This is a genomic window from Plantactinospora sp. BB1 (genome assembly GCF_003030385.1).
Classification (GTDB): Bacteria; Actinomycetota; Actinomycetes; order Mycobacteriales; family Micromonosporaceae; genus Plantactinospora.
In genome coordinates this window covers 5050871-5108541 of the sequence record NZ_CP028159.1, presented here as the reverse complement: position 1 = coordinate 5108541, position 57671 = coordinate 5050871, and the positions used below count along the sequence as shown (strand labels likewise).

45 protein-coding genes, 1 tRNA gene, 1 rRNA gene and 6 pseudogenes (2 of these 53 running past the window's edge) are annotated in these 57671 nt (G+C 73.8%); 37 read left to right on the top strand and 16 right to left on the bottom strand.

What is annotated here, in order from left to right; genetic code table 11:
* From C6W10_RS22205 to C6W10_RS22190, 4 genes are all read right to left on the bottom strand, one after another.
* On the bottom strand, positions 1-47 hold the start of the coding sequence (locus C6W10_RS22205; RefSeq protein ID WP_107260165.1) for an MFS transporter. 1141 nt of this gene lie to the left of the window's left edge; the window shows 47 of its 1188 coding nt (coding positions 1-47); it begins with the start codon at positions 45-47; the stop codon falls past the left edge of the window.
* A gap of 191 nt (positions 48-238) precedes the next feature.
* Entirely contained in the window at positions 239-922 is a 684-nt protein-coding gene (locus tag C6W10_RS22200; RefSeq protein ID WP_107260163.1) for a hypothetical protein, read from the bottom strand.
* Positions 919-1782 carry an ATP-binding cassette domain-containing protein gene (locus tag C6W10_RS22195; protein WP_107260161.1) on the bottom strand — a complete coding sequence of 288 codons (864 nt, stop codon included), beginning with the start codon at positions 1780-1782 and terminating at the stop codon, positions 919-921. The genes C6W10_RS22200 and C6W10_RS22195 overlap by 4 nt, the downstream gene beginning before the upstream one ends.
* The gene (locus C6W10_RS22190) at positions 1779-2117 is read right to left on the bottom strand and encodes a PadR family transcriptional regulator (RefSeq protein ID WP_107260159.1); all 339 of its coding nucleotides are present in this window, start codon (positions 2115-2117) and stop codon (positions 1779-1781) included. The genes C6W10_RS22195 and C6W10_RS22190 overlap by 4 nt, the downstream gene beginning before the upstream one ends.
* 279 nt (positions 2118-2396) lie before the next feature.
* On the opposite strand from C6W10_RS22190, the gene C6W10_RS22185 reads away from it, so the two are divergent.
* Positions 2397-3515 (top strand): nucleotide disphospho-sugar-binding domain-containing protein, encoded by a 1119-nt coding sequence (locus tag C6W10_RS22185; RefSeq protein ID WP_107260157.1) that lies wholly within the window; start codon positions 2397-2399, stop codon positions 3513-3515.
* A gap of 50 nt (positions 3516-3565) precedes the next feature.
* On the opposite strand, the gene C6W10_RS22180 is transcribed toward C6W10_RS22185, so the two are convergent.
* Positions 3566-3757, bottom strand: a complete 192-nt coding sequence (locus C6W10_RS22180) for a S9 family peptidase (RefSeq protein ID WP_159104711.1) — start codon at positions 3755-3757, stop codon at positions 3566-3568.
* Between the two features lie 400 nt (positions 3758-4157).
* Between C6W10_RS22180 and C6W10_RS22175 the strand changes: the two genes are divergently transcribed.
* On the top strand, positions 4158-4610 hold the full coding sequence (locus C6W10_RS22175) for a hypothetical protein (RefSeq protein WP_107260153.1): 453 nt from the start codon (positions 4158-4160) through the stop codon (positions 4608-4610).
* A 78-nt stretch (positions 4611-4688) separates the two neighbouring features.
* Positions 4689-5513 carry a hypothetical protein gene (locus tag C6W10_RS22170; protein ID WP_107260151.1) on the top strand — a complete coding sequence of 275 codons (825 nt, stop codon included), beginning with the start codon at positions 4689-4691 and terminating at the stop codon, positions 5511-5513.
* A gap of 138 nt (positions 5514-5651) precedes the next feature.
* Here C6W10_RS22170 and C6W10_RS22165 read toward each other — a convergent pair whose 3' ends face one another.
* The gene (locus C6W10_RS22165) at positions 5652-6518 is read right to left on the bottom strand and encodes an SDR family NAD(P)-dependent oxidoreductase (protein WP_107260150.1); all 867 of its coding nucleotides are present in this window, start codon (positions 6516-6518) and stop codon (positions 5652-5654) included.
* A gap of 46 nt (positions 6519-6564) precedes the next feature.
* Entirely contained in the window at positions 6565-7041 is a 477-nt protein-coding gene (locus tag C6W10_RS22160; protein WP_107260148.1) for a hypothetical protein, read from the bottom strand.
* A gap of 111 nt (positions 7042-7152) precedes the next feature.
* On the opposite strand from C6W10_RS22160, the gene C6W10_RS22155 reads away from it, so the two are divergent.
* Positions 7153-8331, top strand: a complete 1179-nt coding sequence (locus C6W10_RS22155; protein WP_107260146.1) for a serine hydrolase domain-containing protein — start codon at positions 7153-7155, stop codon at positions 8329-8331.
* 179 nt (positions 8332-8510) lie between these two features.
* Complete coding sequence (locus C6W10_RS22150) at positions 8511-9149, top strand: hemerythrin domain-containing protein (protein WP_107260144.1); 639 nt, start codon at positions 8511-8513, stop codon at positions 9147-9149.
* A 251-nt stretch (positions 9150-9400) separates the two neighbouring features.
* Here the strand turns inward: C6W10_RS22150 and alaS are convergent, their stop codons facing one another.
* Positions 9401-12073 (bottom strand): alanine--tRNA ligase, encoded by a 2673-nt coding sequence (gene alaS / locus C6W10_RS22145; RefSeq protein WP_107260143.1) that lies wholly within the window; start codon positions 12071-12073, stop codon positions 9401-9403.
* A gap of 403 nt (positions 12074-12476) precedes the next feature.
* Here alaS and C6W10_RS22140 point away from each other — a divergent pair, with 403 nt between their 5' ends.
* The 5 genes from C6W10_RS22140 (at position 12477) to C6W10_RS22120 (ending at position 17551) form a co-directional block, all read left to right on the top strand.
* Positions 12477-12914, top strand: a complete 438-nt coding sequence (locus tag C6W10_RS22140) for a hypothetical protein (RefSeq protein ID WP_107260141.1) — start codon at positions 12477-12479, stop codon at positions 12912-12914.
* A 53-nt stretch (positions 12915-12967) separates the two neighbouring features.
* Entirely contained in the window at positions 12968-13741 is a 774-nt protein-coding gene (locus C6W10_RS22135) for a Clp protease N-terminal domain-containing protein (protein ID WP_107260139.1), read from the top strand.
* A gap of 128 nt (positions 13742-13869) precedes the next feature.
* The gene (locus C6W10_RS22130) at positions 13870-14865 is read left to right on the top strand and encodes an asparaginase (protein ID WP_107260137.1); all 996 of its coding nucleotides are present in this window, start codon (positions 13870-13872) and stop codon (positions 14863-14865) included.
* A 122-nt stretch (positions 14866-14987) separates the two neighbouring features.
* A complete protein-coding gene (locus tag C6W10_RS22125) occupies positions 14988-16037 on the top strand; it encodes a LacI family DNA-binding transcriptional regulator (RefSeq protein ID WP_107260135.1) in 1050 nt (349 codons plus the stop codon).
* A gap of 182 nt (positions 16038-16219) precedes the next feature.
* The gene (locus C6W10_RS22120) at positions 16220-17551 is read left to right on the top strand and encodes a PHB depolymerase family esterase (protein WP_107260133.1); all 1332 of its coding nucleotides are present in this window, start codon (positions 16220-16222) and stop codon (positions 17549-17551) included.
* A gap of 147 nt (positions 17552-17698) precedes the next feature.
* Here the strand turns inward: C6W10_RS22120 and ligD are convergent, their stop codons facing one another.
* The 6 genes and pseudogenes from ligD to C6W10_RS38700 all read right to left on the bottom strand — a co-directional run.
* Positions 17699-18667, bottom strand: a complete 969-nt coding sequence (gene ligD / locus C6W10_RS22115) for a non-homologous end-joining DNA ligase (RefSeq protein ID WP_107260131.1) — start codon at positions 18665-18667, stop codon at positions 17699-17701.
* Positions 18668-18782: 115 nt separating this feature from the next.
* Positions 18783-19184 (bottom strand): DUF3224 domain-containing protein, encoded by a 402-nt coding sequence (locus C6W10_RS38710; RefSeq protein ID WP_234361940.1) that lies wholly within the window; start codon positions 19182-19184, stop codon positions 18783-18785.
* An 81-nt stretch (positions 19185-19265) separates the two neighbouring features.
* Positions 19266-19748 (bottom strand): annotated as a pseudogene (locus C6W10_RS38705) (N-acetyltransferase family protein); the annotation flags it as partial.
* 96 nt (positions 19749-19844) lie between these two features.
* A complete protein-coding gene (locus C6W10_RS22105; protein ID WP_107260129.1) occupies positions 19845-20486 on the bottom strand; it encodes a ClpP family protease in 642 nt (213 codons plus the stop codon).
* Positions 20487-20679: 193 nt separating this feature from the next.
* Positions 20680-20752 (bottom strand) — tRNA-Arg (locus C6W10_RS22100).
* Between the two features lie 1273 nt (positions 20753-22025).
* A pseudogene (locus C6W10_RS38700) lies at positions 22026-23042 on the bottom strand (alpha/beta hydrolase); the annotation flags it as partial.
* A gap of 171 nt (positions 23043-23213) precedes the next feature.
* Here C6W10_RS38700 and ssb point away from each other — a divergent pair.
* Entirely contained in the window at positions 23214-24101 is an 888-nt protein-coding gene (gene ssb, locus C6W10_RS22090; protein WP_107260127.1) for a single-stranded DNA-binding protein, read from the top strand.
* A 330-nt stretch (positions 24102-24431) separates the two neighbouring features.
* Here ssb and C6W10_RS22085 read toward each other — a convergent pair whose 3' ends face one another.
* Positions 24432-26021, bottom strand: coding sequence for an acyltransferase (locus C6W10_RS22085; protein ID WP_234361380.1), 1590 nt, complete (start codon positions 26019-26021; stop codon positions 24432-24434).
* Between the two features lie 399 nt (positions 26022-26420).
* Here C6W10_RS22085 and C6W10_RS22080 point away from each other — a divergent pair, with 399 nt between their 5' ends.
* The 5 genes and pseudogenes from C6W10_RS22080 (at position 26421) to C6W10_RS22060 (ending at position 33415) form a co-directional block, all read left to right on the top strand.
* Entirely contained in the window at positions 26421-27527 is a 1107-nt protein-coding gene (locus tag C6W10_RS22080; protein WP_234361379.1) for a cobalamin biosynthesis protein, read from the top strand.
* Between the two features lie 5 nt (positions 27528-27532).
* Complete coding sequence (locus tag C6W10_RS22075) at positions 27533-29281, top strand: cobyric acid synthase (protein WP_107264181.1); 1749 nt, start codon at positions 27533-27535, stop codon at positions 29279-29281.
* Between the two features lie 27 nt (positions 29282-29308).
* Positions 29309-29425: ribosomal RNA gene (gene rrf, locus C6W10_RS22070) — 5S ribosomal RNA — on the top strand.
* A 1813-nt stretch (positions 29426-31238) separates the two neighbouring features.
* Positions 31239-32010 (top strand): annotated as a pseudogene (locus tag C6W10_RS22065) (tetratricopeptide repeat protein); the annotation flags it as partial.
* A gap of 373 nt (positions 32011-32383) precedes the next feature.
* A complete protein-coding gene (locus C6W10_RS22060) occupies positions 32384-33415 on the top strand; it encodes an HAD-IIA family hydrolase (RefSeq protein ID WP_199853725.1) in 1032 nt (343 codons plus the stop codon).
* Between the two features lie 56 nt (positions 33416-33471).
* Here C6W10_RS22060 and C6W10_RS22055 read toward each other — a convergent pair whose 3' ends face one another.
* On the bottom strand, positions 33472-33810 hold the full coding sequence (locus tag C6W10_RS22055) for an SCP2 sterol-binding domain-containing protein (protein WP_107260121.1): 339 nt from the start codon (positions 33808-33810) through the stop codon (positions 33472-33474).
* A 119-nt stretch (positions 33811-33929) separates the two neighbouring features.
* Here C6W10_RS22055 and C6W10_RS22050 point away from each other — a divergent pair, with 119 nt between their 5' ends.
* The 21 genes and pseudogenes from C6W10_RS22050 to der all read left to right on the top strand — a co-directional run.
* The gene (locus C6W10_RS22050) at positions 33930-34625 is read left to right on the top strand and encodes a phasin family protein (protein ID WP_107260119.1); all 696 of its coding nucleotides are present in this window, start codon (positions 33930-33932) and stop codon (positions 34623-34625) included.
* Positions 34626-34686: 61 nt separating this feature from the next.
* Positions 34687-34950 carry a hypothetical protein gene (locus tag C6W10_RS22045; protein WP_107260117.1) on the top strand — a complete coding sequence of 88 codons (264 nt, stop codon included), beginning with the start codon at positions 34687-34689 and terminating at the stop codon, positions 34948-34950.
* A 24-nt stretch (positions 34951-34974) separates the two neighbouring features.
* Entirely contained in the window at positions 34975-35811 is an 837-nt protein-coding gene (locus C6W10_RS22040; protein WP_107260116.1) for a TlyA family RNA methyltransferase, read from the top strand.
* Positions 35808-36692 (top strand): NAD kinase, encoded by an 885-nt coding sequence (locus tag C6W10_RS22035; protein ID WP_107260114.1) that lies wholly within the window; start codon positions 35808-35810, stop codon positions 36690-36692. Before C6W10_RS22040 ends, C6W10_RS22035 begins: the two co-directional genes overlap by 4 nt.
* Positions 36693-36803: 111 nt before the next feature.
* A complete protein-coding gene (gene recN / locus C6W10_RS22030) occupies positions 36804-38561 on the top strand; it encodes a DNA repair protein RecN (protein WP_107260112.1) in 1758 nt (585 codons plus the stop codon).
* A gap of 178 nt (positions 38562-38739) precedes the next feature.
* Positions 38740-39918, top strand: coding sequence for a putative cytokinetic ring protein SteA (steA, locus tag C6W10_RS22025; RefSeq protein ID WP_107260110.1), 1179 nt, complete (start codon positions 38740-38742; stop codon positions 39916-39918).
* Positions 39919-39969: 51 nt separating this feature from the next.
* A complete protein-coding gene (locus tag C6W10_RS22020; protein WP_107260109.1) occupies positions 39970-40905 on the top strand; it encodes a copper transporter in 936 nt (311 codons plus the stop codon).
* Positions 40902-41777 carry a hypothetical protein gene (locus C6W10_RS22015; RefSeq protein WP_107260107.1) on the top strand — a complete coding sequence of 292 codons (876 nt, stop codon included), beginning with the start codon at positions 40902-40904 and terminating at the stop codon, positions 41775-41777. Before C6W10_RS22020 ends, C6W10_RS22015 begins: the two co-directional genes overlap by 4 nt.
* A 1-nt stretch (position 41778) precedes the next feature.
* Positions 41779-43512 (top strand): murein biosynthesis integral membrane protein MurJ, encoded by a 1734-nt coding sequence (gene murJ / locus C6W10_RS22010; protein ID WP_107260105.1) that lies wholly within the window; start codon positions 41779-41781, stop codon positions 43510-43512.
* Between the two features lie 86 nt (positions 43513-43598).
* Positions 43599-44699: pseudogene (locus C6W10_RS22005) on the top strand (glycosyltransferase family 4 protein); the annotation flags it as partial.
* A gap of 125 nt (positions 44700-44824) precedes the next feature.
* Positions 44825-47137, top strand: a complete 2313-nt coding sequence (locus tag C6W10_RS22000) for a hypothetical protein (protein ID WP_107260103.1) — start codon at positions 44825-44827, stop codon at positions 47135-47137.
* 170 nt (positions 47138-47307) lie between these two features.
* Positions 47308-49029 (top strand): annotated as a pseudogene (locus C6W10_RS21995) (CTP synthase); the annotation flags it as partial.
* Between the two features lie 127 nt (positions 49030-49156).
* Positions 49157-49765: an NUDIX hydrolase gene (locus C6W10_RS21990; RefSeq protein WP_234359212.1), complete on the top strand. Its 609-nt coding sequence runs from the start codon at positions 49157-49159 to the stop codon at positions 49763-49765.
* Positions 49766-50110: 345 nt separating this feature from the next.
* Positions 50111-51226: an alanine dehydrogenase gene (gene ald / locus C6W10_RS21985; protein WP_107260101.1), complete on the top strand. Its 1116-nt coding sequence runs from the start codon at positions 50111-50113 to the stop codon at positions 51224-51226.
* 12 nt (positions 51227-51238) lie between these two features.
* Positions 51239-52231 (top strand): site-specific tyrosine recombinase XerD, encoded by a 993-nt coding sequence (locus tag C6W10_RS21980; RefSeq protein WP_107260100.1) that lies wholly within the window; start codon positions 51239-51241, stop codon positions 52229-52231.
* Between the two features lie 246 nt (positions 52232-52477).
* Positions 52478-53407 (top strand): ParA family protein, encoded by a 930-nt coding sequence (locus C6W10_RS21975; protein ID WP_101366633.1) that lies wholly within the window; start codon positions 52478-52480, stop codon positions 53405-53407.
* Positions 53408-53639: 232 nt separating this feature from the next.
* Positions 53640-54572 (top strand): annotated as a pseudogene (locus C6W10_RS21970) (ScpA family protein); the annotation flags it as partial.
* A 29-nt stretch (positions 54573-54601) separates the two neighbouring features.
* Complete coding sequence (scpB, locus tag C6W10_RS21965) at positions 54602-55666, top strand: SMC-Scp complex subunit ScpB (protein WP_107260098.1); 1065 nt, start codon at positions 54602-54604, stop codon at positions 55664-55666.
* A complete protein-coding gene (locus C6W10_RS21960) occupies positions 55653-56402 on the top strand; it encodes a pseudouridine synthase (RefSeq protein ID WP_107260096.1) in 750 nt (249 codons plus the stop codon). Before scpB ends, C6W10_RS21960 begins: the two co-directional genes overlap by 14 nt.
* Before the next feature lie 290 nt (positions 56403-56692).
* Complete coding sequence (gene cmk, locus C6W10_RS21955; RefSeq protein ID WP_107260094.1) at positions 56693-57376, top strand: (d)CMP kinase; 684 nt, start codon at positions 56693-56695, stop codon at positions 57374-57376.
* A gap of 103 nt (positions 57377-57479) precedes the next feature.
* Positions 57480-57671, top strand: the 5' portion of a protein-coding gene (der, locus tag C6W10_RS21950; RefSeq protein ID WP_107260092.1) for a ribosome biogenesis GTPase Der. 1212 nt of this gene lie beyond the right edge of the window; the window shows 192 of its 1404 coding nt (coding positions 1-192); its start codon is at positions 57480-57482; its stop codon lies off the right edge, out of view.

The window sequence follows — 57671 nt, the reverse complement described above, 5'->3', positions numbered from 1 at the left end:
GGGGTTTTCAGGACGGCGAGTGCGGAGGTGTCGACGGTCGACGACATGGTGGATCGCTCCCTGGGAGGGGTGGAGGTGACGGGCCGGTGGACGGGGCGGAACCGGCCGGTCAGGGAGCGAAGTCGGCGCGCTCGTGGTCGTTGCCGTAGAGCGGCAGGTCAGGGGTGATCCAGGTCGCGTACGCGGCAGCGGCCGCCTCCAGCGGGATCACCCGGACAACTCTACGGCTCCGGCGGGCTCACTCGAACCGGAGGTGCCGGCGCTGGCGCAGCCGGATTCCGGAGGCGGTCGCCACCAGCGCGGTCAGCGCCACGGTCAGGATCACGCCGTGCAGCAGACCACGGGCCAGATAGCCGCTGTCGGTGTGGTCGATCGCGTAGGTGCCGATCTCCCGGCTGAACCAGAACGGCAGCGCCCGGGCGGCGGTGTCGGCCGGATCCATCACCATCTGGAGCCCGACCACGATCAGCAGCACCAGGGTGCCCTCCAACTCCCGGGGCAGGATCGCGCTCAGCGCCAGTCCGAAGGGGACGGCGGTGGCCACCGTCAACGCCATGATCAGCGCGATGGCGCCGTACCGGACGTCGTCCTGGTCGAAGCGGACCAGCAGGAAGTACGGCACCGACAGCAGGGCACCGACCGTCCAGAGTGCCAGCAGCCGGCCGAGGTGCAGGTGGTGTGCCCGGTAGCCGGAGAGCCGCAGCCGGGGCTCGATGCCCCGGGCGGCGCTCCCGGCGAAGAGCGCGGCGGTGCTCAGCGCCCAGCTCAGCCCGAGACAGACGAACCGGATCGACTGGCCGGCGTGGTCGTCCCGGCGGCTGGCGTAGAAGGCCAGCGGGAAGACCAGCAGGATCAGCAGTACGCCCCGGCGCCGGACCACCTCGCGCAGGGCCAGCTCCGCCACCGTCCAGATCTTGGTCATGCCGACGTCTCCCGGGCCGGGGTCAGGTCGAGCACGGTGTCGACCCGGTCGAGTTGGTTGAGCAGGTGGGTCACCACGACGATGGCCCGGCCGTCCGCCCGCCACCGCCAGAGCTGCTGCCAGAAGTCGAGATAGGTGCCCCGGTCGAAACCCTGGTAGGGCTCGTCGAGCAGCAGCACGTCGGGTTCGCCGAGCGCGGCCATCACCAGGTTGAGCTTCTGCCTGGTCCCGCCGGAGAGGTGCCGGGCCTGGGTCCGGCCGGCCGGATCCCAGTCCAGCGCGGCGGCGTGCGCCCGTCCGGCCGCCCGCGCCTGTGCCCGGTGCAGCCCGCGCCCCGCACCGACCAGCACGAAGTGCTCCTCGGGGTAGAGGAAGTCGGCGGTACCGCCGGACTGCGGGCAGTAGCCGAGGGTGCCGTGCACCCGGACCCGGCCGGAGTCCGGGCTGAGCAGGCCGGCGCAGATCCGCAGGAAGGTGCTCTTGCCGGCGCCGTTCGCCCCGACCACGGCGGCGATCTCACCGGCCCGTACGGTCAGGTCCACGCCGGTCAGCACCGGGCGTCGGCGGTAGCGCTTGGTGATGCCGCGTACCTCCAGCCGGACCGGGCCGGCGCCGTGTGGTGTCCGGCTCGGCGTGCCCACCCGGGCCGTCCCGATCCCGGCGTTCTGCCGGGACGTGCCGAGGCTCTCCGCCACCGCCGCCGCGTACGTCCCCGGGGGGCCGAAGACCTGCAACGGCGGCTCGCCGCTGTCCCGCAGGTGCGTGGCGGACTCGGCGACCACGTGCCGGACGAGATCCGCGTCGAGGCCCTGCCGGTGCAGCTCACCGGTGAGCGCCTGAAGCCATCCGTCGGAGTTCAACGTGTCTGCACCTCCCGCAGGACCGCCCCCACCCCGCTGGCGAAGGCGTCCCAGTCGACGGCGGTCCGGCGTAACGTCTCGGCGCCGGCCGGGGTGATCCGGTAGTACTTGCGGGCCGGGCCGGCGGCGCCCTCCCGCCACTGCGCGCTCACCAGGCCGGTCCGTTGCAGCCGGAGCAGCACCGGGTAGAGGGTGCCGCCCTGGATCGGGCCGATCCCGCTCGCGTCGAGCGACTGGGCCAACTCGTATCCGTAGGACTCCCGGCGGTGCAGCAGGGCGAGGACGCAGAGGTCGAGCACCCCGCGCAACCACTGGCCACGGCGCTCCTGATCCACGGCGAAGAAGGTAGCACAGTCAGCTAGCTGGCACAGCGACCTAGCGGGCCGGTTCGCCGTACCCGGGCACGACGTCACGGCGCTGCGCCGCTCGCCCGGACGGCTGGCGGTGGCGGCCGGTGCCCGGTTGCCGCCGGCCCTGCTCGCCGGCATCACCGGCCCCGGTCCGGTACTCGACCGGCCCGCTGCACCGGATGGTCACCGGAGCACTGAACCCTTCCAGCCCGGGTTCCCACGGCCGCGACGGGAGGATCGAGGAAGATTCACTAGGCTGGCGGCATGCGGGTCCTCTTCGCGTCAGCGCCGTTGCTCGGACACGTCTTTCCCATGGTGCCGTTGGCCGAGGCGCTCCGGGACGCCGGCCACGAGGTGCTGCTCGCCACCGGCGGCGACGGGCTCGCGGTAGGCCGGACCGGGCTGCCGGTCGAGGACATCGCCCCCGGGTTCCGGTTCGACCGGATCGCCCGGCGGACCATGCTGCGGCACCCGCTGACCGCCCGGGCCGAACTGGCCGGCCGGGCCGGCACCCGGGGCGTCGCGCTGCTCTTCGGCGCCGCCAACGAGCAGATGGTCGACGGCCTGGTCACCCTCGCCGACCGCTGGCAGCCGGACCTCGTCGTCCACGAACCGCTGGCCGTCTCCGGCGCGCTCGCCGCCGCCCGCCGGGCGGTACCGGCGGTACTGCACGAGAACTCGCTCTTCGACGGCGCCGAACTGGTCCGGGTGACCGCCGCCCGGCTGGTCCGGGCCCAGCAGCGCAGCGGGATCGGCAGCCTGCGCCCGAGCGCCGCCACCCTGACCATCGCCCCGCCCAGCGTGGTCGGCGAGCGGGCCGGCTGGCCGCTGCGCGGCGTGCCGTCCACCGGCGTCGGCGAGCTGCCGGAGTGGCTGCGGGGGCCGGGTGAGCGGCCGAGGATCCTGGTCAGTCGCAGTACGGTGGCCGGCCCGGGAGGCGGCACCCTGATGACCTCCGTGGTGCGGGCCGCCGCCGGGGTTGACGCCGAGTTCGTGCTGGTCCGCCCCGACCGGCGGGTACTGCGGCACGGGCCGCTGCCCGACAACGTCCGTACCGTCGACTGGATCCCGATCAACGCCGCGCTGCCGTACTGCGCCGGAGTGGTGCACCACGGCGGGGCCGGCTCGGTGCTCGGCGCGCTGGCGGCGGGCTTACCGCAGCTCGTGGTGCCCGGCCCGGGCGACCGCCGGCACAACGCGGAGCTGGTGGCGGCCCGGGGCGCCGGGCTGGCCGTACCCGAACGCGCGATCAGCGGGGCCGAACTGGGCCGGCTCGTCACCGACCCGGGGCTGCGCTCGGCCGCCGACGAGGTACGCCGGGAGATGGCCGCGATGCCGGCACCGGCGGAACTGGTACCCCGGCTCGAAGCGCTGCTCGGCTGAGCGCCGGCCCGGTCCGCCCGGCGCCACCCGACCGGCCGCCGAACGGACGGTCAGCCGGGCAGGTTCGCGTCGAGGAAGGCCGCGACGACGGCGCTGATGTCGGGCCGGTGCAGCGGCAGGGCGTGCCCGCCATCCGTGACCAGCGAGTGCACCGGGTGGCCGGCCCGGAGCAGCGCCGAGGTCAGCGCGACCGCCTGCCCGACCGGTACGGCCGCGTCGGCGCGACCGTGCGCGAGCAGCACCGGCACCCGGTTGCCCAGATGGCCCTTCCGGCGATGTGACCCGGCCGGCGGCGTAACCCTTGGGGCGGCGTAACCCTTGCAGCGGCGTAAACCTTGCGGTGACGCGACCCGGCCGGCGGCGTAAACCTTGCGGTGACGCGACCCGGCCGGCGGCGTAACCCTTGGGGCGACGCGACGCGACGCGACGCGACGCGACGCGACGCGGCCGGCGGCGTGACCCGTCCGACGTCGTGGCCCAGTCGGGCAGCGGAAGTTCGGCCGGCGGCGGGGCGGTCGGGCGGGGTGCGGCGTGACCGGGACCGCTCCGGCTCGGCGAGCGGTTCCCGGTGACCCGAGGTAGTTTGGGGTCGTGTTTTCCGTCGCGCTGGTCCGCCCCGTGTGGTGGATAGCGTGCCGGTCGGTGCGGTTCGTGACCGCCCTGGTGTTGATGGGTCTGCTGCTGGGCGCCGGTGGAGCCCGGACCGGACCCTCCGGCCCGGCCCTCGCGGCGGCCGGGCCACGGCCCGCCGCAGCACAGTCGACTGTGGAGGATGTCGGGGCCGCTCGGCCGGACGCGCCCGATCCCGGCCCGGTGGTGCGGATCAAGCAGCATCCTGCCGCCGATCTGCCCTCCGGCGTCTCCGACGAGCCGCCCGTCGCGGCGGCCGGGCAGCCTCCGGTGCTGTTCGAGAGCGCCGTCGCGGCCGACGAGCGGTCCGCCGCGACCGGCTCGGTGGTGCCGACGGTGCTGGTCCGGGCCGACCTGCTCGGTGGGCAGCCGGATCGGCCGGTGCTCGGGGCGGTGGCCGGGGTGGCGCCGGCCGGTGACGCGTACGCCCGGGTGGTCGGGCCGCGCGCACCCCCGCTCGGCTGAGGACCGGTCGCACCCGACCGCTTCCGGTCCGGTCCCGTCGACTCCTCGTCCGCATCGTCCACCCCGTGAGGTGCCGCAATGGAAAATCTGCTCTTCGACTTCCTGATCGAGGTGACCCGGGCCACCGCAGTCTGGCTCGTACTGCTCGGGCTCGTACTGGCGGCGGGCATCTGGCTGGTCGTGCGCCCGCGTGCCGCCACCGCCACCGCCGTCGACCAGCCGAACGACGAATCCGGTTACGACGTGGCGGTCCGGGACGCCGAGGGGCGCCGGGAACGGCTGGTGGCCCGGGCGGCCGAGCTGCACCGGTACGCCGAGGAGGTGGCGGTCGCCGCCGAACGGTCGGCCGTGACCGCCCAGCGGCGCCGGGACGAGTGGCTGGCGGCGCAGGAGGCGGTCGAGTCGACCTGGCAGGCGTACGAGGAGGCGGACGCCGCGGCCCGCCGGCTCGCCGCCGCCGCCGTACTGCCCGAGCCGCGTACCCCGCGCACTCCGGCCGAGTACGCCGACCGTGAGCGGTTCCTGCACCGCGCCGCGATGGCGGCCTGCACCCGGCAGGAGCTGACGGTACTGCAACTCAGCGACGCGCTGGCCAACCGGAACGGCTGGGATCCGCGCCGGCACCCGGCCGAGCAGGAGATCGTGCTTCGCCGGGCGGCCCGGGACAGTGCGCTGGCCGCGCACCGGGCGGCCGAGGAGCGGGAACGGGCCGCCTGGCGGGACGCCGAGGTGGCCGCCGCGGCGGCCCGCAGCCTCCGGGAGGAGGCGTTCGCCGCCGCCAGCCGCGCGGCGGCGCTCCGGCGCTGGCTGCCGTCCCCGGCGGGGACGTCGGTCGGGTCGGCGAGCGAGGGGGTCCGGCAGCCCGACCCCGCCCGCCGCTGGCGCGCGGCCCGGGCCGGCTGACGCTGCGACGGGCCCGGCGTTGACGCCCCCGCCGGACGCTCAGGACGGGTTCGACGGTGCCGCGAGGTCGGGCGCCTAATCGGGTGCCCAGTCGGGTGCCTGGTCGGGTGCCGCAAGGTCGGGCGCCTGGTCGGGTGCCTAATCGGGTGCCTGGTCGGGTGCCGCGAGGTCCGGTGCCTGGTCGGGTGCCTCGGGGTCGAGGCCGAGTGCGGACCGTCCACCGTCGACCGGCAGCACCACCCCGGTGAGCAGGCTCGACTCGGCGGAGAGCAGGTGCGCGACGGTGGCGGCGACCTCGTCGGGGCGGCCCACCCGACCGATCGGGTGCAGCCGTCGCATGTCCCGCTTGATCCGTGCCGCACCGGCCGGGTCCGCCCCGGCGAGCAGCTCGGCGTAGCGCTCGGTCGCGATCGAGCCGAGGGCGACCGCGTTGACCCGGATGCCGTACCGGCCGTACTCGACGGCGAGGGCCCGGGTGAGTCCCTCCACGGCCGCCTTCGCCGTCGCGTACGGCAGGCAGCCCGGCACCGGCCGCTGGGCCTGGTGGGACGAGACGTTGACGATCGCGCCGGGGGTGCCGGTGGCGAGGAAGCGCCGGATCGCCGCCCCGCAGCCGACCACCGTGGCGTCGAGGTTGCCCGCGACGAGCTTCAGGATCTCCCGGGCCGGGGTGTCGTGCAGCGAGGCGTCCCGGAACACGGCGGCGTTGTTCACCCAGCCCCGTAGCGGGCCGGCGGCGCTCGCCTCGTCGGCGGCGCGTTCCGCCACCGCCTCGTCGGCGGCGTCGCCGGAGACCACGACCAGCCGCCGCGCGGCGGGATGACCGGAGAGCCGGTCGGCCGCCTCGGGATCGCGTTCGAGCACCACCACCCGGTCGGCGGTGCCGAGCAGGCGTTCGACGATCGCCCGGCCGACGCCCCGGCCGCCGCCGGTCACCACATAGCAGCCGCCTCCGTCCGAACCGGACGGTCGCTGGTGGCTGGCCTGGCCGGTCGGGTACGACATCGACCCACCGTACCGGCCGGTGCCGGGTCTCGCCGGGGACGCGGCGTCAGCTGGCCCGCCGGGCCGGTACGACGTTGCGGAACCGCTCGTGCGCCGACTGCCGGCTGATGCCGAGCGCGTTGCCGATCTCGGCCCAGGAGAGTCCGGCCTCCCGGGCGGCGACCACGGCGCGTTCGACCAGTGGCCGTTGCCAGCGTTCGACCTCGGCGAGGATGCCCAGCGCCTGCAACGGCCAGGTCGTGGCGAGTTCGGCGACGTTGTCCCGGAGCGTGTCGGATCGGCTCAGCAGCCAGCCGGGCGGGGTGGCGGCGAGGATCGGCTTGATGTGTCCGCTCCACTCGGAGGCGGCCATCCAGCGTCCCTCGTCGGCCGGCGGATAGTCGCCGGCGCCGGTCCAGCCGCAGGAGCACCGGGCGCGGAAGCCGACCGTGCCGGCGGGTTCGGTGGCGGCGGTGCTCAGCGTCCCGTCCGGCAGCCGGAACCCGATCAGGTTCGCGTGCCCCGGGGCCAGTTCCTCCGCCATCCCGCAATCATATGTCTGTCAGGATTCCCCGACGTGGCATGTCAGGATACCCTGACGCGGTCGCCCGGACGGGTTCGCCGGGCGGCTACCCATGGCGAAGGGAAGCGCGTGATGTCCGTGGTCAGCGGCACGGTGGCAGCCGGTTACGAGCCGGTCCGGGAGGCGTTCCTGGCGAACTTCGAGACCCGGTCCGAGCTGGGCGCGGCGGTCACCGTCTATCGGTACGGCCGCGAGGTGGTCCGGCTCTGGGGCGGCACCGCCGATCCGACCACCGGCCGGGCCTGGCGGGCGGAGACCCTCCAGGTGGTCTACTCCGCCACCAAGAGCGTGCCGGCGGCCTGCGCGCACCTGCTGGCCCAACGCGGCCAGCTCGACCTCGCCGCCCCGGTCGCCGAGTACTGGCCCGAGTTCGCGGCGGCCGGCAAGGGCCGCATCCCGGTCCGCTGGCTCCTCTCCCACCAGGCGGGGCTGCCCGTGCTCGACCGTCGGGTTCCGCTGGCCGAGGCGCTGGCCTGGCACCCGGTCGTCGAGGCGCTGGCGGCGCAGGCGCCGGTCTGGGAGCCGGGCACGGCGCACGGCTACCACGGGCTGACCTACGGCTGGCTGGTCGGCGAGGTGGTGCGTCGGGTCTCCGGCCGCAGCCTGGGCCGGTACTTCGCCGACGAGATCGGCAAGCCGCTCGGGCTGGACTTCTGGATCGGCCTGCCCGCCGCCGAGACGCACCGGGTCAGCCGGCTCGTCGAGCAACCGGCCCCGGCGCCGGCTCCCGAGGAGGTACCCGAGCAGATGCGCGAGATCCTCGCCGCGTACACCGATCCGGCCTCGCTGACGGTCCGGTCGGTGACGGTGACGGTGACGGATCCGCCGCTCGACCTCGCCGACCCCGCCACCTGGACGGCCGAGATACCCGCCGTCAACGGCATCTGCACGGCGTCGTCGCTGGCCCGGTTCTACGCCGGCCTGATCGGCGAGGTCGACGGGATCCGGATCCTCGACGCCGCAACGCTCGCCGCCGCCACCGCCGAACAGGCCAGCGGCGTCGACCGGGTGCTGATGGTGCCGACCCGACCGGCGCTCGGCTTCGGCCTGCCCCTGCCGGGCCAGCCCTGGTGGTCGCCGACCGCCTTCGGCTTCCCAGGGCACGGGGGATCGCTCGGCTACGCCGACCCGGCCAGCGGGATCGCCTTCGGGTACGTGACGAACGGCCTCCGCGTCACCCTGGGCCCGGACCCCCGGACGGTCAGCCTGGTCGAGGCGCTCCGGGCGGTGCTGTCCCGGCAACCGGACTGAGTACCGCCTGGCGCGGATCCACTCCCGGGTCCGTCGCCGCCAGCCGATGCCGGGATGCCACGACTCGATCACGAGATGGTCGGCGGGTGTCCAGACGTACGCGCGAACACCCTGCGGATGATCACCCTGGCCGGCGTGACGGATAATCGAGACCTCCCGGAAGATCGTGAAGGTAGGTCATGACCACCCAGAACGACTGGTTGACCCGGCGGACCGGTGTGCTGCCGACCGCCCCGCCGACCGAGCGGCTCAGCCCGAAGAGCGTGCTGGACGAGGCGACCCGGCCGACCGCGCCGGAACCGCCGCCCGAGGTCACCTTCACGCACCAGGGCCGGTACGCCGGCCGGCACCTCGTCGACGTGCACGACCACTACCGGGCGGAACTTCGGCAGGTACGCGACATCCTCCAGCAGGTCAGGGAGGGCACCTCCCAGGTCGGCGACGCCCGCGACCAGCTCAACATGATGACGATCCGGGCCAACGACTGGACCCTGGGCGGGGTCTGCCAGGCGCAGTGCCGCGCAGTGGCGACCCACCACACCATGGAGAGCCAGGGCATCTTCCCGCACCTGCGGCGCAGCCAGCCGGACCTGGCGGCGGTACTGGACCGGTTGCACGACGAGCACCTGGCGATCCACGAGGTACTGGAGGGGGTCGACGCGGCGCTCGTACACCTGGCCCGCAACCCCACCGACTACGGCCCGATCAGCGAGGCGATCGACCTGCTCACCGACACCCTGCTGTCGCACTTCGCCTACGAGGAGGCGCAGTTGATCGGCCCGCTCGCCCGGCACGGCTTCTACCCGGGTCAGGTCTGACCGGGCCGGCGTCGACGGCCGCGCCGTCGGGCCGGCACCGCTGCTGGTGGGCGGCGGCGCGCTCGCACTGCTCGGCCTCGCCTTCCTGACCGGCGCGCTCCGGCACGCCCGGCGCTGCGGAAGGGCCCCGGAGCGGGGCCCGTCCGCACTGCCCGACCGGTCGACACCCGACGGACGGTCCAGTCGGCCTACACGGCGACGGCAGCCGGGTCGGCGGTCCGGTCAGCCGGGGTGCTCGACCGGCGGTCCGGTCAGCCGGGGTGCCGGCTGAGCAGGTCGGCCGCCGCCGACTCGGCCCGGGACAGCGCCTGGCCGACCCGCTCCGCCCGCCGGCCGCCCGCGTGGGCCAGGTTGCCGGTCCCGCCGGCACCCCCGCCGATCAGCCGCCCCGGCTCCGCGAGCAGGTCACGGGCCCGGCCGCCCCGGTCCAGCAGCGTCCGGTCCAGCCCGGCGACGAGCTGCGCCCGCTCGTCGTCCGCGGTCGCCAACACCACCACCGTCGGGGTGCCGGCCGGACTCCGCGCCAGTACGCCGCTGGCCACCGTCCGGAGTTCGGCGGGGGTCAGGTCGTCGCGCCGCGCGCTGACCAGCCAACCCGAGCCGACCGCCCGGCGTTCCGCGACCAGCGCCCCGGCGATCGAGTCGAGTTCGGCCCGCCGGTACCGGCGCAGCGCCGCCTCGGCCGCGCCGAGCGCGTCGAGCCGCTTGCCGAGGGTGTCGAGCAGCTCCTCGGGTCGGGCGCCGACGAGCCGGCCGACCTCGGCCAGCAACCGCCGTTCGGTGTCGGCGTGCCGGAGCGCGTCCCGGCCGGTCAGTGCCTCGATCCGGCGTACCCCGGTGCCGACGGAGGACTCGCCGAGGATGCGTACCGCCCCGGCCTGGGTGCCGTGCCCGACGTGGGTACCCCCGCACAGCTCCCGGGACGCGTCTCCGATGTCGACGACCCGCACCTGCTCGCCGTACCGGTCGCCGAAGAACGCGGTGGCGCCGGCCGCCTCCGCCTCGGCCCGGCTCGCCTGCCAGACCCGCACCTCCGGGTCGGCCAGCAGATAGTCATCGACCAGGGTGCCGATGGTGTCGAGCGCGGTCTCGTCGACCGGTGCGAAGTGCGCGAAGTCGAACCGGAGCCGGCCGGGCGCGACCAGCGAACCCTGCTGGCGGGCGTGCGGGCCCAGTGCCCGGCGCAGCATCGCGTGCAGCACGTGCGTCGCCGAGTGGGACCGCTCGGTGGCCGCCCGCCGCTCGCCGTCGACCTGCGCCGCGACCGGCTCGCCGGTGCGTACCTCGCCGGAGGCGACCCGCCCGTACTGCACGTGCAGGCCGTCCAGCCCGTACCGGGTGTCGGTGATCTGGACCAGTCCGCCGTCGGCGGTCCGGACCCGTCCCGCGTCGCCGACCTGCCCGCCGGACTCCGGATAGAAGGGGCTGCGCCGGAGCACCAGCTCGACCCGGTCGCCCTCGCCGGCCGACTCGACCGGCCGGCCGTCCCGCAGCACGGCAAGTACCTCGGTCTCGACCTGCCGGTCGGTGTAGCCGACGAAGTCGGTCCGACCGTGCCGGGTGAGCAGCTCCCGGTAGCTCCGGATCCGGTGCGGCGCCGCCGCGGCGCGGTCCCGGCCGCCGTCGCGGGCGCGTCGGCGCTGCTCGTCGAGGAGGGTCGCGTAGCGGTCCCGGTCGACGTCGAGCCCGGCCGCCCGGGCCGCCTCGACGGTGAGGTCGATCGGGAAGCCGTAGGTGTCGTGCAGCTCGAACGCCGTCTCGCCGGAGAGCCGGCCGGTGCTCGTCTCGCGGGCCCGGCCGATCGCCGCGTCGAGCAGCCGGCCACCCTGCCGGAGGGTACCCGTGAAGGTCTCCTCCTCGTGCGCGGTGACCGCCTCGACCAGCTCGCGCTGGGCGACGAGATCGGGCCAGGCGGTGCCGAGGTTCGCGATCACACTGCCGGTGACCGCGCCCAGCACCGGTTCCTCGATGCCGAGTGTCCGAGCGTGCCGGACCGCCCGGCGCATGATCCGGCGCAGTACGTAGCCGCGTCCCTCGTTGCCGGGCAGCACACCGTCGGCGATCAGGAACGCGGCGGTCCGGGCGTGCTCGGTGACCACCTGGAACGACACCGACTCCGGGCTGCCGTCCCGGCCGGGGTACGGCCGGCCGGCGAGTTCGGCCACCACCCGCAGGGTCGGGGCGAGCAGGTCGGTCTCGCAGACCGTCTCGACGTCCTGGAGGATCGCGGCGAGCCGGTCCAGGCCCAGCCCGGTGTCGATGTTGCGGCTCGGCAGGTCGCCGAGGATCGGGAAGTCCCGCTTGACGCCGCCCGCGCCGCGCCGGTGCTGCATGAAGACCAGGTTCCAGAGTTCGACGTACCGCTCGTCGTTCACCGCCGGGCCGCCCTCGGGCCCGAACGCCGGACCCCGGTCGTAGCAGAGTTCCGAGGAGGGGCCGGACGGTCCCGGTGTGCCCATCGACCAGTAGTTGTCGGCCATGCCGAGGCGCTGGATCCGCCGCTCCGGCACGCCGACCCGGCGCCAGAGGTCGACCGCCTCGTCGTCGTCGGTGAAGACGGTGATCCACAACCGGTCCGGGTCGAGCTGGTAGTGCCGGGTCAGCAGCTCCCAGGCGTACCCGATCGCCTCGGCCTTGAAGTAGTCGCCGAAGGAGAAGTTGCCGAGCATTTCGAAGAAGGTGGCGTGCCGGCTGGTCCGGCCGACGTTGTCGATGTCGTTGGTGCGTACGCACTTCTGCACGCTGGTCAGTCGCGGTGCGGGTGGCGTGGACTCGCCGAGGAAGTGCGTCTTGAACTGGTTCATCCCGGCGATGGTGAGCAGCAGCGCCGGATCGTCCGGGATCAGTGGACTCGACGGCACGGGAGTGTGGCCGCGCTCGGTGAAGTAGTCGAGGAAGCTGCGGCGGATGTCTGAGGATCGCATCGGAGAGGCCCTGTCGGGTGGGGTGGCGAACGCGTACCGGAGCCCGGCACGGCGGAAGCCGTACGGGGTCCTCGCGGTGTCCGTCCGGAGGCGTTCGCGCGGAACGTGGCTGGCCGGGGCCGAAGGGGCGGTACGCCGAGCCGGGCCGAGGGGGTCAGGCGAGGACGCTGTCCTCGTTCCCCAGCTCGGCGTGGCTAGCTCGCCGCCCTGCCGCCGCCATCGTCCACTCCGTCCGATCCGTGGCCGGCTGTTCCGGCCACCCCACCGCCGAGGCGACGCCGTCCGTCTGGCGGCGCGGCCGTGGCGATCAGTCGAGCGTAACGCGGCCCCCAACGGATCGCAGGCCGTTATTTTCCGTCAAGCTCACCTTGACAGCGATTTCTGTCAAGGCTAGCTTGACAGCATGGATCGATTCTTGGAAACCGCGCTCACCGTGGACGTCACCTCCGCCGCCGTGGCGGCCGCCGACGCCGCCGTCAACGAGGCGAGCCGACAGGCCGACCTGCTGATCGGCGGCCGGCCGGCCCCCGGCAGCCCGGAGTGGGCGGCCGAGCAGGAGGGGGCGGCCGGGCGGCAGCGCGAGATCGCGTCCCAGTTGGTGCACTTCCGGATCGTGCTGGCGTCCGGCGTCGACCCGTTCGGCAGCGTCGTCGGGCTGCGCCGCTGGGGGGTCACCTGGGAACTGATCGCCCGGGCGGCCGGGGTCAGCCGGCAGGCGGCACACGAGCGCTGGGGTCGGCGGGTGCTGGAGACCCTGGACCCGTACGGCACCGGTGAGCTGGGCGGGCCGGTCGCCGACGACGAGGCGGACCTGCGGACCGCAGATGGGGGTAGCCGATAACCCCAGCGGGGTTATAGTGGGGTCAGCCGCGGTATCGACAGGAGGAGTCCGGGATGCCGAAGATCAACGTCTATCTGCCCGACGAGCTGGCCGAGGCGGTACGGGTCGCCGGGATTCCGGTCTCGGCGGTCTGCCAGCGCGCACTCGAACAGGCCGTACGCCGGGTGACCGCGATCCGGGAGACCGCCCTCGGCGACCTCGACGACGCCGACCTGGCCACCCGGCTGCCGAACTTCACCCCCCGGGCCCGCGCCACGGTGCTGCTCGCGGTCGACCGGTCCCGGGAGGAGGGTTCGGCGGTGGTCGGCACCGCCCACCTGCTCGCCGGGATGCTGGCCGAGGGGACCAACCTGGCCCTGCACGTCCTGCGGGTCGAGGAGATCGAGCCCGATCGGGTGCTCCAGGACCTCGCCGGCCAACCCGCCGCCGAGCCGGGCGGCGACCCCGACGACAGCCTGCACTTCAGCGGGCCGGCGGCGAACGCCCTACAGCTCGCCGTCACCGAGGCGACCGCGTTCGGCCACAACTACGTCGGCTGCGAACACCTGCTCCTGGGGCTGGTCGCCGAGCCCGACGGGGTCGGCGGGCAACTGCTGCGGTCACTCGGCGCCGAGCTGCGGCTGACCCGCCGGGCGGTGGCGGCGGCGCTGGCCGGCTACGTCCACCTGCGGGCCCAGACCCCGGCGGAGCCGCCGTCCGGCAGCACCGCGCCGCCCCCCGAGGTCGCCGCGCTGCTGGCCGCCGCGGTACGCCGGGAACTCCAGCCGATCGTCGCCCGGCTCGAACGGCTGGAGGAGCGGGCCGGCCGGACCGACGCGGTCGACTGACCGGGCGGGTTCGGATGCGCAGGATCGTGCCGGCGGTCGCCGCGACGGTGACCTTCCTGCTGGTACTCGCGTTGCCGTTGCTGACCGACCTGCCCTAGCGCGGGTCCGCCACCGGAGAGGATCTTCACGTGCCCGGTCGGGTACTGCTGCTCGCCACCAAGGACACCATCGCCTACTCGACCGGCCCGGGACGGGAGGGCGTCGCCTCCGGGGCGGAGTTGCTCGGCACGATTCCGCCGGAGCGGCTCGCCGCCGAGGTGGCGGTCGAGGACGTACTCGCCGAGCCGAGCTGGGACACCACCCCCGGCACGATGCTCGGGCTGGCCCGCCGGGCCCGCTCGGCGATCCTGGCCGACGGCTTCGACGGGGTCGTGGTCAGCCACGGCACCGACACCCTGGAGGAGACCGCCTACCTCACCGACCTGCTGGCCGGCCCGGCCGCCGTACGCGGCACGATCGTCTTCACCGGCGCGCAACGGCAGTTCGACGAACTCTCGCCCGACGGGCCGCGCAACCTGGCGTCGTCGATCGCCGCCGCGGCCGACCCGCTGCTGCGTGGGGTCGGCGCGGTGGTCTGCGTGGACGACGAACTGCACGCCGCCCGCTGGGTGGGCCTGGTCGACGCCACCACGGTCCGGGGGTTCCCCTCGGCACCGTTCGGGCCGCTCGGCCGGGTGGTGGGGGAGCGGGTCGAGCTGGTCGGCCCGAGACCGCCCCGGCCATCGGAGGCGTACGGCGAGCCGGAGTCGGAGGTGGCGCTGCTGAAGACGTACCCGGGAATGGACTCCGGGCTGCTCGCAGCGGTGGTGGACGCGGGCGCCCGGGGCGTGGTGCTCGAAGGGACCGGGCCGGGCAACGTCCCGGCCACCCTCTTCGGCGCGATCGCCGAGCTGACCGACTGGGACGTCCCGGTGGTGGTCGCCTCCCGGTGCCGGACCCGGACGGTCGACCTGGCGGAGCTGCCGCCACCCGCCGGGCTGGCCGCCCGGGTCGGCGCGATCGGCGCCCGGGGCCTGCCGGCCGGCAAGGCGCGGGCCGCGCTGATGGTGGCCCTCGGCGACGGCGGCGGTGTGGCGGCGGCCCGGGACTGGTTCGACCGGCTGGTCCCGCCGCCCGGTCGGTGAACCGCCGGCACCCCGGGTCGCTCCACTCTGGCCGGACGACGACCGGTCGTCCGGGAGGTGCAGTGCCCGGACCCCGGCTGCCGGGACGGTGTCGCCGGTCGATGTTCGCGTAGGCTGCGGCGATGACCGGCACCAATCCGCAGGCGGCCCGGAGCGGGCGTGGCCGGGTGCTCACCGTTGCCAAGATCGCCCGGTTGGCCGGGGTCTCCGCACCGACGGTCTCCCGGGTCATCAACGGGCAGACCGGAGTGGCGCTGGAGACCCGGAAACGGGTCGAGGCGATCCTGCGGGAGCACGGCTACCGCCGGCCGGGCGGGTCGACCTCGGTGGCGATCGTGGAGCTGGTCTTCCACGCCCTGGAGAGCCTCTGGGCACTGGAGATCATCCGAGGCGTCGAGAAGGTCGCCCGGGAGCACGACCTGGCCGTCGTACTCACCGAGATGCAGGGGCGGCTGACCCCGGGGCGGGCCTGGACCGAGCAGGTGCTGACCCGGCGGCCGATCGGGGTGATCGCGGTCTTCTCCGAGCTGACCGTCGCGCAGCAGTCGCAGCTCGCCACCCGGTCGATCCCGCTCGTCGTGCTGGACCCGACGGGGGAGCCGCTGCACCAGACCCCCTCGGTCGGCGCGACGAACTGGAACGGCGGGCTGGCCGCCACCCGGCACCTGCTCGACCTCGGGCACCGGCGGATCGCGATGCTGAGCGGACCACCGGAGTGGCCCTGCTGCCGGGCCCGGCTCGACGGTTACCGGGCGGCGATGGACGCCGCGGGGGTACCGGTCGATCCCGACCTGGTGCGGATCAGCACCCTCTACGTCGAGGGCGGTCTCGCCGACGGCCGGGAGTTGCTGGCGCTGCCCGACCCGCCCACCGCGATCTTCACCGCCAACGACCTCCAGGCGCTCGGGGTCTACGAGGCGGCCCGGCGGGCCGGGGTACGCATCCCGGACGAGTTGAGCGTGGTCGGCTTCGACGACCTCTCCTTCACTCGCTGGTCCGGACCGCCGATGACGACGATCCGCCAGCCGCTGGAGCAGATGGGGGCGACCGCCGCCCGGATGATCATCGACCTCGCGGCCGGCCACGCGCTGGACCAGCATCGGGTCGAGCTGGCCACCGAACTCGTCGTACGGGAGAGCACCGCCCCGCCGTCGGGTCGTACCCCCGCCTGAAATCTCGCGCCGACCCCGCCGCCCGGCTGGTGGGCCCGCGCCGCGACATCCTTGCTGAACTCATGTCGGTCAATGTCTTGTGGATTGAAACATTCCCATCGATACTTTGGGATGTTTCAAGTGGCAGGACGCCCCGGATCGCCGTCCGTGATCGCGCCTCGCCGGGTGGAGAGAGGATCGGGATGCGACGACTCGTACGCGCACTCGCCGTCGCGACCAGCGCGGTGCTGCTCGGCGCGGGCATGGTGAGCCTGACGGTGGCCACCCCCGCCTCGGCGGCGGCACTGACCGAGGTCACCAACTTCGGCACCAACCCCAGCAACCTGCGGATGCACCTGTACGTGCCGGACCGGTTGGCGGCGCGTCCCGCGATCGTGGTCGCCGTGCACTACTGCACCGGTACCGGACCCGCGTTCTACTCCGGCACCCAGTTCGCCGCACTCGCCGACCGCTACGGCTACATCGTCATCTACCCCTCGGCGACCCGCAGCGGCCAGTGCTTCGACGTCTACTCCCCGCAGGCGCTGCGTCGCGACGGCGGCAGCGACCCCGTCTCGATCATGTCGATGGTCCGGTACGTGCAGCAGCGCTACAGCACCGGACAGGTCTTCGCCACCGGTGTCTCCTCCGGCGGCATGATGACCAACGTGCTGCTCGGCAACTATCCGGACGTCTTCACCGCCGGAGCCGCCTTCGCCGGTGTGCCGCACAGTTGCTTCGCCACCACCGGCGGCTCCACCTGGAACAGCGAGTGCGCCAACGGCCAGATCATCCGGACCGCCCAGCAGTGGGGCGACCTGGTCCGGGCCGCGTACCCGGGCTACACCGGCGCCCGACCCCGGATGCAGCTCTGGCACGGCACCAACGACGAGACGCTGCGCTACGCGAACTTCGGCGAAGAGATCAAGCAGTGGACGAACGTGCACGGGCTGAGCCAGACCCCGACCTACACCGACACGCCGCAGTCCGGGCACACCCGCACCCGGTACGGCGGCAGCGGCCCGACGGCGCCGGTCGAGGCGATCAGCATGCAGGGGGTGCCGCACAACCTGCCGGTGAACGCGGCCGAGGCGATCCGCTTCTTCGGGCTGGACAGCACCCCGTCACCGACCGCCACGCCGACGCCGACCAGGACCCCGACCGCCGGGCCGACGAACACGCCGCCGCCGACCCAGACGCCGACCCCACCGCCGGCCGGCGGCTGCGCGGTCAGCTACACGGTGAACGCCTGGAGCGGCGGGCTGACCGCCGCGATCACCATCACCAACCGGGGTACCTCGGCCATCAACGGCTGGACGCTCTCCTTCACCCTGCCGGCCGGGCAGACCATCACCTCGGGCTGGAACGCCTCCTACAGCCCGAACAGCGGTGCGGTGACCGCCCGCAACGCCGGCTACAACGGCACGATCGCCCCGAACGCGTCGGTCGGGATCGGCTTCCAGGCCAGCCACACCGGCAACACCGGTAGGCCGGCCTCGGTCAGCCTGAACGGAACGGCCTGCACGCTGAGCTGACCGGAGACGTACCCCGGTCGGCCCCAATCCGTTATCGAAGCGCGACGGGCCGCGCGAGGGAGGGGCGGGTTGCCGGCGGATGATCCCCCGCCGGCAACCCGCCGTCCCGTCCGGCGAACCCCGCTCGAACCGGCGTACGGGTCGCGCTCAGTCCGCCTCGGCGGCGCGGCGGGCCCGGGCCCGCCGCTTGCCCTCGTGCATCGCCTGCACCCGGGCGACCGGGATGGTGTGCCCCTCGGCGACCAGGTCGGCGGGGAGCCGCTGCGGCTGCGGCATCCGCTCGGTCCACGGGTCGTGCCCGGCCAGCAGGCGCGGCACCGTACGCAGGGTGAAGTCGGCCGGAGTGACCCGGTCCAACTCCTCCCACGGCACCGGAAACGACACCGGCACCCCCGGCCGGAGCCGGGGACTGTACGCCGAGACCACCGTCGCGCCGCCGGACCGGGTCGAGTCGACGAAGACCCGCCCACCCCGGTCCTCCCGGATGAAGGCCGTGGTCGCCAGCGCCGGATCCAGCCGTTCCGCCCGGGCCGCCAGCGCCCGGGTCGCGGCGGCCACGTCCTCGATCGGCGCCTCCGGGTCGACCGGTACGAAGACGTGCACCCCCTTCGCACCGCTGGTCTTCACCACCCCGGACAACCCCGCCTCGTCCAGCACCTGTCGGACCAGGTGCGCGGCGCTCACGACCAGCGGAAACGTCTCCGGTGCCGGCGGGTCGAGGTCCAGCACCAGATGGGTCGGGCGGTCCCGCCGCTGCGCCGTGACCAGGGTGGGGTGGTATTCCACGGCCCGCTGGTTGCCGAACCACAACAGGGTGCGCCGGTCGTTGCAGAGGGCGTACGACACCTCGCGGCGGGACGCCTCCGCCCAGAGCGTCACGGTCGAGACCCACGACGGGGTGTAACGCGGAACGTTCTTCTGCATGAACGGCGGCTGGCCCCGAAGCACCCGGATCACCGAGAGCGGCCGGTCCCGCAACTGGCCGATCAGCGGGTCGCGCACCTCGTCGAGATAGTCCACCAGGTCCCGCTTGGTCGCGTCCGCCCCGTCGAAGAGCGGCTGGTCGAGGTTGGTCAGCGAGACCCCGTCGCGTACCTCGTCGGCTCTGCCCGTCATCGAACCACTCTCCCGGGGTGCCGCCGCGCGGTCAACTCGGCCGGACCGCCGCGCACCGGACCGCCGCGCACCGGACCGGGCGCCGTGGCCACGGCGGCACCCGGGCGCGACCCGGTCAGCCGACGACCAACCGGACGCTGTGCCCGGACTCGTCGTTGCGGAAACTGACGGTCCCGGTCAGGCCGGTCAGCTCCCCGGTCCCGGTCCCCGGCACGATGTTCCCGAAGGTACGCGGAGGCTCGACGTCCAGGCCGGCGTGCTGGAAGACGACCGTCCCGGGCCGCCCGTCGATGCTGCCGGTGAAGCGCTCCGACGCCACGTATCCCCGGTTCGCCGCGGTGAGCAACTCGGCGACGCTGGTCCCCTCGATCACGCCCCGGAAGCTCTTCCGCACGGTCACCCTGGCCAGGGTGCCGCCCTCGGCCGGCTCGTCGTAGGGCTGCTCGTCCCATCCGGTCACCTCGAAGTCGGCGGTGAACTCGGTGCCCGGAGCGAGGGCGGTCTCCGTCTGTCGCATCATGTCGGCATCGGTCATGCCGGCATCGTAGGTCGGCCCCCCGACAGCGAATCGGGTGTTCGCGTCACCGCCGGCGCCGGCGAATTCCTGGTACATCACGTGCAGGCCGACCCGGCCCAGGGTCGGATGGGCGAAGGCGCCCGGCACCGTACCCACCACGGCGAAGCCGAGCCGCCGGTAGAGCGCGACGGCCGATCGGTTGGACTCGGCCACGGCGTTGAACTGCATGCCGGCGTACCCGTGCCGTCTCGCCCAGTCCAGGGCGTACCGGCACAACGCCGTTCCGACGCCCCGCCCCCGGGCGTCGGCGGCGACCATGAAGCTGGCGGTCGAGACGTGGCCGCCCGGACCGGGCCGGTTCCGGCCCATCTTGGCCGTACCGAGCAGCCGGTCCTGCTCGACCACCACCACGGTCAGCCCCGGCGCCGACTCGACCCAGATGTCGTACCCCTGCTCCGCCGTCATCCGAGGGTCGTAGGTGAACGTCTCCCGGGCCCGTACGACGTCCCGGACGATCGGCCACACCCGGGGCCAGTCGGCCTCGGTGAACTCGCGGATCAACACGCCGCGAGGCTAGTGCCGGGGCCACGGGCGGACAACCGGGATACCGACCCGGACGCCGCCCGCCCGCGCCGGCCGGCTCCCGCTGACGTGTCGGGCTCAACCGGGCGTACCGGTGGACTGCGCGACCCGGCCGGTGCCGCTGACCACCCGGTCGATGAAGCCGTACTCCCTGGCCTCGGTCGCGGTGAACCAGCGGTCCCGGTCGGCGTCCCGGACGACCTGGTCGTAGGTCTGCCCGGTGTGCTGGGCGATCATCTCCAGCAGCATCTGCTTGGTGTGCAGCATCTGCTCGGCCTGGATCGCGATGTCGGCCGCGGTACCGCCCATGCCGCCGGACGGCTGGTGCATGATGATCCGCGCGTGCGGCAGCGCGTACCGCTTGCCGGGCGTCCCGGCGCAGAGCAGGAACTGCCCCATCGACCCGGCCATCCCCATCGCCACGGTCGAGACGTCGTTGTCGATGAACTGCATGGTGTCGTAGATCGCCATGCCGGCGTAGACCGACCCGCCCGGCGAGTTGATCCAGAGGTTGATGTCCCGCTCCGCGTCCTCGGCGGCGAGCAGCAGGAGCTGGGCGCAGATCCGGTTGGCCACCTCGTCGGTGACCTCGCTGCCGAGGAAGATGATGCGCTCCCGCAACAGCCGGCTGTAGACCGAGTCGTCGAGGGTGCCGTGCGGCTGTTCCCCGCCGCGAGCCTGTGGGGTGTGCGAGTCGGTCGTGCCAGCAACGTCAGTCATGCCAGAAACCTAGTGACGGCCGGCCGGAAGAATCGACAGCTTACGCTGTCAGCGGAGGTCTTCAGCCATCGGCGGAATCCGCCGGCCATCCGGGCGGGGCGACGGGACAGCGGCCGGGTACATGAGATTTTCGCGGCTGCCGGTCTGCCGGTTTTGCCGGGGTGGCTCGCGCGGGCCGTGGGTCCGGAGGAGGTGCGCCCGGCAGGATTCGAACCTGCGACCAACTGCTTAGAAGGCAGCTGCTCTATCCGCTGAGCTACGGGCGCGGGGACGTGGTCGTGTGCCCCCGCAGGTTACCGTTGCCGGGACAACGCCTCGACGAGGACGTGACGATCTGGCCAGCACATACTAGGTTTCGAAGCGTGCAGTTGACGAGCACAATGTTTCTGCCGCTCCTGGTCTCCACCGAAGACACCAGGTACGGCGAGAACCACCTGCTCGAAGACTTCACCCAGGACCTCGACGTCGGCTATTCGTTCGGACCGCCGTACGGTAATCGCCTCGTCACCTGGGATGACCTTGACGAGCTTGAGATCAGCCAGGCCGAGTTGCGGCAGGTGGCCGTCGACAATCTCTACCGGCTCCTGCCCAGGTTGCGGATCGACGGGCAGCCGCCCGCGCCGATGCTCTCGTTCGGCGGACTGGAATCCACGGTGCTGCTCGCCGCCGAGGTCTGGGAGGACCTTGAGCGGTCCGTGCCGGGCGAGCTGGTCGTCGGCGTACCGGCCCGGGACGTGGTGATAGTCACCGGTACGGCGTCCCGGCCGGGCATGGAGAAGGTACGGCGGGCGGTGGACCGGATCTTCTTCGCGGGCGACCAGAATCTGCTCAGTCGTGAGCTGCTGGTGTGGCGGCAGGGCGGCTGGTCGCCGTATCGGGCGACGTCGGAGCCGGAACCGCAGCCGGACCGGTGGGAGGAGCCGGCTCCGGAGCCGGATCGCCGGCCGGGTCCTGAGCGGGACCGTGATCTGCGGCCGGGGGCTGAGCGGGATCGCGAGCTGCGGCCGGGTCCTGAGCGGGATCGCGAGCTGCGACCGGGTCCTGAGCGGGATCGCGAGCTGCGGCCGGGTCCTGAGCGGCTCCGGGGGGCTCGCCGGGGGGACCCGGAGCGGTTCCGGGACCCGCAGCCGTTCCGGGAGTCGGGGCGGTTCCGGGAGCCGGAGCGGTTCGCGGAGCCGGAGCCGGAGTCAGAGCCGTTCCGGGAGTCGGGGCGCTGGCGGGGCGGGGCCCCGGGACCGGCACCCGAACCTGAGATCGAAGCTGAGCCGGAGCGGTGGCGGAGTGCCCGTCGAGCGGAGGAGCCGGGTCCGGCTCCGGGGCGGCGGCGAGCCGACTCTCGGCCGGGGCCGCGGCCGGGGCCGGGGCCGGAGTCCGGACCGGAGCCGGATCGGTGGCGGGACGACCCCCGGCCGGCGTCCGGGGCACCTCGGGCCCGGTGGCACGGTGGCCCTCCGGAGCCTGATCAGGAGCCGGAGACGGAAGCCGGGCCCGAGCGGGGTCGGTGGCGGGCCGCCTCGGGGTCGGAGCCGGGTCCGTACCGGGTGCCCCGGCAGCGTTCGTCCGGGGACGGAGGGACGACGGACTGGCCGGAGCGGCCGCCGGTGCGGGGCTCGAAACGACGTAAGCCGAGGCCCAGCGGGCCAACTCGGTGAAGACCCGCTGACGCACCGCCGGCCCGGAGAGGGTGAGGTCGTGCAGGGCGCCGTCGAACCGGATCAGTGTCACGTGCCGGCCCAGCTTCGGCGCCCACCGGGCGATGTGCTCGACGTCCAGTACGGCGTCCGACCCGGTGGCGGACTCGTGCCAGGTCCGGCCCCGGAAGCTGCGCTCGGAGATGCTCACCAGCACGGGTACCGGGATCTCCAGCCCGGCCCGGAGTCGCCGCTGCGCCTGTCGGATCGCGGCGAGCCAGCCGACCCGGACCGGGAATCCGCCGACCGGTTTCCAGGTGAGGTCGTAGTTCCATTCGCCCCGGTGCTCGGCGTGCAGGCTGTGGCCGTACACGGCGGAGAGCCGGCGGGGGACGGTCCGGTACGGCATCCGGCGGCTGACCCGGGCGAGCATCGCCAGGGCCGGCCGGCGGACCAGCCAGGGCAGGTTGAGATCGAAGAACGGGCTGTTCAGGAAGAGTCCGTCGACGACTCCGGCGGCTCTGCGCTCGTGTGCCCAGAGCGCGGTGACCAGGCCGCCGGTCGAGTGTCCGTTGACCAGCAACGTCCGGTTGCCGTCCGTCTCGCGGATGATCCGGGCCGCCGCGTCGAGTTCCGGGAAGTACTCGGTGACGTCGTGACAGAAGTTCGGCGTCTGGTGCGGCAGCAGGCTGCGTCCGTGCTTGCGCAGGTCGAGCGCGTAGAAATGCCAGCCCTGCTCGACGAAGAAGTCCGCCAGGTGGGTCTGGAAGAAGTAGTCGACGAAGCCGTGCACATAGAGCACCGCCCGGTCGCTCGGCCGGCTGGCCCGGCGCCGGACCAGGGTGGCCACCACCGGTCCTTCGGCGTCGCGGCCGAGATCGATCGTCTGCCGCTCGTACGGCGGTCCGAGCAGATCCGGTTCCACCTCCCCGACGCTACTCGGCAATACCAGATCGGTCTTTGATCAGGGCTTTTTCCACAGGGCGTCGGGTTGTCCACAGGCGTGTCGGCCACGGTGGCGGCTTTGCGGGTACGGCGGTGAGGCTGTCGGTCGAGTCGGCTCGGACGGGAACAACTGGATCCCTGTGGAGGGACGATGTTCGACACTTACGTAACGGTTGTCGGCAATGTGTTGACAGCTCCAGAATGGCGGCGTACCACCCAGAGCGGCACCCTGGTGGCCAACTTCAAGGTGGCCTCGACCGCCCGTCGCCTCGATCGGGAGAGCGGCCGGTGGGTCGACGGCAACAGCCTGCGGGTCCGGGTGAACTGTTGGCGCAAGCTGGCCGAGGGGGTTGCCTCCTCGGTGATGGTCGGCGACCCGGTCGTCGTGGTCGGCCGGCTCTACACCCGGGACTGGACCGACGACGCGGGCAACCACCGGACCATGTACGAGTTGGAGGCGGTGGCCGTCGGCCACGACCTGTCCCGGGGAAGGGGGCGGTTCTCGCGCAACCGGCCCTCGATGGCGACCTCCTCGATGGAGGAGGCCGAGGCCGAGGCCCGGGTGCACGGCGAGACCACCGAATCGGTCCCGCCCGACGAAGCACCGGTACTGCCCGACGAGCGTCCGTTCGACGACGACGGCGACTACCGGGGCCTGCCGGTTCCGCCGGGTCAGGGCCTCGACTCCCTGCACCTGCCCGCCGATCACTTCGACGGGCGTGCCGATCTCGACGGCCGGATCGACTTCGACGGACTGCCCGGTGGTGAGGTGACCGGCCGGGGCGACCCGATCACCCCGTCGACCGGCACGCTCTACCGTGCGCCGGCCGATGCCGAAGGGCTGGACGGCGTCGACGGGCTGGACGGCGTCGACGCGGCCGATCTCGGGGACGACGAGGTCACAGCCGGCACCAACGGTGCGGAGGAGGACGAGCAGGAGTTCCGGGACGGGCCCGACGTGGACACCACGGACCTCGGCAAGACCGGTGGCGCCGGTCGTGGCCGACGTGGTCGTGGCCGTACGCCGGTATCCGTCTGAACCCACCACACATCCGGTCCAGGCACTCCGGTCGGAAAGGGGTCCGATCTCACCGTGCCTGGTCCGGCGGTCCGGTCCGATAGTTGGCCGGACAACGGGTCGCCCGGATCGACGCGGTGGTCGCCTCCGCACCGCCGTCCGGGCTGACCGAGGGTGGGGAGATCGGTCGCGGCACTGGCCGATCTCCCCACCCGAACCGTCTGGGCGGGGCAGCCTCGAATTCGCCGCACGGCCTCGAAGCGAGGGGCGATGTGGTCCTGGCGAGCGGCTTGCACCGCCGTCGGAGGGCTGCCGTGCCCGGGCATCGCAGCGTTCGGCCGGCCCTGCGGGCTATGCCCTTGCCCGGGACGGACTTCCGGAATCCTCGCGAGACTCCTGATCGCGTCGGGGTGCCGGCACCGCCCCGGTCGCCTGGCTCTCCGAACCCACCCGCTCCGGCCGCTCCTGCCCCGGCCCGGCAGCATCGCCACCCGACACCCCCGCCGGCTCCGTCCCCGCTGGCGCCATCCCCGCTGGCTCCGTCCCGGCTGGCTCCGTCCCGGCTGGCTCCGTCCCGACCGGCTCTGCCCCGGCGTCCGGAGTCGGTTCACCGGGTCGGTCGGGCTGTCGCTGCCGTACGACACCGGGCGGCAGCGGTGTGGGTCGAGGTCGACGCCGAGGATTGAGCAGACGCATCATCGGCGTCTCGACGAACCGGAAGAGCAACCAGGCGGCGAACAGGCTCACCACCAGCATGGCGAGCGCGACGGCCGGCCCCTGCCAGCCGGGGAACCCACCGCTGTGCCCGGTGAACCGGAAGATGCCCTTGATCAGGAAGACATGGACCAGATAGAACGCGAACGACACCTCGCCGAGCCAGACCAGGGGACGGGACCGCCACGGGGACCAGCGACCGGTGGTGTCCGCCCGGGCGGCACTGGCGATCACCAGGATGTAACCGAAGGCCAGCACGGTGGTCCAGAGTTCCGCCCGGATCCACTCCATCGACGCCACCCAGATCGCGACGAAGAGACCGGTGGAGAGGAGCAGACCCGGCCCTCGCCACTTCCCCCGCAGCATGAGTTCGGCGGCGGCGACGCCCATCCAGAACTCGAAGGAGCGTACGACCGGGAAGATCTGCGTGAACCACCAGCGGACGGTCTCCGGCAGCAGTTGCTGGCCCGGCCACATCAACAGGATGAGCAGGGGCATGGCGACGAGCACGGCGTAGAGCTGCCACGCCCGCATCCGGCGGATCAGCGGGAGGACGAACGGCAGCGAGAGATAGAAGAACATCTCGCAGGCGAGCGACCAACTGACGTTGTTGATGCTGTAGAAGTAGCCGTCGACCGGGATCCAGGCCTGCACCAGGAAGAGGTTGGCCAGCGCCGCCTTGATGTTGACAGGGTCGGCCCAGTACAACCCGAGGGCGATGACCACGGCCCAGGTGACGACGTGGTTCGGGTAGATCTTCGCCGCCCGACGCCGCCAGAACGCACGCTTCGTGTCGCCGGGCCGGGCGGACCAGACCAGCACGAAGCCGCTGAGGATGAAGAAGAACTGCACCCCGGAGAGGCCGAGCGTGAAGACCCAGTCGACGATCTGGCGATAGTCGGGCTCGGCGACGATCTGCATGGTGCCGATGTGAAAGCCGAAGACCAGCATCGCGGCGACCCACCGCAGTCCGGTCAGGGACGGCAGCCGGTGCAGGCCACCGTCCGCGCCGCCTCGTCCCGTCCGGCCGGCGCCCGCCGCCGAGTCGACGCCGCCCCGCCCGCCGCCATCCCCGGCCCGGTCAGTCTCCGCCGCTCGGTCGGGCTCCGCCGCTCGGTCGATCTGCGCCGCTCGGTCGGTCTCCGCCGCTCGGTCGGCCGGTACGACCCCACCGGCGGCAGCCGATCCGCCCGCGGACTCCCCGGTGACGGCCGTCACACTGGTCATCGGACCTCCTCGATGGGCACATCGATGGCCAGCACTTACGCCTCCCGTCGGCCGGATTGTGCCGGGTGTCTGGTCGTACGGGGCCTCCCGGCTGGGTACCCCCGCCGTCGCGGGCTCGTCCGCGACCCTATCCGGTGACGTGCCGGCCCGCCGTCGGCGCATCTGCCGGTGCGCCTGCCCTGCCGACGGAGGCACTGGTCACCGGTGCGCCTGCCCTGCCAACGGAGGCACCGGTCACCGGTGCGCCTGCCCTACCGACGGAGGCACTGGTCAGCGGAGCGGCGATCGGCCTCCGGGCGGCCGGACTAGGCTCCGGCGGGGGAGGTGGTCGCAGTGCGGCCAGACAGCAGGTTGCCCGGAACCGACAGCAGGTCGTCCGGAACCGCCGACGTGGCGGGCTTGCGCGGCAGGATGTGGCCCGCCGGGGCGAACCGGACCGGCAGCCGGGGCGCGGCGTCCGGGTGGCTGGGCAGCGGTGCGGCGAACGCCGCCGGACTGGCCGCCGGCTATGCACTCGACGCGCTCCTCGGTGATCCCCGCCGGGGGCATCCGGTCGCCGGGTTCGGGCAGTTCGCGGCGGCGCTCGAACGGCGGTTGTACCAGCCCCGGCGTACCTCGGGGGCCGGGTTCGCGGCGCTGGCGGTCGGCGTACCAGTGGTGCTCGGCGCGGCGGCGGCGGCCGCCACCCGGCATCGGCCGCTGGCCCGCGCGGCGCTGGTCGCCGCCGCCACCTGGACGGTGCTCGGCGGGCGGACGCTGCGCCGGGAGGCCACGGTCATGAGCCAGGCGCTTCGCCGGGCGGACCTGCCGGCGGCCCGGCAACGGCTGGGCCACCTCTGCGGACGCGACCCTGCCGCACTCGACGAGCCGGAACTCGCCCGGGCCACCGTCGAGTCGGTGGCGGAGAACACCTCCGACGCGGTGGTCGCGCCCCTGGTCTGGGGTGCGGTGGCGGGACTGCCCGGTCTGCTCGGCTACCGGGCGGCGAACACGCTGGACGCGATGGTCGGGCACCGGTCGGAGCGGTACGCCCAGTTCGGCACCGCCGCCGCCCGCCTCGACGACGCGCTCAACCTGGTGCCCTCCCGGCTGACCGGGCTGCTCACCATCGGCGCCGCCCCGCTGGTCAGGGGAGACCGGACACATGCCTGGCACGTCTGGCGGCGCGACCGGGCGGACCATCCCAGCCCGAACGCCGGTCAGTGCGAGGCGGCGATGGCGGGTGCGCTGGGCGTCCGGCTGGGCGGCCGCAACGTCTACTTCGGACGGTATGAGGTGCGGCCCTTCCTCGGCGACGGGCCTCGGCCGGAGGCGCGGCACATCGATCGGGCCGCCCGGCTCTCCGGCGCGGTCGGGCTCGCCGCGCTGGGCGTGACGGTGGCGTACGCGGCGACCAGCCGGCCGCGTCGGGTCACGACCGGTTGGCTGACCCGCCGGTTGACCCGACTCGGTGCCCGGTCCGAGATGGAGAGCCCGTCGGGTCGGCGAGCCCGGCCGGGTCGGTGAGCGCCGTGCGGGCCGCGCGCGGTGGACTGCTGGTCGCGGGCACCACCTCGGACGCCGGCAAGAGTGTGCTCACCGCCGGTATCTGCCGCTGGCTGCACCGCCAGGGGGTCAGGGTGGCGCCGTTCAAGGCCCAGAACATGTCCAACAACTCGGCGGTGGTGATCGGGCCGGACGGGCGGGGCGGGGAGATCGGTCGAGCCCAGGCCATGCAGGCCGCTGCCTGCGGAGTGTCGCCGGACCTGCGGTTCAATCCGGTACTGCTGAAGCCCGGTAGTGACCGGTCGAGCCAGGTGGTGCTGCTCGGCCGGGCGGTGGACACCGTCACCGCCGGCAACTTCCGTGCCCTCCGTCCCCGGCTGGCGACGGCTGCCTTCGAGGCGCTCGCCGAGCTGCGCGCGGAGTACGACGTGGTGGTCTGCGAGGGAGCGGGCAGCCCCACGGAGATCAACCTTCGGGACACCGACTACGCCAACATGGGCCTGGCCCGGCACGCCCGGCTGCCCACGATCGTGGTCGGCGACATCGACCGGGGCGGCGTATTCGCGTCGATGTTCGGCACCGTGGCCCTGCTGGACGCCGCCGACCAGGAACTCGTGGCCGGCTTCGTGGTCAACAAGTTCCGGGGCGACCTGGACCTGCTCCGTCCCGGCCTCGACATGTTGAACCGGCTCACCGGACGGCCGACGTACGGGGTGCTGCCGTGGCACGTCGACCTGTGGCTGGACGCCGAGGACTCGCTCGCCTACGGGCGGGTGCTCGGCCGCCCGGCGCCGCCGAAGGGCGGTGAGTGGCTGGACGTGGCGGTGGTCCGGCTGCCCCGGGTCTCCAACGCCACCGACGTGGAGGCGCTCGCCACCGAGCCGGGGGTACGGGTCCGGTTGACCGTCGAGCCGGCCGAGGTGGCCGCCGCCGATCTCGTCGTACTGCCGGGCACGAAGTCGACGGTGGCGGACCTGGAGTGGCTGCGCCGTACCGGGCTGGCCGACGTGGTGCACGCACACGTGGCCGCCGGTCGACCGCTGCTCGGGATCTGCGGCGGTTTCCAGATGCTCGCCCGCAGCATCGACGACGAGGTGGAGAGTGGGCGTGGCCGGGTCGCCGGCCTCGGCCTGCTACCCATCGAGATCACTTTCGGCGCCGCCAAGACCGTGACGCGCTCGGCGGGCACGGCGTTCGGGTCGGTCCCGGTCCAGGGCTACGAGATCCACCACGGGTACGTCTCCAACGCCGACCCGGCACCGTCGCCGCTGATCCGCTCTTCGGACGGCCGACCGGAGGGAGCGGCGCTCGGTCACCTCTTCGGCACCCACTGGCACGGCGCCTTCACCTCGGACGGGTTCCGTCGGCGCTTCCTCACCGAGGTGGCCCGACTGGCCGGCCGGCACGGCTTCCAGGTCGCCCCGGACACCTCGTTCGCGGCGGCCCGGGAACGCAGCCTGGACCTCCTCGGCGACCTGGTGGAGGAGCACCTCGACACCGCCGCCCTGTGGCGGCTCGTCGAGCAGGGGCCACCGGCCGGGCTACCGTTCGTCCCGCCGGGCGCACCGCCGGTCCCCGCCCCCGCCCCCCCCCCCCCCCTCCTCCCCCCCCCCCCCCCCCCCCCCCCCGCCCACCCCCACCCCCCCGCTGGCTCATGCACAAACAAACAGCAGCCAAGAAAACCAAGAGAAAAAAAGAGAAAACAACAAGCGACAAGAACGACACGGGAAAGCTCGAAGAAGCAGAACAACACTAGGAGAGACAGAGCAAACTAAAAGCGTGACGAGACGACAAAGCAGGGTTACGGCGGTTATGGCGGAGGGGAAACGCCCGGTTACATTCCGAACCCGGAAGCTAAGCCTTCCAGCGCTGATGGTACTGCACTCGGGAGGGTGTGGGAGAGTAAGACGCCGCCGGACATCTTTGTTTGCAGGGCCACCCCGGTCGGGGTGGCCCTGCACTGCGTGTTGCGGCGATCTCGCCATGAGGAAGGATGTACCCGTGAGTTCAGGAGCGCACGGCGGAGACCGCCCGCGCCGTCGAGATGACCGTCCGGACCGCCAAGGCGGCCGTGACGCCTCTACGCGCCGGGACGGCCGTCAGCCCTATCGCGGGGACCGCGATTCGTCCGGCACCTCTGGTGACCGGGGCGGCTATCCGAGTGGGGGTCGTCGAACCGACGGCCGTACCGGCGACCGGCGTGACCGCCCAGCTCCACGTGACGGCGCCGGCCAGCGGGACGGTCGCGCGGGTGGAGGTTACCGATCCGGCGCTGACGACCGGCGCGGCGGCGGCTTCCGGGACGGCCAGCGCGGCGGCGGCTTCCGTGGTGACCGGGACTTCCGTGGTGACCGGGATTCCCGGGGCAACCGCGACTTCCGTGGCGACCGCGCGAGCGGCGGCGGGCGGTTCGGTGACGACGACCGGCGATCCGGTGGCTACCGAAGCTCCGGCGGCGACGGCCCTCGGGGCGGCGGATACCGCGACTCCGGGCGTCGGGACGGCGATGCGGGCTTCCGCTCCGGCGGCGGTTACCAGCGCGGCGGTGATGCCCGGCAGGGTGGCTACCAGCGTGGCGGTGATGCCCGGCAGGGCGGCTACCAGCGTGGCGGTGACGACCGGCAGGGCGGCTACCGCGGCGGTGGGCGCCGAGACGACTTCGGCCCGGGGCGTGCAGAGGGACGCCAGGGCTACCGTCCGGCCGGAACTGGCCCGCGTGGCGGCGACCGGGATACCGGCGGCTACCGCGAGGGCGGCTACCAGTCCGGAGCGGGACGGGACGGCTTCGGCCGTGGCGACCGTGACCGTGGCGACCGTGACCGGGGACCCCGTACCGACTACGGCCGGGGCGGCGACTTCCGGGGCGACCGGCGGGGCGACCGTGACTCCGGTGGTGGCGGCTACCGGGACGACGCCCGGCGCGGCGACGACCGACGTACCGGCGGCTACCGGGGCGGAAGCTCCGGCGGCGACGACCGGCGCGGCGGCTACCAGGGTCGGAGCGGAGGCTCCGGCGGCGACGATCGGCGCGGCGGCTTCCGGAGCGACAGCGGCGGTTACCGGGGCGGATCCCGGCCCGGCTCCGGCGACGACCGCCGTGCTGGCCGGGACTCGCGTGCCGGCGGCTACCGGGACGACGACCGGCGCGGTGACGACCGGCGGGACGGCGGTTTCCGGGGCGACAGCGGTGGTTACCGAGGTCGCCCGGGTGCGGGTTCCGGCGGCGACGCCGGACGCGGCGGTGGCTACCGCGGCGGACCGTCCGGCGGCGGTGACCAACGCGGCGCAGGACGTGACGGCGGGCGGCGCTTCGGCGACGACGCGGGTCGGCGCGGCTTCGACGGCCGCAGCCGGGAAGGCTTCCGGGGTTCGGACCGGGAAGGCTACCGGGGCGGGGACCGCGAGGGTACGCGTGACGGCGACCGCGGTGGTTACCGCCGGTCGGACCGGGACGCGCGCAGCGGCGGCGCACGCGAGGGCTTCCGGTCGGGCGGCGACCGCGCCGACCGTGGCCGTGCCGACGAGGGCCGGCGGGACTGGAAGCCCCGGCAGGGGACCGGTCAGACCGGTCGGGACGGTGCCGGCGCGGGCGGGGGTGGCTACACCCGCTCCGATGGTACGGATCGACGCGAGCGGTCCGGCCGACCGGGCGACAGCGCTCGGGAAGCCTCCGGTCCGGCTCTGCCGGAGGAGATCGTCGCCACGGATCTCGACAGCGCGGTCCGGGCCGAACTGCTCTCCCTGGCCAAGCCCGTCGCGGATACGGTCGCGCGGCATCTCGTCGCGACCGGAGCGCTGATCGACGAGGATCCGGGCCTTGCCCTGGAGCACGCGCTCGCCGCCCGGAGCCTGGCGGCCCGGATCGCGCCCGTACGGGAGGCGGTCGGGCTGGCGGCGTACCGGGCGGGTGAGTGGCAGACCGCACTCGCCGAACTGCGGACGTACCACAGGATGAGCGGGCGGCAGACCCACCTGGCCGTACTCGCCGACTGCGAGCGGGCACTCGGCCGCCCGGAGCGGGCGATCGACCTCTATCGGGGCGCCGATCGTGAGTCGCTGGACCCGGCCGGGGCGGTGGAGCTGCTGATCGTGGCGGCCGGAGCCCGGGGCGACATGGGCCAGCGCGACGCTGCGGTGGCGATGCTCCAGGTGCGCGAACTGACCGCCACGCCCGCCGAACCGTGGACCGCCCGGCTGCGTTACGCGTACGCCGACGCGCTGCTCGCGGTGGACCGGCGGGAGGAGGCACGGGAGTGGTTCGCCCGGGCCGCCGAGGTGGACGAGTTCGGTGAGACTGATGCCGCCGAGCGGTTGTTGGAGCTCGACGGCGTCGTTCTGGAGGGCGACGAGGACGAGGACGACTCCGACGACACCACCGATGGCGGATCCGACGACTCGGAGCCGACGGCGGACGCCGACGCCGATGTCTCGGAGGACGGGCCCGATCCGGAGGACGACCAGGACGAGCCCGATCCGGAGGACGATGAGGACGGGTACGACGACGAGGACGCCCGCGCGGATCGTGACGCCGACGACGAGTTCGACGACGAGGACGAGGACGATGGCGAGTTCGGCGACGGCGACGAGGACGGCGACGGCGACGGCGACGAGGTCGACGAGGACGACGGCGAGTTCGGCGACGGTGATGACGACGGCGACGAGGACGGCGACGAGCCGCCGGCTGCCGCCGAGGTGACCGTAGTGGACGCCGAGGCGGGGGTGGACGCGGACGAGGACGCCCGGACAGAGGCGGTCGAGGACGCGAAGCCCGGAGCGGCTGACGCGGAGGCTCCAGACGCCGACGCCGACGCCGACGCCGAGGCCGGGGCCGGGGCCGACGCCGATCCGGCTGCCCGTCCGGGGCGTGGCGCCGAATCGTGACCGAGTCCTCGCCGGGCGGCCGGCTGGTCGACGCGTACGACCTGGTGATCTTCGATCTGGACGGCGTGGTCTATCTCGTGGACCGGCCGATCGAGACGGCGGTCGCGGCGGTCGGCCGGCTGCACGCCGAGGGCAAGCCGCTGGCGTACGCGACGAACAACGCCTCCCGGCGCGCCGACGAGGTCGCCGCGCTGCTCACCGGGATGGGGCTCGACGTGCGGCCGCAGGAGGTACTCACCTCCGCGGCCGCCGCGGCGGAACTGCTGGCGCACCGCTTCCCGCCGGACTCCCCGGTACTGGTGGTGGGCGCGGAGGCGCTCCGCAACGAGGTACGTGACGTCGGACTGCGCCCGGTCTCCCGGCTGGAGGACGCGCCGGTGGCGGTGGTGCAGGGCTACGGGCCGCAGGTCGGCTGGGCGGATCTCGCCGAGGCGGCGCTGGCGGTACGGGCCGGTGCCGACTGGTTCGTCACCAACACCGACCGGACGTTGCCGACCGCCCGTGGTCCGGTACCCGGGAACGGTTCACTTGTCGCGGCGGTGCGTACCGCGCTGGCCCGGGACCCCGACGTGGTGGTCGGCAAGCCGGAGCCGGCGCTGTTCACCGCCGCCGCCCGGCGGTTCGGCGCGGCCCGCCCGCTCGCGGTCGGCGACCGGCTGGACACCGACATCGAGGGTGCGGTCCGGGCCGGAATGGAAAGTCTGCTGGTCCTCACCGGGGTGTCGGCGCCGGCCGACCTGCTGCGCGCGGCGCCGTCGGCCCGCCCGGACTTCGTGGCGAGCGATCTGGGCGGGCTCTTCGACCCGGCCCGGGTCGCCCGGCTGACCGCCGAACCCGCCGACGCCGCCGGTGCCGGCTGGCAGGTGGTGGCCGACGGCGGCCGGACGGTGCTCACCGGGGAGGGGCCGAGCATGGCCGCGCTGGCCGCGCTCTGTGCGGCCGCTTGGTCGGGGGCGCCGGTCGACGACATCGAGCCGGGATCCGAGGCGGCCCGGAAGGCCCTCGGGGAACTCGACCTGCTGCGCTGACCCCGCGCCGGCCGACGGGTCACCGCGAGCCGGCGTGATCAGAGGAGCCGGCGTGCTCAGAGCATCTTGCGGAGCTTGAGCAGGTCGAACGGGTTGGCGTTGATCGACATCTGTCGGGAGGCGAGCGCCTTCGGCACGTCCAGTTCGCCCCGGACGAGACGGATCAGGTCGTCGCTGGTGGTGCTGAGCGCGATCTTCGCCTTGGGGTCGTCACCGTCGGCCAGGTCGACCAGGCGCCCGCCGGTCAACCGGCCGTGGAAGGCGGTGTCCAGGTCGGTGATCCGGCACGCCAGCGTGCGGTCGAGATCGACCTGCTTGCGTACCTTCTCGGCGTTGGCGTCCATCCGGGCCGCCAAATCGTGCAGCGCCTGCCGGCACTCGTCCACGGTCGCCATCGTCGTGCCCCCTCGCATCACGCCACGCCCGTCCCCCGGGCACCGTACCGCACTGGGCGGGTCGGGGCGCCCGGTAGCGTGACAACCTGAACAGTCGGCACCCGCGAAAGGACCGAGGTATGCAGGATGCGTGGCGGGCCTACCTTGAGCTGGCCCTCGGGCTGACGGAGGCGTCGAAGAAGCGCGCTCAGGCCGCCGCCAGAAAGCTGGTCGGCTCCAGCGGCGCCACCGCCGCCCAGTTGCAGACCATGGCCGAGGAACTGGTCTCCACCGGGATGGCGAACCGGGAGGCGCTGATCCGGATCATCCGCGTCGAGATCGACCGCACCCTCGCCGCCCTCGGCCTGGCCACGGCGGACGAGGTCACCACGTTGACCGACCGGATCGCCCGGCTGGAGCGGGAACTCGCCGCGGCTCGGGCCGGGACGTCCGGCGGCACCGCGAGCGCGGCGACCGCCCTGCGGCCCGCAGCCGGGGACGCGCCGACCGGGACCACCGCGCCGGTCCGCAAGGCGGTCGTCAAGAAGGCGGTCGCCAAGTCGACGGTCGGCAAGAAGGCGGTCGCGAAAAAGGCCGTGGCGAAAAAGGCGGTCGCGAAGAAGGCCGTCGCGAAGAAGACGGTGGCGGAGCAGGCCGCCGCGCCCGAGGCGGTCACCAGCCAGCCGGTCGACACGCAGGTGGTGGCGAAGAAGGCGGTCGCGAAGAAGGCGGTCGCCAAGAAGAACCCCGCCAGCAAGGCGGTGGTCAGCAAGAAGTCGACTCCGGGCAAGGCCGTGGCCAAGCGGTCACCGGCGCCGGGCGGCGATGCGGCATGATCCCCGTCGTGGCCCGGGCCCGCCGGGCCCGCCGGGCGACCGGACGTGGCGGAGGGGCGGCATGAGCCAGGTACCCGTACCGGGGCCGTTCCGGCCGGCTCCGCCCCCCTCGGCGGCGGCTCGGCCCGTTCCCGGCCCGGCCCCGGCCGGCGGGTCGAGCGCGCCGACCGGCCCGGACGGCGGCGGCTCCGGCCACCCCGCCGTGGACGCGGTACTCCAGGCGATGGCGAACGCCGCGAACCTGCCGCCGGCCGACCAGATCGCCCAGTACGAGGCGGCGCACCAGACCCTGCGGGAAACCCTCGCCACCATCGACCAGGCGTGAGCCCAGTCCCTCGGAGAACTCTCGATGGCACGTCGTACCCGGCTCGACGCCGAACTCGTCCGCCGCGGCCTGGCCCGGTCCCGGGAACAGGCCGCGGCGCTGGTCGAGGCGGGTCGGGTGCAGGTCCGCGGGGTACGGGCCCAGAAGGTGGCCGCGATGGTCGACCCGGCGGACCCGGTCCGGGTGCTCGGCGACGACCCGAGCACCGAGTACGTCTCCCGGGGCGGCCACAAGCTGGCCGGCGCGCTGGCGGCGTTCGCCCCCGAGGGGCTGGACGTCGCCGGCCGGCGCTGCCTGGACGCCGGGGCCTCCACCGGCGGTTTCACCGACGTGCTGCTCCGGGCCGGTGCCGCCGAGGTGCTGGCGGTGGACGTCGGCTACGGCCAGTTGGCCTGGGCGATCCGTACCGACGAGCGGGTCCGGGTATTCGAGCGCACGAATGTGCGTACCCTGACGCCCGACACCATCGGCGGCACCGTGACCCTCACCGTCGCGGACCTGTCGTTCATCTCGCTCCGCCTGGTGCTGCCGGCGCTGGCCGGCTGCACCGCCCCGGACGGCGACCTGGTGTTGATGGTGAAGCCGCAGTTCGAGGTCGGAAAGGAACGGGTGGGCAGCGGTGGGGTGGTACGCGATCCGCAACTGCGGGTCGAGGCGGTGCTCGCGGTGACCGAGGCGGCCGCCGGGCTCGGTCTCGGCCTGGCCGGCGTGGTGGCGAGCCCGCTGCCCGGACCGAGCGGCAACGTGGAGTTCTTCGTCTGGCTGCGCGCCGACGCGCCGCCGCCGGACGAGGCCTCGGTGGCGGCGGTGGTGACGGCCGGGCCGACCGGTTCGGCCGTGGCGCGGGAGGGAGCCCGATGACCCGGACGGCACTGCTGGTCACGCACACCGGACGGCGGCGCAGCACCGAGCACGCCCGTACGGTCGCGGCGGACCTGATCCAGGCCGGCTTCGAGGTACGGGTGGTGGCCGAGGAGGCCGACGACCTCGAACTGCCCGGGGTGACCCCGGTGAGCCTGCTCGGCGCGGCCGAGGGCGCGGAGATCGTCTTCGCGCTCGGCGGCGACGGCACCTTCCTGCGCGCCGCCGACCTGGCCCGGCCGGCGAAGGCGCCGCTGCTCGGCATCAACCTCGGCAAGGTCGGCTTCCTCGCCGAGGCGGAGATCGACGACCTGGACGTGGCGGTCCGGGACATCGTCGACCGGAACTACACAGTGGACGAGCGGCTCACCCTCGACGTGCGTGCCGAGTTCGAGGGCGGGCCGGTGATCGAGTCGTGGGCGCTCAACGAGGTGAGCGTGGAGAAGGGCGAGCGGGCGCAGATGCTCGAGCTGCTCGTCGACGTCGACGGCCGGCCACTGTCCCGGTACGGCTGCGACGGTGTGGTCTGCGCGACCCCGACCGGCTCCACCGCGTACGCCTTCTCGGCCGGTGGGCCGGTGGTCTGGCCGGAGGTGGAGGCGCTGCTGCTGGTGCCGATCAGCGCGCACGCCCTGTTCAGCCGCCCGATCGTCACGGCGCCGACGTCGACCTTCACCATCACGGTGGACCCGTTCACCACCCTGGCGGTGCTCTGCTGCGACGGCCGCCGGGTCTACGACCTGCCGCCCGGTGCCAGGGTCACCGTGCAGCGGGGTGCCCTGCCGGTGCGGGTGGTACGCCTTCAGGCCCGGCACTTCACCGACCGGCTGGTGGCCAAGTTCGGCCTGCCGGTGCACGGCTGGCGGGGCAACCGCCGCTGACCACGACGGGTGCCGACGGTGTCGCCGGCGGTCCGGGGCGGATGCCGGATACCGATCGGGACGCGCGCCCGGGTGGTCAAGTGTCGGGGCCCGCTACTACTGTCGGTTGCTGTGCTGGAAGAGCTGCGCATCACCGGACTGGGCGTCATCGAGGACACCACGCTGCCGCTGACCGGCGGCATGAACGTCATCACGGGCGAGACCGGCGCCGGCAAGACGATGGTGGTGACCGGGCTCGGCCTGCTCTTCGGCGGGCGGGCCGACGCCGGCCGGGTGCGGGCCGATCCCGGCCGGGCCGTGGTGGAGGGGCGGCTGCGGTTGACCGGCGCCGCCGCGACGGCGGTGCACGCCCGGGTGGTCGACGCGGGCGGCGAGCCGGACGACGACGGGTCGGTGCTGCTCAGCCGTACGGTCACCGTGGAGGGTCGGTCGCGGGCGCACGTGGCCGGCCGCAGCATGCCGGTGTCGATGCTGGCCGAGGTGGGCGAGCAGGTGTTGGCCGTGCACGGCCAGTCGGACCAGCTCCGGCTGCTCCGCCCGGCCGAGCAGCGGGCCGCGCTGGACCGGTTCGGCGGGCCGGAGCACGAGAAGCTGCTGGAGAGCCTGCGCGAGTCCTACACCCGCTGGCGCCGGGTCTCCGACGACCTCGCCGACCGGCGGCGCAACGCGCGGGAGCGCAACCAGGAGGCCGATCTGCTGCGGCTGGGCCTGGACGAGATCACCCGGGTCGATCCGCAGCCGGGTGAGGACGAGGAGCTCAAGGCCGAGGCGCAGCGGCTGGAGCACGCCGAGGGGCTGCGTACGGCCGCGCAGACGGCCCAGCTCTGCGTGGCGGGCGCGGCCGAGCCGACCGACGAGATGGCCGACGTGACCACCCTGCTCGGGCACGCCCGCCGGACGCTGGAGGCGCAGGCCGGGGTCGACCGGACCCTCGGCGACCTGTCGGCGCGGCTGGAGGAGGTCGCCACGCTGGTCGGCGATGTCGCGGCCGAGTTGTCGGGCTACCTCGCCGCGCTGGACGCCGACCCGGCCCGGTTGCAGGTCATCTACGAGCGTCGGGCGGCGCTGCGCGGCCTGACCCGCAAGTACGCCGACGACGTCGACGGGGTGATCGCCTGGGCGGACCGGGCCCGGACCCGGCTGGCCGAGCTGGAGACCTCCGACGAGCTCCTCGACGAGCTGGACCGGGAGCGGCAGCGGCTGGCCGGCGAGGTGGCCGAGCTGGCGGGCCGGCTCTCGGCGGCCCGCCGCGAGGCGGCCACCCGGTTCGCCGAGCAGGTGACGGTGGAGCTGGCCGGGCTGGCGATGCCGCACGCCCGGATCGAGGTGGCGGTGCTGCCCCGGCCGGTCGGCAGGTCCGAGCCGGCGCTCACCGTCGACGGGGTCGAGGTCGGGGTGGGTCCGGACGGGGCGGACGAGGTCGAGCTGCGGCTGCTGGCCCATCCGGGGGCACCGTCGCTGCCGCTGCAACGCGGCGCCTCGGGTGGGGAGCTGTCCCGGGTGATGCTCGCCATCGAGGTGGTCTTCGCCGGTTCCGGCGGGCCGCCCACGCTGGTCTTCGACGAGGTCGACGCCGGGGTCGGCGGGCAGGCGGCGGTGGAGATCGGCCGCCGGCTGGCCCGGTTGGCCCGCAGCCACCAGGTGCTGGTGGTGACCCACCTGCCGCAGGTGGCGGCCTTCGCCGACCGGCACCTGGTGGTGGCCAAGGACACCGGCGGCGCCGTGACCACCAGCGGGGTGCGAGTGGTGGAGGACACGGACCGGGCCCGGGAACTGGCCCGGATGCTAGCCGGTTTGCCGGATTCCGATCTGGGTATCGCCCATGCGGAGGAACTCCTGGCGGTGGCTGCCCGGGAACGGCACTCCTGAGCTGCGGCGCCGCGTGCGCAGCGGAGCGTGACCCCGACGGCCACGTTCCGTGGTACCGAATCGAACGGTGTGACGCCGACCACACCCGGCCGGGCATCCATGTGGTTCCCTTGGGGTGGCGGCCCTGCTCAGGCATGTCGCGACAGAAAGCTCTGCCTCACATGCCAGGATGGTTGGGATGCGTTTACCCACGTTGCGCCGGGCCCGGAGCGCGGAACCGGGCAAAGTCGTCGGCACCGCGCGCCTCGACCGCCGGACGAAGCGCCTGGTCAGCCGGCTGCGTCCGGGTGACATCGCGGTCATCGACCATGTCGACCTGGACCGGGTGGCGGCCGACTCGCTGGTCGCGGTCGGCGTCGCCGCGGTGCTCAACGCCAAGCCGTCGGTCTCCGGCCGCTATCCGAACCTCGGCCCCGAGGTGCTGATCAAGGCGGGCATCCCCCTCCTCGACGACCTCGGCGAGGGCATCTTCCAGCAGATCCGGGAGGGCGACACCGTCCGGATCGACGGCAACACCGTGCTGCTCGACGACGAACCGGTCGGGCACGGCAGCCGGCAGGACGCCGAGTCGGTCGCGAAGGCGATGTCGGACGCCCGGGAAGGGCTGTCGGTGCAGTTGGAGGCGTTCGCCGCCAACACCATGGAATACCTCAAGCAGGAGCGGGAGCTGCTGCTCGACGGTGTCGGCGTGCCGGACGTCGAGACCCCGATCCGGGGCCGGCACTGCCTGATCGTGGTCCGGGGCTACGACTACAAGGCCGACCTCGACGTGCTGCGCCCGTACATCCGGGAGTTCAAGCCGGTGCTGATCGGCGTGGACGGCGGCGCGGACGCGCTGGTGGAGGCGGGGTACACCCCCGATCTGATCATCGGCGACATGGACTCGGTCACCGACGACGTGCTGCGCTGCGGCGCCGAGGTGATCGTGCACGCCTACCCGGACGGGCGGGCGCCGGGACTGGCCCGGGTGAACGGGCTCGGCGTGACCGCGCAGACCTTCCCGGCCGCCGCCACCAGCGAGGACCTGGCGATGCTGCTCGCCGACGGCAAGGGCGCCTCGCTGATCGTCGCGGTGGGCACCCACGCCACCCTGGTCGAGTTCCTGGACAAGGGGCGCGGCGGCATGGCCTCCACCTTCCTGACCCGGCTCAAGGTCGGCGGCAAGCTGGTCGACGCCAAGGGGGTGAGCCGGCTCTACCGGCAGAGCATCTCCGGGTCGTCGCTGTTGCTGCTGGTGCTCTCGGCGCTGGCCGCGATGGCGTCCGCGGTCGCCGTCTCCACCGTCGGAAAGGCTTACCTCGGGGTCGCCTCCGAGTGGTGGGACAATGTCGTATTCCAGCTTGGACAGCTCTTCTAGGCCCGTGCTGGTGTCCTCCCGGCCCCGATTGATGATCAAGAGGCTCTTGTCGTGATCAATTTCCGGTACCACGTGGTCTCGCTGACCGCGGTGTTCCTCGCCCTGGCGATCGGTCTGGTCGTGGGTACGGCGGCGCTGAACGGTCCGGTCGCCGACTCGCTCAAGGATCGGGTCAACGCGCTGGGCAAGCACAACGAGCAGCTCCGCGAGTCGGTGAACAACCTGGAGACCGAGGTCCAGCGCGAGGAGGACTTCGTCAGGGAAGCGGCACCGCACATGCTCAAGGGCACCCTCGCCGGCCGGCGGGTCCTGGTCCTGGTGCTGCCGAGCGGGCAGGACCAGGTCGACGGGGTCGTCGAGATGCTCCGGCTGGGCGGTGCCTCGGTCACCGGGCGGATCGACGTACAGGAGAAGTTCCTCGACCCGGACAGCAGCGTCCTGCTGCTGGGCGTCGCCGCCAAGGCGGCCAGACCGACCGTCCCGGACGTCGGGCTGCCCAGCAGCGAGGGCGTGGAGAAGTCCAGCGCCCTGCTGGCCAGCGCCCTGCTCGACCGTCCGGAGGGCGGTTCGCCGGTGACCGACGCCGACCGCCGCTCGGTGCTGGACGACTACAGCGAAGAGGGCTACCTCAACGTGCCCGACAAGATCGCCGGTCCCGCCGAGGCGGTCGTGGTGGTCAGCGGGCAGCCCTACGTCGACCGGGACGCGACCCGCAAGGACCGGTCGGTGGTGCAGCTCGCCGAGCAGTTCGACAAGGCCGGGGCGATCGTGGTGGCCGGCAACGGCAGCAGCGGCGGGAACCTCGTCGCCGAGGTACGCCGGGATCCCGCGCTCTCCAAGACCATCTCGACCGTCGACAACGCCAACACTGTGCAGGGGCAGCTCGTCACCGCGCTGGCGCTCACCCGGCAGATCACCGAGAAGCAGGCCGGCGCGTACGGCGTCGGTGCGGGTGCCGAATCGCTGCTGCCGGAAATGCCCGAGTGACCGCCCGACCCAGGGGCGCCCGGGCCCGGGCGCTCGGCGTCGGCGTGCTGCTCGCCGGTGCCGCGCTGCGCGGCGTGCTCGCCGGCCCGTGGGCGGCCGGGCTGCGCCGTACCAACTTCCGGGGCCGCACCGTCACCCTCGCCGCCGGCCCGGCGCTCGCCGCCGGAGCCGCCGCCGGTGCCGCCGCGGGTGCGCCGAGCCGCCCGGCCGGCGGCGCCGCCCTGGTCGCCGGCCTGGCCTGCGGGGCGGTCGGGCTCTACGACGACGTGGTCGGCGCCCGGCCGGAGCAGAAGACCGCCAAGGGCTTCGCCGGACACCTCGCCGCACTCCGCCAGGGGCGGGTGACCAGCGGCGTCGTCAAGATCGCCGGGGTCGGCGCCGCCGGCCTGGCCGCCGCCGCCCTGCTCGCCGCCGACCCGACGGTCCGGTCCCACCCCGGCCGCCGCCGCACCGGACGCGCCGCCGGAACCCTCGACCTGCTGCTCGGCGCGGGCGTCATCGCCGGTACGGCCAACCTGGTCAACCTGCTCGACCTGCGGCCGGGACGCGCGCTCAAGTCCGGCGTGCTGCTCGGCGCGCCGCTGCTGCCCGGCCCGACCGGTGGACTCGCCGCCGGCCCGGTCGGCGCCGCCGCCGCGCTGCTCCCGGCCGACCTCGACGAACGCGTGATGCTCGGCGACAGCGGGGCGAACGCCCTCGGCGCGCTGCTCGGCGTCGCGCTCGCCGCCCGTACCGGGCCGGTGGGGCGGGCCGGGGCGCTCGCCGTGATCGCCGCGCTCACCGCCGCCAGCGAGAAGGTCAGCTTCACCCAGGTGATCCAGAACACCCCGGGGTTGCGCGAACTGGACGCCCTGGGCCGGCGACACTCCTGAGGTGGGCAGGCCGGCACCCCTCGTCGGCGCCGGGCGGGTGGCCGGCGCCGCGACGCTGATCGCCGTACTCACCGTGGCGAGTCGACTGGCCGGGTTCGGGCGTACCGGCGTCTTCACCTGGGTGATGGGCGACCGCAGCGACCTCGGCGGCATGTACGTGGTGGCGAACAGCGTCCCGAACATCGTCTTCGAGATCGTCGCCGGTGGGGCGCTGGCGAGCCTCGTCGTACCGCTGCTGGCCGGCGCGGTCGCCGCCGGTGACCGGGCGGCGGTGGCGGCGACCACCGGGGCGCTGCTGAGCTGGACGGTGAGCCTGCTGGTGCCGCTCGCGGTCGCGGTGGCGCTGCTCGCCGAACCGATCGTCGGACTGATCTCGGACCAGCGCAGCCCCGCCGAGATCGAGGCCGGCGCGCGGATGCTTCGGGTCTTCGCCCCGCAACTGCCGCTCTACGGCGTCGGCATCGTGCTGACCGGGGTGCTCCAGTCGTACCGGCGGTTCGCCTGGCCGGTGATCGCCCCGCTGCTCTCCAGCGTGACCGTGATCGGCGTCTACCTGGCGTTCGCGGCCGTCGAGGGGGTGCACCCGAGCATCGCCGAGGTCGGCCGGGGCGGCGAGCTGATCCTCTCCGCCGGTACCACCCTCGGGGTGGTGGTGCTCTCCCTGTCGCTGCTGATCCCGCTGCGCCGGCTGCACCTGCGGCCCCGGCTCGGGTACGGCTTCTCCGCCGACGCCCGGGGCAGGCTGGGCGGGCTCGCGCTGGCCGGCGCGGTGACGGTACTCGGCCAGCAGGTGGCGCTGCTGGTCAGCCTGCGCCAGCTCAGCGGCGGACCGACCGGTGCGGAGATCGTCTTCAACCTCGCCCAGACGGTGTACCTGCTGCCCTGGGCGGTGCTCGCCGTCCCGCTCGCGGTCGCCGCGTACCCGACCCTGGCGGCGGCGCACGCGACCGGCGACGAGTCGGCATACCGCCGGACGCTGGCCCCGACCGTCCGCCGGGTGCTGCTCTTCAGCTGCCTCGGCGCGGCGGCGCTGGTCGGCACCGCCGGACCGGTGGCCCGGTTCTTCTGGCCGGACAGCGGGGCGCCCCAGGTCGCCGCCGTCGCCGGGTTCGCACCGGGCCTGCTCGGCTACGGCCTCTTCGCGGTGCTCACCCGGGCCATGTACGCGCGCGGCGCCACCCGCCCGGCCGCCGTCGCCACCCTGGCCGGCTGGCTCGTCGTGCCGTTCGCCGCCGTCGGGTTCTCCGCCGCCTTCCCGGTGGACTATCGGGTGTTCGCGGTCACGGCGGCGAATTCGGTCGGCATGCTGGTGCTGGGGGTGCTGCTGGTCGTCGCGGTCCGGCGCAGCGCCGGTCCGGCCGCGTTGACCGGATTGCCCAGGTCAACGCTGGTCGGGCTGCTCGCCGGGGCGGTCGCGGCGGTGGTCGGCGCGGTCTGCGCACACTGGTTGCCCGGCCTCGGGGGTGGTACCCCGGCGCGAGTCGACGCACTCGTGCAGGGCATGCTGTCCGGAGTCGCCGTGGGCGCGGCTTTCGTCGCGGTCGCCTATCCGCTGGACCGGCACGACGTCCGGCCGCTGCTGGCGACGCTGCGCGGACGCCTGCGCGGGGTGCTGGCCCGCCGGGGTGGGCCGGCGGCGTCACGGCGGCGCAACGGGACGGAGACGGAACGCCCGGACCGGCCGGACGCGGCCGACCCGGGCGAGGACGACGGGAAGGAACGGGTGTCGCGGTGAGCGAGCGGGGTGGGCCGGCTCGACCGGGGGACCGCGCCGAACCGGACGCGCCGGCACCGACGGCCGCCGTCGGGCGGGTCGGCGCGGTGGCCCTGGTGCTCGCCTCCAGTACCGGCGGCGTCGGCCAGCACGTCGCCTCGCTCACCCGTGGCCTGGTCGGTGCGGGAATGTCGGTCACCGTCTGCGGTCCGGCCGCCACCGAGCAGCAGTTCGGCTTCACCGCCGCCGGTGCCCGGTTCGTGCCGGTGGAGATCCCGGCCAGCCCCACCCCGGCCGACGCGCGGGCGGTCACCGCGCTGCGCCGGGCCCTGGCCGGACCGGTCGACGTCGTACACGCGCACGGGCTGCGGGCCGGCCTGGTGGCGGTACTCGCCCGACCGACCGCCCCGGTCGTGGTGACCTGGCACAACGCGGTACTCGCCGGTGGGCTGCGCGGGCGGCTCTCCCGGCTGGTCGAGCGGATCGTCGCCCGGCGGGCCCGGGTCAGCCTCGGTGCCTCCGCCGACCTGGTCGAGCGGGCCGCCGCCCTCGGCGCCCGGGACGCCCGGCTCGCCCCGGTCGCCGCACCCACCATGGCGGCGCCCCGGCGCAGCCGCTCGGCGGTACGGGCCGAGTTCGGCGTCGCCCCGGACCAGCCGCTGATCCTCTCGGTCGGCCGGCTGCACCCGCAGAAGCGGTACGACGTGCTGGTCGACGCCGCCGCCCGGTGGCGTGAACTGGATCCGCCACCGGCGGTGGTGATCGCCGGCAGTGGCCCGAGCTATCTGCCGCTGGCCGCCCGGATCTCGGCCGCCCGGGCTCCGGTGACGCTGCTCGGGCACCGGACCGACGTCGCCGACCTGCTGGCCGGAGCCGACCTGGCGGTGGTCACCAGCGACTGGGAGGCCCGGCAGCTCTTCGCCCAGGAGGCGCTGCGGGCCGGCGTACCGCTGGTGGCGACCGCGGTCGGCGGCGTGCCGGAGCTGGTCGGCGAGGCGGCCGTACTCGTGCCGCCGGCTGACGTGGAGGCGGTGGACGAGGCGGTCCGGGCACTGCTCGACGATCCCGACCGGCGGGCCGCCCTGGCCCGGCTGGCCACCGCACGGGCGGCGCAGTGGCCGACCGAGGCGGAGACCGTCGCCGCCGTCGCCGCGCTCTACGCCGAACTCGGCGCGGAGCCGCCCACCGCGGACCGACCGGCGGAGCCGGCGGCCGACTCCGCCGCTCCGGGGCCGGCGGGGCTCGGCGCGGCAGCGGAGGAGTCCGAGCGGTCCGGTGACTCCCGGCCGCCCTCCGCCGGCCGGGAGACGGGCTCGTCGGCGGGGCGCGGCTGATGTTGCGCCGGCTGGTGCCCGTACTGCTGACCGTGGCGGTGGTGGCTCTCGGAGTCGCCGCGCTGGTCGTCCGGCCGGCCACCCGGACGCCGGCACCGACCGCCGACTACGTGCTGCTGGCCGGGGTACCGGGACTGCGCTGGGACGACGTCGACCCGCAGACCACCCCGACGCTGTGGCGGATGGCCGAGGGCGGTGCCATCGGCTCGCTGTCGGTGCGCTCGGCCCGGCAGCCGACCTGCCCGGTCGACGGTTGGCAGACCCTCGGCGCCGGAAACTTCGCCGCCTGGGACGCCACCGTCGTCACCGACCAGTGTCCGCCGCTGGACGTCGCCGTCGAGCAGCCGGACGCGATCAGCGCCAACCTGCCCGACCAGCGGGCGACGGTCACCCACAACCAGGACAGGTTGCGCTGGGGCACCGTGCCCGGGGCGCTGGCCGAATCGGTCCGCTGCACCGTCGCGGTCGGTCCGGGCGCGGCGGTCGCCGCCGCCAGGCCGTTCGGGCGGGTCGACCGGTACGCCGCGGAGCTACCGCCGGATCCGACCGGGCTGCTCGACGACTGCGTACTCGGCATCATCGACCTCGGTACCGTCAGCGGCGAGGATCCCGCCGTCCGGGCCGCCGCCGCCCGCCGCGCCGACGCGACCCTGGCCCGGGTGCTGGCCGCCCGGCCGGAACGTTCCCTGGTGCTGGTGGCCGGCCTCGCCGACACCGACCGGTCGTCCCGGCTGCACGTGGTGGTGGCGGATGGTCCGGGCTGGGGGCGTGGCTGGCTGACCTCGCGCAGCACCGGCCGGGACGGCTACCTGCAACTCGTCGACCTGGCCCCCACGGCGTTGGCGGCGCTGGGCCGACCGGCGCCCGAGCGGCTCTTCATCGGCCAGCCGGCGGGCGTGGTCGAGGGCCGTCCGGCCGACCTGCCGACCGCGATCGCCGCCCCCGCCGATGCCGACCGGGAGGCCCGGGCCCAGCAGCAGGTGGCGAAGTGGTTCTTCCTGCTGCTGGCCGGGCTCCAGTGCCTGCTCGCGGTCGCCGTACTGCCGCTGCTGCGCCGGGCCCGGCGCGACGCCGGCCCGTCCGGACCCGCCCCGGTGCCCCGGCGGGTGGTCGCGACGGTCGAGGTACTGCTCATCGCCGCCGCGCTGGCGATACCGGCCGCGCTCGTCGCGGACGCCGTCCCGTGGTGGCGGGGTGCGCACGCCGGGGTCTACTTCGGGCTGGTCACGGCGATGCTGCTCGGCCTGGCCACCGCCGCGGTGCGGCTCGCCCGGGCGTACCAGCGCACCCTCTGGCCGCTGGGCAGCGTCGCCGCGCTGGCCGCGTTGGTGGTCGGGGTGGACGTGGTCACCGGGGCGCGTCTCCAGCTCAACGGGGTGACCGGGTACTCGGCCCTGGAGGGCGGCCGGTACGCCGGCCTCGGCACCGTCGGGCTCGGGGTCTTCATCGCCGGCACCTTGCTCTCGGCGGCCTGGCTGGCCCAGCGGGTACGCCGCAGTTGGCGGCCGGCCGTGGTGGTGCTGGTCGGCGTCCTCGGGGTGATCGTGGTCGGCAGCCCCTACCTGGGCGCCGACGCGGTGGGCGCGGTCGCGCTGACCGCCGGGGTGAGCATCGCCGCCGCGATCAGCACCGGCGGCTGGCTCAGCCTCGGCCGGCTCGCCTGGGCCACCATCGCCGGTCTGGCGGTGACCATCGGATTCGTGGTGATGGACCTGCGGCAGCCGATCGACCAGCGGGGCAGCCTCGGCCGGTTCCTCACCGCCGTCGGCGACGGCACCAGCGGGCTGACCGTGCACCGCTCCGGTGCGGCGAACCTGGCCGCGCTGGCCGGGAGCCCGCTCACCGTACTCGCGCTGCTCGGTGCCGTGCTGGTCTGGTTCGCCCTGCTCCGGCCGTGGGGTGGGCTCAAGCGGCTCTTCGGGATCTACCCCGCCATGCGGGGCGGGATGGTCGGCATCCCGGTGGCGGCGGTGATCGCCGGCCTGCTCGGCGGTTCCGCCCTCAACGTCGCGGGTGCGGCGGCGGCGCTGGCCGTGCCGATGGCCGCCCTGGCCGCGTTGCGGGTGCTCGACCACGCCACCGACCGGACCATGCCGGCCACCGGTCCCTGCCCGGACGACGCGCCCGGCGCGGCCCCGCCGACCGCCGGCACGGATCCGGCACCCGACCGCCCCTCCGGCCCCACCCCGCCCTCCGGCGCCACCCCGCCCTCCGCCGCCCCGCCCTCCGACGCCACCCCGCCCTCCGGCATCGTGCTGCGGGAGGCGGAACCCGGGCCGGCGCAGTCGTCGGCCGAGGTGCCGGCGGGCTGACCGGCACGCTGATCGGCGGGCTGACCGGCACCGGGGCGGCACCGGAAGCGGGTGCCCCCGGCAGCCCGGCCGGGGTTGGTGTTACCGTGGAATCCCGTGGATCGCGTGGATCATTTCACTGGTCCCACACCGGTTCGCACGACCGCGACAGACGACCACGGGAGCAGGCCTTGGCCCCTTCAGTACGGACGACCAGGCATATTTTCGTCACCGGTGGGGTTGCCTCCTCACTCGGTAAGGGCCTGACCGCCTCCAGCCTCGGAAACCTCCTCACGGCGCGGGGCCTTCGGGTCGTGATGCAGAAGCTCGACCCCTACCTGAACGTCGACCCCGGCACCATGAACCCGTTCCAGCACGGTGAGGTCTTCGTCACCGACGACGGCGCCGAGACCGACCTCGACGTCGGGCACTACGAGCGGTTCCTCGACCGCGCGCTCTCCGGCAAGGCGAACGTCACCACCGGCCAGATCTACTCCGAGGTGATCGCGAAGGAGCGCCGGGGCGAGTACCTCGGGGACACCGTGCAGGTGATCCCGCACATCACCAACGAGATCAAGTCCCGGATCCTGGCCATGGCCGACCCGGACGAGGACGGCCGTACCCCGGACGTGGTGATCACCGAGGTCGGTGGCACGGTCGGCGACATCGAGTCGCTGCCGTTCCTGGAGGCGATCCGGCAGGTACGCCACGACCTGGGCCGGGACAACTGCTTCTACCTGCACGTCTCGCTGGTGCCGTACCTGGCGCCGTCGGGGGAGCTGAAGACGAAGCCGACCCAGCACTCGGTCGCCCAACTGCGCAACATCGGTATCCAGCCGGACGCGATCGTCTGCCGGTCGGACCGGGAGATTCCGGACAAGCTCAAGCACAAGCTCTCGCTCTACTGCGACGTGGACCGGGAGGCGGTGATCGCCGCACCGGACGCGCCGAGCATCTACGACATCCCGAAGGTGCTGCACCGGGAGGGGCTGGACGCCTACGTGGTGCGCCGGCTCGGGCTGTCGTTCCGGGACGTCGCCTGGCAGAGCTGGGACGACCTGCTGGAGCGGGTACACCACCCGCACCACACCGTCCGGGTCGCGCTGGTCGGCAAGTACGTCGACCTGCCGGACGCGTACCTGTCGGTGAGCGAGGCGATCCGGGCCGCCGGGTTCGGCCACCGGGCCCGGGTGGAGCTGCACTGGGTACCGAGCGACGAGTGTGTCACCGCCTCCGGTGCGGCGGCCGCGCTGGCCGGTGTCGACGGCATCGTCATCCCCGGCGGCTTCGGGGTACGCGGCATCGAGGGCAAGATCGGCGCCGCCCGGTACGCCCGGGAGAACGGCATCCCGATCCTCGGGCTCTGTCTCGGCCTCCAGTGCATGACCATCGAGGTGGCCCGGCACCTGGCCGGGCTGGACGGGGCGAACTCGCTGGAGTTCGACGAGAAGGCGAAGCACCCGGTGATCGCCACCATGGCCGACCAGGAGGACATCGTCGCCGGCCGGGGTGACCTGGGCGGCACGATGCGGCTGGGTGCGTACCCGGCGCGGCTGACCGAGGGCTCGCTGGTCGCGCAGGCGTACGGCGACACCGAGGTCAGCGAGCGGCACCGGCACCGGTACGAGGTGAACAACGCCTACCGGGACGCGCTGACCAAGGCGGGCCTGCACATCTCCGGTACCTCCCCGGACGGCCGGCTGGTCGAGTTCGTCGAACTGGACCGGGAACTGCACCCGTTCTTCGTGGCGACCCAGGCGCATCCGGAGCTGAAGAGCCGGCCGACCCGGCCGCACCCGCTCTTCGCCGCGTTCGTCGGCGCCGTCGTGACGTACTCGGCCGCGGACCAGCTCCCGGTGGAGCTGGGACCGGCCGCCGGTGTTCCCGCGACGGGCGGCGCCGGCACCTCGGCGGGGGAACCGGCCGAGCTGACGGAGCTGGCCGAGTCGGCCGACGCGGTCGGGCGCAACGGGCAGGTCCGGTCGGCGAAGGCGGGTTCGTCGTCGTGACCGGCGGTCCGTCCGGAGCGGCGGTGCGGGCGTGAACGGTCGGGCCGGCGGGCCGGACTACGAGGTACGCGAGCGGCGGGAACGGTTCCGGGGCAAGGTCTTCTCGGTGGTCACCGACCAGGTGGCGATGCCGGGCGGCCGGGTGGTGCCCCGGGACTACGTACGGCATGTCGGGGCGGTCGGTGTGCTCGCCCTGGACGAGCGGGGGCGGGCGGTGCTGATCCGGCAGTACCGCCACCCGCTGCGCCGGGTGATCTGGGAGCTGCCGGCCGGGTTGACCGACGTCGCCGGTGAGGCGCTGCCGACGGGCGCCCTGCGGGAACTGGCCGAGGAGGTGGACCTGGTCGCGGGCCGGCTCGACCTGCTGGTGGACGTGCACACCTCACCGGGGTATTCGGACGAGCTGATCCGGATCTTCCTGGCCCGGGAACTCTCCGAGGTGCCGTCGGAGCAGCGGCACGAGCGGCGGGACGAGGAGGCCGGGTTGGAGGTGATCCGGGTCGACCTGGACGAGGCGGTCTCGATGGTCCTGGCGGGTGAGATCACCAACGTGGCCTGTGTCGCCGGGGTCCTCGCGGCGGCCCGCTCCCGGGACCGGGGCTGGGCCGGGCTCCGCCCCGCCGACTCGCCGCTGCCCTGACCGACTCACCGCTGCCCTGACCGACTCGTCGTTGCCCTGACCGACTCGTTGTTGCCCTGACCGACTCGTTGTTGCCCTGACCGACTCGTTGTTGCCCTGACCGCCGCCCCGGACCGCCGCCCGCCCGGCGGTTCCGGCCCGGTTGCTGCCCGGTCCGCCGATTCGCCGCTCCGGCGTGGCTGACATACCGTCAAGGTTGCCGGTTACCCGCTGTCACAATGCTGGCTGCCGGTGCACCGCCCCGGTCCTAGACTTCCGCGGGCGGGACGGTGGACCGCGGTGGCAACGGAGCCACCGCGCGTCGCGCGGCCGGGGCCGACAGCCCCGGAGGAAGGTGTCGGAATCGTGAAGGTCGGAATTCCGCGCGAGGTCAAGAACCGCGAGTACCGGGTCGCCATCACCCCGGCCGGGGTGCACGAGTTCGTCCGTGCCGGCCACGAGGTGTACGTGGAGTCCGGCGCCGGGGCCGGCTCCTCCATCGCCGACGCCGAGTTCGCCGCCGCCGGGGCCACCATCCTCGGCGCCGCCGACGAGGTGTGGGGCGTCGCCGAACTGGTCCTGAAGGTCAAGGAGCCGATCGCCGAGGAGTACCACCGGATGCGCGAGGGGCAGGTGCTCTTCACCTACCTGCACCTGGCCGCCTCGAAGGAGTGCACCGACGCGCTGCTCGACCGGAAGGTGACCGGGATCGCGTACGAGACGGTCGAGCTGCCCGACCGGTCGCTGCCGCTGCTCGCCCCGATGTCCGAGGTCGCCGGCCGGCTCGCCCCGCAGGTGGGGGCGTACCACCTGATGCGCTCCGGCGGCGGGCGCGGCGTGCTGATGGGCGGCGTCTCCGGGGTGTACGCCGCCAAGACCGTGGTGATCGGGGCCGGGGTCTCCGGCCGGAACGCCGCCGCGATCGCGCTCGGCCTCCAGGCCGAGGTGCTGCTGCTGGACCGGGCGGTCGGGCAGCTCCGCCAGGCCGACGCCATCTACCGGGGCCACCTCCAGACGGTGGCCTCGAACACCTACGAGATCGAGCGGGCCGTCCTCGACGCCGACCTGGTGATCGGCGCGGTACTGGTGCCCGGTGCCAAGGCGCCGACGCTGATCAGCAACGAGCTGGTCTCCCGGATGAAGCCCGGCAGCGTGCTGGTGGACATCTCGATCGACCAGGGCGGCTGCTTCGAGGACTCCCGGCCGACCACCCACGACGACCCGGTCTACCCGGTGCACAACTCGCTCTTCTACTGCGTGGCGAACATGCCCGGCGCGGTGCCGCACACCAGCACGTACGCGCTGACCAACGTCACCCTGCCGTACGCCCTCGAACTGGCGAACCACGGCTGGCGGGAGGCGCTGCGCCGCGACCAGGCGCTCGCGCTCGGCCTGAACACCCACGCCGGCCAGGTCACCTACGGCCCGGTCGCCGAGGCGCACGGCATGGGCACCCTGCCGCTGGCCGACGTGCTCGGCTGAGCGGACACCCTGCTGAGCGGGCAGCCGCAGCCGGCCGGTGACGGGCCCGAACCGTCACCGGCGCTGCGTCGTGCGGTGCGCGGCTATCTCGACCACCTCACCGTCGAGCGCGGGCTGTCGACGAACACGCTCACGTCGTACCGGCGGGATCTGGAACGGTATCTGGCGACGCTGGCCGCCGGCGGGGTCGAGGACCTCGCGGCGGTCGGGCCGGCCGAGGTCGCCGCGCACGTGGCCCGGCTGCGGACCGGGGCGGACGGCCACCCGCCGCTGGCGGCGGCGTCGGCGGCCCGGGCCGCCAGCGCGGTCCGCGGCCTGCACCGGTTCGCGGTCCGGGAGGGGCTGGTCGGTCAGGACGCGAGCCGGGACGTACGCCCACCCGTCCCGCCCCGGCGGCTGCCCCGAGCGCTGGACGTCACCGAGGTGGTGCGGCTGCTGGAGACCGCCGGCGCGGTCGACGCCACCGGGCCCCGGGCCGCGCTGGAGCTGCGGGACCGGGCCCTGCTGGAATTCCTCTACGGCACCGGCGCGCGCATCTCCGAGGCGGTCGGCGCGGCGATCGACGACCTCGACCTGACCGACGGGTCGGTGCTGCTGCACGGCAAGGGCGGCCGGAGCCGGCTGGTGCCGGTCGGCGGATACGCCGCCGAGGCGGTGCGGGCCTACCTGGTCCGGGCCCGGCCGACGCTGGCCGCCGCCGGCCGGGGCGTGCCGACGCTCTTCCTCAACGCCCGGGGCGGGCCACTGTCCCGGCAGAGCGCCTGGACCATCCTGCGCCGGGCCGCCGCCCGGGCCGGACTGCCGGTGGACGGGCCGCAGGCGGTCTCCCCGCACACGCTGCGGCACTCGTACGCCACCCACCTGCTCGACGGGGGCGCCGACGTACGGGTGGTGCAGGAACTGCTCGGGCACGCCTCGGTGACCACCACCCAGGTGTACACGTTGGTCACTGTCGACCGGCTCCGCGAGGTGTACGCCACCGCACACCCCCGGGCGCGCGGCTGACCGGCCGATCCCGGTCGCTCCACCGGCGGGGTACTGTCGGGCGGCGGGTGCGATTCCGGTCGACCCGTGGTGGTCAGCGGCCGGTTCGACACGCCGAGACGGTGCCCACTACGGTGCTGCGACGTGGCGTAGAGTCGGGATCTGGCGCGGCCTCGTGAGGCGGCAATCGAGGTTCGCGGCGGCGCCGCACAGGACCACCGTTCGGCTCCGACGCCGGGCAGTCGTCGGGAGGGGGCGTACGAGGACATGGCTGGAAACGCTGACCGTGCCGAGGCGTGGACCTCAAGCCTGCGCGAGCAGCAGTCCGCCCTCGATCTCGGCGCCGAACTGGGCCCGGCCGACCCGGCCGCCTACACGATCCGCAAGCCGATCCCGGAACCGATGCCGACCGACCAGCACGGGCCGGCCCGGATCATCGCGATGGCCAACCAGAAGGGCGGGGTGGGCAAGACCACCACGACCATCAACCTCGGCGCCGCCCTCGCGGAATACGGCCGCCGCGTGCTGCTGGTCGACTTCGACCCGCAGGGGGCGCTCTCCGTCGGCCTCGGCGTCAACCCGCACAACCTCGACCTGTCGGTCTACAACCTGCTGATGCAGGACGACGTCACCGCCGAGGATGTGCTGATCAAGACGGATGTCGCCGGGCTGCACCTGCTGCCGGCCAACATCGACCTGTCGGCCGCCGAGATCCAGCTGGTCAACGAGGTCGCCCGGGAGATGGCGCTGGCCCGGGTGCTCAGGTCGATCCGCAAGGAATACGACTACGTCCTGATCGACTGCCAGCCGTCGCTGGGCCTGCTCGCCATCAACGCCCTCACCGTGGCCGACGGCGTGCTCATCCCGCTGGAGTGCGAGTTCTTCAGCCTGCGCGGCGTCGCCCTGCTGCTCGACACCATCGACAAGGTCCGCGAACGGCTCAACTTCGACCTGGAGCTGGAGGGGATCCTCGCCACCATGTACGACAGCCGCACCACGCACTGTCGTCAGGTGCTCCAGCGGGTGGTGGAGGCGTTCGGCGACAAGGTCTACCAGACCGTGATCACCAAGACGGTCAAGTTCCCCGAGTCCACGGTCGCGGGTGCGCCGATCACCACGCTCGATCCGGCCTCCTCCGGAGCCCGCAACTACCGCCAGCTCGCCCGAGAGGTGATCGCCGCGCAGGCCGAGCGGTAACAGGTGGGCGCCTCCGGCCGACGTCGGTCGGCGGTCTCTCGTTTCGTCTGTCTCTCTCGTTTCGTCTGTCTCTCGCGTTTCGTTTGTCCGGGCCCGGTTCGGTGCCCGCCGGGTCGAGGATCATCGGGTGAGTGACGGTACCGGGACGACGCTGACGGCTGACGGTCCGGAACCGGTGGACTACGGTCGTCGGGTGAGTTCCCCGCCCACCTCCCCGGCCGCGCCGGACCCGGTGCGTTCCGCGCCCGACCCACCGCCCTCCGTGGCGGACGCCCGGCCCGCCGTGCCGGCCGACGGCGACGGGGACCCCGCTCCGGCCGACCCGACCGCCGGGTCGGCGCCCGCCGAGGCCGAGGCGGCGGCCGGTTTCACCGTACGGCTGTCGAACTTCACCGGCCCGTTCGACCTGCTGCTACAGCTCATCGGCAAGCACAAGCTCGACGTGACCGAGGTCGCCCTGCACCGGGTCACCGACGAGTTCATCGCGTACATCCGGGCGATGGGGGACGACTGGGACCTCGACGAGGCGAGCGAGTTCCTCGTCATCGCCGCGACCCTGCTCGACCTCAAGGCCGCCCGGCTGCTGCCGGCCGCCCAGGTCGAGGACGAGGAGGACCTGGCCCTGCTGGAGGCCCGGGACCTGCTCTTCGCCCGGCTGTTGCAGTACAAGGCGTTCAAGGAGGCCGCCGGGCACATCGCCGAGCTGGAGGCGGTCGGCTCCCGCCGCTACCCCCGGGCCGTCGCCCTGGAGCCGAGGTACGCCGAGGCACTGCCGGACCTGGTGCTCGGGATCGGACCGGAGCGGCTCGCCGCGCTGGCGGTCAGGGCGATGACGCCGAAGAAGGCACCCGTGGTCTCCATCGACCACGTGCACATGGTCCGGGTCAGTGTCCGGGAACACGCCGCGCTGCTGCGCGACCGGCTCCGCCGGGCCGGTATCGCCACCTTCCGGGTACTCTGCGCCGACTGCGAGTCGACGCTGGAGGTGGTGGCCCGGTTCCTGGCCCTGCTGGAGCTGTACCGCGAGGGGCTGGTCGGCTTCGCCCAGGTGGAGGCGCTCGGCGAACTCACCGTACGGTGGACCGGTCCCGAGGACGGCGGCGCCGAACTCGACATCGACGAGTACGCGGGTGCGCCGGCACCGCCGGACCGCCCCGCCGGGGCGACCGGGGACGAGACGCAGGAGGAAACGCGGTGACCAGCGAAAAGCGGCCCGACTCGCTGGCCGAACAGGCGGCGGCCTGGGTGCCACCCTGGGAGCGGCCGACCGGGACCGCGTCCCCGGAGGCTCCGGTCGAGTCCTCGGCCACCGAACCTGCTGCCGAGTCCTCTGCCGAACCTGCCTCCGAACCTGCTGCCGAGTCCTCTGCCGAAGCTGCCTTCGAACCTGCTGCCGAGTCCTCTGCCGAAGCTGCCTTCGAACCTGCTGCCGAATCCTCTGCCGAGACTTCTGCCGACTCCGCCGGCACCTCCGTCGAGTCTTCTGCCGAGCCTTCCGTCGAGCCTCTTGCGGAGTCTTCTGCTTTTCGCGCCGAGGACCGGGAGTCCGCGTCGGCTGAGGAACGCCCGCAGCCGTCGGTTCGGGCGGCCGTGGCGGAACCGGACGAGGCGGTGGGCGTACCCGAGGATGCCGCAGCGGAGGCGGAGGGTGCGCCGGCGGCGGCGCCGAAGCCCGGCGGGGCCGGCCGGCAGGCCGCGACGCTGGCCCTGATCGACGAGGACGAGCTGCGCGGGGCCCTGGAGGCCATCCTGCTGGTGGTGGACGAGCCGGTCACCGAGATCCTGCTGGCCCAGGTGCTGGAACAGCCGACCGAGCGGGTCGCCGCGATGCTGGACCGGTTGTCCGGCGACTACACGGCGGCCGGGCACGGTTTCGAGTTGCGTCGGGCGGCGGGTGGCTGGCGGCTCTACACCCGGCCGGAATACGCGGCCTACGTCGAGCGGTTCGTGTTGGACGGGCAGTCCGTCCGGCTCACCCAGGCGGCGCTGGAGACCCTCGCCGTGGTCGCCTACAAGCAGCCGGTGACCAGGTCACGGATCTCGGCCATCCGGGGTGTCAACTGCGACGGGGTGATCCGTACCCTGGTCACTCGCGGCCTGGTGGAGGAGTGCGGCACCGAACCGGAGAGCGGCGCGTTCCTGTACCGGACGACGACGCTGTTCCTGGAGAAACTCGGTCTGGACACCGTCGCCCAGCTACCGCCGCTGGCCCCGTTCCTGCCCGACGACGTGGAAGAGATAGCCGATGCCCCGCGATGACAATCCCGATGCCCCCGGCGTGGAGCGCCTACAGAAGGTGCTCGCCGCGGCCGGCGTCGGCTCCCGGCGTGCCTGCGAGGACCTGATCTTCCGGCGCCGGGTCACCGTCGACGGGCGGGTCGCGCAGCTCGGCGACAAGGTCGACCCGGCCACCGCCGTCATCCACGTCGACGGTGAGCGGCTCGTCACCGACACCCGGCTGGTCTACCTGGCGATGAACAAGCCGCGCGGCGTGGTCTCGACGATGGCAGACGAGAAGGGGCGTACCGCGCTGGCCGACTTCCTCGGCCGGGTGGAGGAGCGGGTCTACCACGTCGGTCGGCTCGACGCCGACAGCGAGGGACTGCTGCTGCTGACCAACGACGGCACGCTGGCGCACCGGCTGATGCACCCGTCGTACGGGGTGCCGAAGACCTATCTCTGCGAGGTGGCGGGGCCACTGTCCCGCAGCGCCGGCCGGCGGCTGAAGGCCGGGGTGGAACTCTCCGACGGCATCGCCCGGGTGGACGAGTTCCGCCTCGTGGACACGCTGGGACGTACGGCCCAGGTGGAGCTGACCCTGCACGAAGGGCGCAAGCACATCGTCCGACGGCTGCTGGAGGAGGTCGGGCACCCGGTTTCCCGGCTGATCCGTACCGCCATCGGTCCGATCCGGCTCGGGGACCTGCGGCCCGGCCGTAACCGCCGGTTGACCAACGCCGAGATCGCCGCGCTCTTCAAGGCGGTGGGCGACTGATCCCGGTCGCCCGGCTCTGACCCTGGTTGATCCGGGGGCGGGGAGGCGGCGCTGACCGTCGTCGCCCGGCGCCGCGTCCGCGTCCGCGGCCCGGGGCGGCGCCACGGCTGCGGCCCCGAGGGCCGCTGCGGCTGCGGCCGGGGGCGCCGCCGCGTCCGGTGTCGGGCGCGGGCCGGTACGGCGGACGGGGCATGATGGACAGCGACACGCGGCGGGGCCGCCACGGCCGGCCGCCCGCGAAACTCGGCAGTGCCGGGCGTATCGCCCAGGGGATCGGTGGAGGAGGAACGGTGGCGGAAAAGGTACGGACCGGGCGATGTGTGGTTGCCGTGGACGGCCCGTCCGGTTCGGGGAAGTCCACCGTCTCCCGTCGGCTGGCGAACGCGCTCGGTGCCCGATACCTCGACACCGGAGCGATGTACCGGGCCGTCACCTGGGCGGTGCTGCGCTCCGGGGTCGACCCGCAGGATGCCGAGGCGGTGGCGAAGGTGGCGGGGGAGACCGACCTGAAGATCGGGGTGGACCCCGAGGCGCCCAGCGTGACCGCCGACGGCGTCGCCGTCGACCGGGAGATCCGCGGCGCCGAGGTGACGTCGGCGGTCTCGGCGGTGTCGGCCGTGCCCGCCGTACGCGAACTGCTCGTCGCGCAGCAGCGCGAGATGATCGCCGCAGCCGGCCGGATCGTGGTGGAGGGCCGGGACATCGGCACGGTGGTGGCGCCCGACGCCGACCTCAAGGTCTACCTGACCGCGTCGGCCGAGGCGCGGGCGCAGCGGCGCAGCGCGGAGAACGCCGCCGATCCCACCGCCACCGCCGCCGACCTGGCCCGACGGGACCGGCTCGACTCCACCCGGGCCGCGGACCCGCTGCGGCAGGCCCCGGACGCCGTGGTGCTGGACACCACCGCCCTGGGCATCGACGAGGTCGTCGCACGGCTGCACGAGCTGCTCACCGAGCGGCGGCCCGCCCGGTGAACCGGCGGATCGGCGGGATCGGTGAGTTGGTGGACGACCGGGGTAGCACCCGGCGGGGCGACACCGTCATGGTGCGCGCCGATGGTGCGGTTGAGGAGGCGGCGTGAGCGCGGGGGATGGCTGGATCGAGCTGCGGGAGCCGGACGTCGACGAGGGTGAGCCGACCGGCCCGGTGCCGGTGGTGGCCGTGGTCGGCCGGCCCAACGTCGGCAAGTCGACGCTGGTGAACCGGATCATCGGCCGCCGGCAGGCGGTGGTGGAGGACACGCCCGGGGTGACCCGGGACCGGGTCCCG

What these genes read in the sequence shown, in the direction of transcription:
- C6W10_RS22200 (WP_107260163.1), bottom strand. Translation starts at nt 922, where the DNA reads ATGACCAAGATCTGGACGGTGGCGGAGCTGGCCCTGCGCGAGGTGGTC.
- C6W10_RS22185 (WP_107260157.1), top strand. Translation starts at nt 2,397, where the DNA reads ATGCGGGTCCTCTTCGCGTCAGCGCCGTTGCTCGGACACGTCTTTCCC.
- C6W10_RS22170 (WP_107260151.1), top strand. Translation starts at nt 4,689, where the DNA reads ATGGAAAATCTGCTCTTCGACTTCCTGATCGAGGTGACCCGGGCCACC.
- C6W10_RS22165 (WP_107260150.1), bottom strand. Translation starts at nt 6,518, where the DNA reads ATGTCGTACCCGACCGGCCAGGCCAGCCACCAGCGACCGTCCGGTTCG.
- C6W10_RS22160 (WP_107260148.1), bottom strand. Translation starts at nt 7,041, where the DNA reads ATGGCGGAGGAACTGGCCCCGGGGCACGCGAACCTGATCGGGTTCCGG.
- C6W10_RS22155 (WP_107260146.1), top strand. Translation starts at nt 7,153, where the DNA reads ATGTCCGTGGTCAGCGGCACGGTGGCAGCCGGTTACGAGCCGGTCCGG.
- C6W10_RS22150 (WP_107260144.1), top strand. Translation starts at nt 8,511, where the DNA reads ATGACCACCCAGAACGACTGGTTGACCCGGCGGACCGGTGTGCTGCCG.
- alaS (WP_107260143.1), bottom strand. Translation starts at nt 12,073, where the DNA reads ATGCGATCCTCAGACATCCGCCGCAGCTTCCTCGACTACTTCACCGAG.
- C6W10_RS22140 (WP_107260141.1), top strand. Translation starts at nt 12,477, where the DNA reads ATGGATCGATTCTTGGAAACCGCGCTCACCGTGGACGTCACCTCCGCC.
- C6W10_RS22135 (WP_107260139.1), top strand. Translation starts at nt 12,968, where the DNA reads ATGCCGAAGATCAACGTCTATCTGCCCGACGAGCTGGCCGAGGCGGTA.
- C6W10_RS22125 (WP_107260135.1), top strand. Translation starts at nt 14,988, where the DNA reads ATGACCGGCACCAATCCGCAGGCGGCCCGGAGCGGGCGTGGCCGGGTG.
- C6W10_RS22120 (WP_107260133.1), top strand. Translation starts at nt 16,220, where the DNA reads ATGCGACGACTCGTACGCGCACTCGCCGTCGCGACCAGCGCGGTGCTG.
- ligD (WP_107260131.1), bottom strand. Translation starts at nt 18,667, where the DNA reads ATGACGGGCAGAGCCGACGAGGTACGCGACGGGGTCTCGCTGACCAAC.
- C6W10_RS38710 (WP_234361940.1), bottom strand. Translation starts at nt 19,184, where the DNA reads ATGCGACAGACGGAGACCGCCCTCGCTCCGGGCACCGAGTTCACCGCC.
- C6W10_RS22105 (WP_107260129.1), bottom strand. Translation starts at nt 20,486, where the DNA reads ATGACTGACGTTGCTGGCACGACCGACTCGCACACCCCACAGGCTCGC.
- ssb (WP_107260127.1), top strand. Translation starts at nt 23,214, where the DNA reads ATGTTCGACACTTACGTAACGGTTGTCGGCAATGTGTTGACAGCTCCA.
- C6W10_RS22085 (WP_234361380.1), bottom strand. Translation starts at nt 26,021, where the DNA reads ATGACCAGTGTGACGGCCGTCACCGGGGAGTCCGCGGGCGGATCGGCT.
- C6W10_RS22055 (WP_107260121.1), bottom strand. Translation starts at nt 33,810, where the DNA reads ATGGCGACCGTGGACGAGTGCCGGCAGGCGCTGCACGATTTGGCGGCC.
- C6W10_RS22050 (WP_107260119.1), top strand. Translation starts at nt 33,930, where the DNA reads ATGCAGGATGCGTGGCGGGCCTACCTTGAGCTGGCCCTCGGGCTGACG.
- C6W10_RS22045 (WP_107260117.1), top strand. Translation starts at nt 34,687, where the DNA reads ATGAGCCAGGTACCCGTACCGGGGCCGTTCCGGCCGGCTCCGCCCCCC.
- C6W10_RS22040 (WP_107260116.1), top strand. Translation starts at nt 34,975, where the DNA reads ATGGCACGTCGTACCCGGCTCGACGCCGAACTCGTCCGCCGCGGCCTG.
- C6W10_RS22035 (WP_107260114.1), top strand. Translation starts at nt 35,808, where the DNA reads ATGACCCGGACGGCACTGCTGGTCACGCACACCGGACGGCGGCGCAGC.
- steA (WP_107260110.1), top strand. Translation starts at nt 38,740, where the DNA reads ATGCGTTTACCCACGTTGCGCCGGGCCCGGAGCGCGGAACCGGGCAAA.
- C6W10_RS22000 (WP_107260103.1), top strand. Translation starts at nt 44,825, where the DNA reads ATGTTGCGCCGGCTGGTGCCCGTACTGCTGACCGTGGCGGTGGTGGCT.
- C6W10_RS21975 (WP_101366633.1), top strand. Translation starts at nt 52,478, where the DNA reads ATGGCTGGAAACGCTGACCGTGCCGAGGCGTGGACCTCAAGCCTGCGC.
- C6W10_RS21960 (WP_107260096.1), top strand. Translation starts at nt 55,653, where the DNA reads ATGCCCCGCGATGACAATCCCGATGCCCCCGGCGTGGAGCGCCTACAG.